The sequence below is a fragment of the Nocardioides panacisoli genome (assembly GCF_039537325.1).
Taxonomy (GTDB): domain Bacteria; phylum Actinomycetota; class Actinomycetes; order Propionibacteriales; family Nocardioidaceae; genus Nocardioides; species Nocardioides panacisoli.
In genome coordinates, this window is the sequence record NZ_BAABAH010000010.1 from 111,074 (window position 1) to 155,928 (window position 44,855).

At 72.2% G+C, this 44,855-nt stretch carries 47 protein-coding genes and 1 pseudogene (1 of these 48 cut by a window edge); 32 read left to right on the forward strand and 16 right to left on the reverse strand.

Going from position 1 to position 44,855, the window contains the following annotated elements; genetic code table 11:
- The 5 genes from ABD709_RS14300 to ABD709_RS14320 form a co-directional block, all read left to right on the forward strand.
- Window positions 1-251 carry the 3' portion of an inositol monophosphatase family protein gene (locus tag ABD709_RS14300; RefSeq protein WP_344776538.1) on the forward strand. 622 nt of this gene lie to the left of the window's left edge, so only the last 251 of its 873 coding nucleotides appear in the window; the start codon falls outside the window, past its left edge; its stop codon occupies window positions 249-251.
- A gap of 10 nt (window positions 252-261) precedes the next feature.
- Complete coding sequence (locus ABD709_RS14305; RefSeq protein WP_344776540.1) at window positions 262-699, forward strand: CBS domain-containing protein; 438 nt, start codon at window positions 262-264, stop codon at window positions 697-699.
- 72 nt (window positions 700-771) lie between these two features.
- The gene (locus tag ABD709_RS14310) at window positions 772-1,461 is read left to right on the forward strand and encodes a response regulator transcription factor (protein ID WP_344776542.1); all 690 of its coding nucleotides are present in this window, start codon (window positions 772-774) and stop codon (window positions 1,459-1,461) included.
- Window positions 1,458-4,007 (forward strand): DUF4153 domain-containing protein, encoded by a 2,550-nt coding sequence (locus ABD709_RS14315; protein WP_344776544.1) that lies wholly within the window; start codon window positions 1,458-1,460, stop codon window positions 4,005-4,007. The genes ABD709_RS14310 and ABD709_RS14315 overlap by 4 nt, the downstream gene beginning before the upstream one ends.
- A 214-nt stretch (window positions 4,008-4,221) precedes the next feature.
- The gene (locus ABD709_RS14320; protein WP_344776546.1) at window positions 4,222-5,670 is read left to right on the forward strand and encodes an HNH endonuclease signature motif containing protein; all 1,449 of its coding nucleotides are present in this window, start codon (window positions 4,222-4,224) and stop codon (window positions 5,668-5,670) included.
- 341 nt (window positions 5,671-6,011) lie between these two features.
- Here the strand turns inward: ABD709_RS14320 and ABD709_RS14325 are convergent, their stop codons facing one another.
- A complete protein-coding gene (locus ABD709_RS14325) occupies window positions 6,012-6,242 on the reverse strand; it encodes a hypothetical protein (protein ID WP_344776548.1) in 231 nt (76 codons plus the stop codon).
- Between the two features lie 51 nt (window positions 6,243-6,293).
- Here ABD709_RS14325 and ABD709_RS14330 point away from each other — a divergent pair, with 51 nt between their 5' ends.
- On the forward strand, window positions 6,294-6,662 hold the full coding sequence (locus ABD709_RS14330) for an FKBP-type peptidyl-prolyl cis-trans isomerase (protein ID WP_344776550.1): 369 nt from the start codon (window positions 6,294-6,296) through the stop codon (window positions 6,660-6,662).
- Here the strand turns inward: ABD709_RS14330 and ABD709_RS14335 are convergent, their stop codons facing one another.
- Both ABD709_RS14335 and ABD709_RS14340 read right to left on the reverse strand, forming a co-directional pair.
- Window positions 6,663-6,914, reverse strand: coding sequence for an RNA-binding S4 domain-containing protein (locus ABD709_RS14335; RefSeq protein ID WP_344776552.1), 252 nt, complete (start codon window positions 6,912-6,914; stop codon window positions 6,663-6,665).
- Complete coding sequence (locus ABD709_RS14340; RefSeq protein ID WP_425575142.1) at window positions 6,914-8,182, reverse strand: DUF445 domain-containing protein; 1,269 nt, start codon at window positions 8,180-8,182, stop codon at window positions 6,914-6,916. The genes ABD709_RS14335 and ABD709_RS14340 overlap by 1 nt, the downstream gene beginning before the upstream one ends.
- Before the next feature lie 61 nt (window positions 8,183-8,243).
- Between ABD709_RS14340 and ABD709_RS14345 the strand changes: the two genes are divergently transcribed.
- The 3 genes from ABD709_RS14345 (at window position 8,244) to ABD709_RS14355 (ending at window position 11,271) form a co-directional block, all read left to right on the forward strand.
- Window positions 8,244-8,648: an FAD synthase family protein gene (locus ABD709_RS14345; RefSeq protein ID WP_344776556.1), complete on the forward strand. Its 405-nt coding sequence runs from the start codon at window positions 8,244-8,246 to the stop codon at window positions 8,646-8,648.
- A gap of 59 nt (window positions 8,649-8,707) precedes the next feature.
- A complete protein-coding gene (locus tag ABD709_RS14350) occupies window positions 8,708-10,243 on the forward strand; it encodes an MXAN_6640 family putative metalloprotease (protein ID WP_344776558.1) in 1,536 nt (511 codons plus the stop codon).
- A gap of 194 nt (window positions 10,244-10,437) precedes the next feature.
- Complete coding sequence (locus ABD709_RS14355; RefSeq protein ID WP_344776560.1) at window positions 10,438-11,271, forward strand: aldo/keto reductase; 834 nt, start codon at window positions 10,438-10,440, stop codon at window positions 11,269-11,271.
- Window positions 11,272-11,274: 3 nt separating this feature from the next.
- Here the strand turns inward: ABD709_RS14355 and ABD709_RS14360 are convergent, their stop codons facing one another.
- Genes ABD709_RS14360 through ABD709_RS14375 form a run of 4 tightly spaced genes read right to left on the reverse strand, consistent with a single transcriptional unit; the run spans window position 11,275 to window position 16,050 of the window.
- Complete coding sequence (locus ABD709_RS14360) at window positions 11,275-12,204, reverse strand: esterase/lipase family protein (protein ID WP_344776562.1); 930 nt, start codon at window positions 12,202-12,204, stop codon at window positions 11,275-11,277.
- Window positions 12,205-12,230: 26 nt separating this feature from the next.
- Window positions 12,231-13,130, reverse strand: a complete 900-nt coding sequence (gene sigJ / locus ABD709_RS14365) for an RNA polymerase sigma factor SigJ (RefSeq protein ID WP_344776564.1) — start codon at window positions 13,128-13,130, stop codon at window positions 12,231-12,233.
- Entirely contained in the window at window positions 13,127-13,864 is a 738-nt protein-coding gene (locus tag ABD709_RS14370) for an SDR family oxidoreductase (RefSeq protein ID WP_344776566.1), read from the reverse strand. The genes sigJ and ABD709_RS14370 overlap by 4 nt, the downstream gene beginning before the upstream one ends.
- A 47-nt stretch (window positions 13,865-13,911) precedes the next feature.
- On the reverse strand, window positions 13,912-16,050 hold the full coding sequence (locus ABD709_RS14375; RefSeq protein ID WP_344776567.1) for a DEAD/DEAH box helicase: 2,139 nt from the start codon (window positions 16,048-16,050) through the stop codon (window positions 13,912-13,914).
- Window positions 16,051-16,313: 263 nt separating this feature from the next.
- On the opposite strand from ABD709_RS14375, the gene ABD709_RS14380 reads away from it, so the two are divergent.
- The 10 genes and pseudogenes from ABD709_RS14380 to ABD709_RS14420 all read left to right on the forward strand — a co-directional run bounded on the left by ABD709_RS14380 (window position 16,314) and on the right by ABD709_RS14420 (window position 24,409).
- On the forward strand, window positions 16,314-16,586 hold the full coding sequence (locus ABD709_RS14380) for a hypothetical protein (RefSeq protein WP_344776569.1): 273 nt from the start codon (window positions 16,314-16,316) through the stop codon (window positions 16,584-16,586).
- A gap of 4 nt (window positions 16,587-16,590) precedes the next feature.
- Window positions 16,591-16,824: pseudogene (locus ABD709_RS21460) on the forward strand (universal stress protein); the annotation flags it as partial.
- Between the two features lie 199 nt (window positions 16,825-17,023).
- Window positions 17,024-17,206: a universal stress protein gene (locus tag ABD709_RS14385; RefSeq protein WP_344776571.1), complete on the forward strand. Its 183-nt coding sequence runs from the start codon at window positions 17,024-17,026 to the stop codon at window positions 17,204-17,206.
- Between the two features lie 23 nt (window positions 17,207-17,229).
- A complete protein-coding gene (locus ABD709_RS14390; RefSeq protein WP_344776573.1) occupies window positions 17,230-17,823 on the forward strand; it encodes a CBS domain-containing protein in 594 nt (197 codons plus the stop codon).
- 328 nt (window positions 17,824-18,151) lie between these two features.
- Window positions 18,152-18,952, forward strand: coding sequence for an SDR family NAD(P)-dependent oxidoreductase (locus ABD709_RS14395; protein ID WP_344776575.1), 801 nt, complete (start codon window positions 18,152-18,154; stop codon window positions 18,950-18,952).
- 43 nt (window positions 18,953-18,995) lie between these two features.
- Window positions 18,996-19,994, forward strand: a complete 999-nt coding sequence (gene gap, locus ABD709_RS14400; protein ID WP_344776578.1) for a type I glyceraldehyde-3-phosphate dehydrogenase — start codon at window positions 18,996-18,998, stop codon at window positions 19,992-19,994.
- An 8-nt stretch (window positions 19,995-20,002) separates the two neighbouring features.
- Window positions 20,003-20,584: a 2-oxoacid:acceptor oxidoreductase family protein gene (locus tag ABD709_RS14405; protein ID WP_344776580.1), complete on the forward strand. Its 582-nt coding sequence runs from the start codon at window positions 20,003-20,005 to the stop codon at window positions 20,582-20,584.
- A gap of 22 nt (window positions 20,585-20,606) precedes the next feature.
- Window positions 20,607-21,764 carry a transketolase C-terminal domain-containing protein gene (locus ABD709_RS14410; protein ID WP_344776582.1) on the forward strand — a complete coding sequence of 386 codons (1,158 nt, stop codon included), beginning with the start codon at window positions 20,607-20,609 and terminating at the stop codon, window positions 21,762-21,764.
- A gap of 12 nt (window positions 21,765-21,776) precedes the next feature.
- Window positions 21,777-22,778: a thiamine pyrophosphate-dependent enzyme gene (locus tag ABD709_RS14415; protein WP_344776584.1), complete on the forward strand. Its 1,002-nt coding sequence runs from the start codon at window positions 21,777-21,779 to the stop codon at window positions 22,776-22,778.
- Window positions 22,778-24,409: an NAD(P)-binding protein gene (locus tag ABD709_RS14420; protein ID WP_344776586.1), complete on the forward strand. Its 1,632-nt coding sequence runs from the start codon at window positions 22,778-22,780 to the stop codon at window positions 24,407-24,409. Before ABD709_RS14415 ends, ABD709_RS14420 begins: the two co-directional genes overlap by 1 nt.
- A 3-nt stretch (window positions 24,410-24,412) precedes the next feature.
- Here ABD709_RS14420 and ABD709_RS14425 read toward each other — a convergent pair whose 3' ends face one another.
- On the reverse strand, window positions 24,413-26,908 hold the full coding sequence (locus ABD709_RS14425; protein ID WP_344776588.1) for a cation-translocating P-type ATPase: 2,496 nt from the start codon (window positions 26,906-26,908) through the stop codon (window positions 24,413-24,415).
- A gap of 94 nt (window positions 26,909-27,002) precedes the next feature.
- A complete protein-coding gene (locus ABD709_RS14430) occupies window positions 27,003-27,773 on the reverse strand; it encodes an ATP-binding cassette domain-containing protein (protein ID WP_344776590.1) in 771 nt (256 codons plus the stop codon).
- Between the two features lie 174 nt (window positions 27,774-27,947).
- On the opposite strand from ABD709_RS14430, the gene ABD709_RS14435 reads away from it, so the two are divergent.
- Window positions 27,948-28,967, forward strand: coding sequence for a class I fructose-bisphosphate aldolase (locus ABD709_RS14435; RefSeq protein ID WP_344776592.1), 1,020 nt, complete (start codon window positions 27,948-27,950; stop codon window positions 28,965-28,967).
- Window positions 28,968-28,989: 22 nt separating this feature from the next.
- Here the strand turns inward: ABD709_RS14435 and ABD709_RS14440 are convergent, their stop codons facing one another.
- The gene (locus ABD709_RS14440; protein ID WP_344776594.1) at window positions 28,990-31,743 is read right to left on the reverse strand and encodes a penicillin acylase family protein; all 2,754 of its coding nucleotides are present in this window, start codon (window positions 31,741-31,743) and stop codon (window positions 28,990-28,992) included.
- 125 nt (window positions 31,744-31,868) lie between these two features.
- Between ABD709_RS14440 and ABD709_RS14445 the strand changes: the two genes are divergently transcribed.
- Window positions 31,869-32,867, forward strand: coding sequence for a glycosyl hydrolase family 18 protein (locus tag ABD709_RS14445; protein ID WP_344776596.1), 999 nt, complete (start codon window positions 31,869-31,871; stop codon window positions 32,865-32,867).
- Here the strand turns inward: ABD709_RS14445 and ABD709_RS14450 are convergent.
- Window positions 32,860-33,498 carry a class I SAM-dependent methyltransferase gene (locus ABD709_RS14450; protein WP_344776598.1) on the reverse strand — a complete coding sequence of 213 codons (639 nt, stop codon included), beginning with the start codon at window positions 33,496-33,498 and terminating at the stop codon, window positions 32,860-32,862. The two genes, ABD709_RS14445 and ABD709_RS14450, sit on opposite strands and share 8 nt — an antisense overlap.
- A 96-nt stretch (window positions 33,499-33,594) precedes the next feature.
- Here ABD709_RS14450 and ABD709_RS14455 point away from each other — a divergent pair, with 96 nt between their 5' ends.
- The 3 genes from ABD709_RS14455 to ABD709_RS14465 are packed head-to-tail and all read left to right on the forward strand — an operon-like array spanning window position 33,595 to window position 36,158.
- Window positions 33,595-33,975 carry a cupin domain-containing protein gene (locus tag ABD709_RS14455; protein ID WP_344776600.1) on the forward strand — a complete coding sequence of 127 codons (381 nt, stop codon included), beginning with the start codon at window positions 33,595-33,597 and terminating at the stop codon, window positions 33,973-33,975.
- Window positions 33,972-34,388, forward strand: a complete 417-nt coding sequence (locus ABD709_RS14460) for a hypothetical protein (RefSeq protein WP_344776602.1) — start codon at window positions 33,972-33,974, stop codon at window positions 34,386-34,388. The genes ABD709_RS14455 and ABD709_RS14460 overlap by 4 nt, the downstream gene beginning before the upstream one ends.
- Before the next feature lie 57 nt (window positions 34,389-34,445).
- Window positions 34,446-36,158: a hypothetical protein gene (locus tag ABD709_RS14465; RefSeq protein WP_344776604.1), complete on the forward strand. Its 1,713-nt coding sequence runs from the start codon at window positions 34,446-34,448 to the stop codon at window positions 36,156-36,158.
- 4 nt (window positions 36,159-36,162) lie between these two features.
- Here the strand turns inward: ABD709_RS14465 and ABD709_RS14470 are convergent, their stop codons facing one another.
- Entirely contained in the window at window positions 36,163-36,423 is a 261-nt protein-coding gene (locus tag ABD709_RS14470; protein WP_344776606.1) for a metal-sensitive transcriptional regulator, read from the reverse strand.
- A complete protein-coding gene (locus ABD709_RS14475; RefSeq protein ID WP_344776608.1) occupies window positions 36,407-36,832 on the reverse strand; it encodes a DUF302 domain-containing protein in 426 nt (141 codons plus the stop codon). Before ABD709_RS14475 ends, ABD709_RS14470 begins: the two co-directional genes overlap by 17 nt.
- Window positions 36,833-36,942: 110 nt before the next feature.
- On the opposite strand from ABD709_RS14475, the gene ABD709_RS14480 reads away from it, so the two are divergent.
- The 6 genes from ABD709_RS14480 to ABD709_RS14505 all read left to right on the forward strand — a co-directional run bounded on the left by ABD709_RS14480 (window position 36,943) and on the right by ABD709_RS14505 (window position 41,958).
- On the forward strand, window positions 36,943-39,102 hold the full coding sequence (locus ABD709_RS14480) for an MMPL family transporter (protein WP_344776610.1): 2,160 nt from the start codon (window positions 36,943-36,945) through the stop codon (window positions 39,100-39,102).
- A gap of 21 nt (window positions 39,103-39,123) precedes the next feature.
- On the forward strand, window positions 39,124-39,516 hold the full coding sequence (locus ABD709_RS14485; RefSeq protein ID WP_344776612.1) for a carboxymuconolactone decarboxylase family protein: 393 nt from the start codon (window positions 39,124-39,126) through the stop codon (window positions 39,514-39,516).
- A gap of 16 nt (window positions 39,517-39,532) precedes the next feature.
- The gene (locus ABD709_RS14490) at window positions 39,533-39,694 is read left to right on the forward strand and encodes a hypothetical protein (RefSeq protein WP_344776614.1); all 162 of its coding nucleotides are present in this window, start codon (window positions 39,533-39,535) and stop codon (window positions 39,692-39,694) included.
- Window positions 39,695-39,808: 114 nt separating this feature from the next.
- Entirely contained in the window at window positions 39,809-41,242 is a 1,434-nt protein-coding gene (locus ABD709_RS14495) for a DUF4389 domain-containing protein (RefSeq protein ID WP_344776616.1), read from the forward strand.
- A gap of 59 nt (window positions 41,243-41,301) precedes the next feature.
- A complete protein-coding gene (locus ABD709_RS14500; RefSeq protein WP_344776618.1) occupies window positions 41,302-41,457 on the forward strand; it encodes a hypothetical protein in 156 nt (51 codons plus the stop codon).
- A 12-nt stretch (window positions 41,458-41,469) separates the two neighbouring features.
- Window positions 41,470-41,958 (forward strand): DUF2231 domain-containing protein, encoded by a 489-nt coding sequence (locus ABD709_RS14505; RefSeq protein WP_344776619.1) that lies wholly within the window; start codon window positions 41,470-41,472, stop codon window positions 41,956-41,958.
- On the opposite strand, the gene ABD709_RS14510 is transcribed toward ABD709_RS14505, so the two are convergent.
- Entirely contained in the window at window positions 41,955-42,506 is a 552-nt protein-coding gene (locus ABD709_RS14510) for an SRPBCC family protein (protein WP_344776621.1), read from the reverse strand. The genes ABD709_RS14505 and ABD709_RS14510 overlap by 4 nt on opposite strands.
- Window positions 42,507-42,692: 186 nt before the next feature.
- Between ABD709_RS14510 and ABD709_RS14515 the strand changes: the two genes are divergently transcribed.
- Together ABD709_RS14515 and ABD709_RS14520 are read left to right on the forward strand one after the other, a co-directional pair.
- A complete protein-coding gene (locus ABD709_RS14515) occupies window positions 42,693-43,181 on the forward strand; it encodes a DUF2231 domain-containing protein (protein ID WP_344776624.1) in 489 nt (162 codons plus the stop codon).
- Window positions 43,182-43,732: 551 nt separating this feature from the next.
- Window positions 43,733-44,290, forward strand: coding sequence for a hypothetical protein (locus tag ABD709_RS14520; RefSeq protein ID WP_344776626.1), 558 nt, complete (start codon window positions 43,733-43,735; stop codon window positions 44,288-44,290).
- Window positions 44,291-44,317: 27 nt separating this feature from the next.
- Here ABD709_RS14520 and ABD709_RS14525 read toward each other — a convergent pair whose 3' ends face one another.
- Together ABD709_RS14525 and ABD709_RS14530 are read right to left on the reverse strand one after the other, a co-directional pair.
- Entirely contained in the window at window positions 44,318-44,704 is a 387-nt protein-coding gene (locus tag ABD709_RS14525; protein WP_344776628.1) for a cupin domain-containing protein, read from the reverse strand.
- 36 nt (window positions 44,705-44,740) lie between these two features.
- On the reverse strand, window positions 44,741-44,855 hold a 115-nt coding region (locus tag ABD709_RS14530), incomplete at its 5' end, for an integrase core domain-containing protein (RefSeq protein WP_344774904.1).

Here is a 44,855-nt window from a genome sequence, read left to right on the forward strand (position 1 = left end):
AGCCCGAGCTGCACGTCTACGACATGGCCGCGCTCGACATCATCGTGCGCGAGGCCGGCGGCCGGTTCACCTCCCTCGACGGCGCGGACGGGCCGTGGGGCGGCAGCGCGCTGGCCAGCAACGGCCACCTGCACGACGCGGCGCTGTCCTTCATCGGCTCGCTCCCCGACGGCGGCGACGACCCGGACTGGCCGCACGGCGGTCCCGGCACCGTGTCCGACCTGCGTGCGCACCGGCGGCCGCCCGAGTAGCCTGCGTCACATGCGGATCGCCGACGTGCTCCAGGCCAAGTCCATCCAGGAAGTGATCACGATCGGTCCGGACGCGGGCGTCCGTGAGCTGATCGCCACGCTCGCCGAGCACAACATCGGCGCGCTGATCGTGAGCAACGACGGCAGCTCCCTCGACGGGATCGTGAGCGAGCGGGACGTCGTACGGCACCTGCACAACGACGGGACCGTGGTCAACAACACCGTCGGCGCGATCATGACGTCGATCGACGGCGTCACCACCTGCTCCCCCGACGACGAGCTCGACGCGGTCATGCACGTCATGACGGAGGGTCGGTTCCGGCACATCCCGGTCTGCCGGGACAACGACCTGGTCGGTGTCGTGAGCATCGGCGACCTCGTGAAGCACAAGATCGACCAGCTGCAGTTCGAGCGCGACCAGCTCGACAGCTACGTCCACCGGACCTGAGCGGCCCGATCTGCACCGAACCTCCACACGTCGACCCCGACTTCCGGCGGTGAGCGCTCCTACGCTGCCGACATGAGCTCGAGCCGCCGGGTCCTCGTCGTCGAGGACGAGCCGGTCATCAACCAGTCGGTGTCCGACCGGCTGACGGCCGAGGGCTACGACGTCGTGCAGGCGTACGACGGCCCGGGCGCGGTCGCCGCGTTCGGCAGCGCGGCGCCCGACCTCGTCGTGCTCGACGTGATGCTGCCCGGCTTCGACGGGCACGAGGTCTGCCGTCGGATCCAGGCCGAGCGGCCGGTGCCGGTGATCATGCTGACCGCCCGCGACGACGAGGCGGACGTCCTGGTCGGCCTCGGCGTGGGCGCCGACGACTACCTGACCAAGCCGTTCCGGATGCGCGAGCTGGTCGCACGGGTGGCCGCGCTGCTCCGCCGGGTCGACCGGGCAGCGGAGCTCGCCGCCCGGCGGCCGCTCGAGCTCGACGGCATGACGATCGACGGCGCGGCCCGGCGGGTGTGGTGCGACGGCGCCGAGGTGCACCTGACCCCGACCGAGTTCGACCTGCTGGTCTGCCTCGCCGCCGAGCCCGGCACCGTCGTGACCCGCGAGCGGCTGCTCGCCGACGTGTGGGGCTGGCCGGGCGGTTCCGGCACCCGGACCGTCGACAGCCACGTCAAGGGGCTGCGCGCCAAGATCGGGTCGGAGCGGGTACGCACCGTGCACGGCGTCGGCTACGCGCTGGAGACGGACGGACCGCGGTGACGCCACTCGCCGTGCTCCGGTCGCTGAAGGTCAAGCTCGGCGTCCTGGTCGCCGTCAGCGTGGTCGTCGCGGCCCTCGTCGCCAACGCCGGCCGCGTCGGCGGGGTGGCCGCGTGGCTCAGCATCCCCGTCACGATCGCGCTCGCGCTCGCCGTGACCCAGCTGCTCGCGCTGGGGATGACCGCGCCGCTGCGGGAGATGACGGCGGCCGCGCAGCGGATGGCGCGCGGCGACTACGACGTGCGCGTCACCGCCACGTCGCGCGACGAGGTCGGCGAGCTCGCCCGCGCGTTCAACACGATGGCGCGCGACCTGGCCGGCGTCGACCGGCAGCGCCGCGAGCTGGTCGCCAGCGTGAGCCACGAGCTGCGCACCCCGCTGACCGCCCAACGGGCGCTGCTCGAGAACCTCGCCGACGGCATCGGCGACGCCGCCGCCCTCTCGACCGCGCTCGAGCAGGCCGAACGGCTCTCGGACCTGGTCGACGACCTGCTCGACCTGGCCCGCGTCGACGCCGGCAAGGCACCGTTGACGCCCGTCGACGTCCCGCTCGGACCGCTGCTCGAGGAGGCGGCCACGCACGCTCGCGCGACCGGTCGCGACGTGACGTACGACGTCCGCGTGGAGCCCGCGGACCTCGTCGTCCGGGCCGACCCGAAGCGGCTGCACCAGCTCGTCGCCAACGTGCTCGACAACGCATCCCGGCACAGCCCCGCCGGCGGCACGGTGACCGTGCGCGCCCGGCGTACGCCCGAGCCCCCGGGCCGGTACACGATCGAGGTCGGCGACCAGGGTCCCGGCGTGGCACCCGGCGACCGCGAACGGGTCTTCGAGCGGTTCGGGACGCTCGGCACCGCCGACGGCGGTGGGACCGGGCTGGGCCTCGCCATCGCCCGCTGGGTCACCGACCTGCACGGCGGCGCCATCCGCTTCGTCGATCCCGAGCCCGGGGGCACCGGCGCGCTGGTGCGCGTCGAGCTGCCGCTGCGGCCGGCCGTCCGCACCTCGACCGCACCGGAGGAGACCATGACCCCACCGACCCCCGCACCGACGCCCGCCCCCACCCCGGGACCGGGCGTGCAGCCGGTCGCCGCCCGACCCCTGCTGGACGACCTGTTCGGGAGCCTCTGGCCGGAGCGGGACCTCCCGGGCCGCCTCCCGGTGCTGCTGGCCGCTGTCGCGGCCGGGCTGTTCGCGGCGCTCGTGCTCCCGTTCCGCGACGCCGGCGTCGGCAGCTTCCTCGTGCTCGTCGTGTGCGGCGCCGTGCCGTTCGCGGTCGCGCGCACCCGGCGCGACCCGTTCGCGCTGGCCTGCGCCGTGCTGGCCGCCGCCCTCAGCGCGATCGTGTTCCTGCGCGCCGCCGACTGGATCGGCACGCTCTGCGTGATGGCCGCGGCCGGGCTGGGGATGTGCGGCCTGACCGCCGCGCGCGGGCTGCCCGGGTTCGTGGCGTCCGCGGTGTCCTGGCCGCTCTCCGGGCTCCGGGGGCTGTCCTGGCTGGGCCGCACCCTCGCGCAGCTCACCGGGCTCGGCCAGCGCGCCGCCCTGGTGCGGACGGTGGTGTGGTCGGTCCTCGGGCTGATCGTGTTCGGCCTGTTGTTCGCCTCGGCCGACGCCCTGTTCGCCGAGTGGGCGGACGCGGTGCTGCCCGACCTGAGCCTCGACACCTTCGTGCTGCGGCTGTTCCTCACCGTGGCCGTCGGCGGCGCGGTCCTCGCGGCGTCGTACCTCGCCCTCAACCCGCCGCGCGTCGACCGCGCCGAGGCCTCCTCCCGCCCGGTCCAGCACCGGTTCGAGTGGCTGGCACCCGTGCTGGTCGTGAACGCGGTGTTCGCGGGGTTCCTGATCGCACAGGCGGCGGTGATCTTCGGCGGGCACGACTACCTGCAGCGGACGACCGGGCTGACCTACGCGGAGTACGTCCACCAGGGGTTCGGCCAGCTGACCGTCGCCACCGGGCTCACCCTGCTCGTCGTCTGGGCCGCCGCACGCAAGGCGCCGCGGGCGACCGCCACCGACCGGGCCTGGCTGCGCGCCACGCTCGGCGTGCTCTGCGCCCAGACCCTCGTCGTGGTGGCGTCGGCGCTGTACCGGATGGGCGTCTACCAGGACGCCTACGGCTTCACCCGGCTGCGCCTCACGGTCGACGTGTTCGAGGGCTGGCTCGGGCTGCTCGTGCTCGCGCTCGTCGGCGCCGGCGTCGCCCTGCGCGGCGTCTGGCTGCCGCGGTTCGCGCTGCTGTCCGGAGCCGCCGCCCTGCTCGGGCTCGCGCTGCTCAACCCGGACGCCTGGATCGCCCGCCACAACATCGACCGCTTCGAGGACACCGGCAAGGTCGACTGGTCCTACCTCCAAGGCCTCTCCGAGGACGCCGTCCCCGCCTTCACCTCCCTCCCCCAGGACCTGCGCCCCTGCGCCCTCGGCGACCGCCGGCGCTCCGACGACGACTGGCTGGAGTGGAACCTCGGCCGGTCCCGCGCGGTCGACGTGCTGAAGGAGGCCGACCAGTACGACCCCGCCACCTGCGCCGCCGCCGAGACGCCGTAGCGCGGCCGCCGGTGGTTGAGGTGGCCGCCGTTGCTCTGTAGAGCGGCCGCCGCCGGTGGTCCGGCACCCCACCGTTGGTCGAGTAGCCCTCGCGAGGCACGAGCGAGGGCGTATCGAGACCACCTCCCGTGCACAGGCCGCGAGGGAGAATCGCCTGTCCACAGGCGGGTTCTCGACGCCTCTTTGTGTCGGCGGTCGGTGCTTGAATTCACTCATGGATCTCGGGAAGCACCCCTCGCCGATGGGGCGGTACGACGGCCGCTCCACCCGCGAGCTGCTCGCCGGGCTCACCACCACCCTGCGCGTCCAGCGCGAGGCCCGGGTCGATGAGTGGTGCCAGATCGTGGCCTGGGCCGACGCCAACACCACGGATTGCACCGAGGGTGCCGCGACGCTGGTCGATGGCTTCCTGGACACCGGTGTCCCGATCGCCGGACCCGGCGCACCGCTGGTCTCTGAGTTCGCGTTGATGGAGCTGATCGCGGTCCTCGGACGCTCTCCTGATGGTGGCCGTGACTACGTGGGTCGGGTCATCGAGCTCGGCTGGCGGCTCCAGCGGACCTTCGCCGCCGTCCTCGACGGACGCTGCGCCACCTGGCGTGCCGAACGGCTCGCCGACCTCACCCGCCAGCTCTCCGCGGACGCAGCAGGGTTCGTGGACCGCCACATCGGGCCCGTGGTCGGGACCTGCGCCTGGGCGCAGATCGAACGGTTGGTCGGCGAGGCGATCACCCGGTTCGACCCCGACTTGGCCGAGCAGCGCCGCCGCGACGCAGCCGAGCAGCGGCACTTCGACATCAACCTGGGCCACATCGACACCGACGGCCTGGTGTCCGTCGAGGGTGTCCTGGATGCCGCGGACGGGATCGACCTGAACGCGGCTGTCTCTCGGCGGGCCACCCTGCTCGGCCGGCTGGGGTCCGCGGACTCCCTGGACGTGCGGCGGTCGCGGGCCGCCGGGGAGCTCGCCCGCCAGGACCTCACCCTCGACCTCGAGGTCACCGACCCCCAGACCGGTGAGGTGGTCCGCACCGTTCCGGGCCGCAGGGTCGAGCTGCACGCCCACCTGACCGACACCGCGATCCGGGCCCTGGCCGGCACCGGCATCGACGCACTCCCACCCGACGCAGCGGTCGGGCGGCTGGGCAACACCCAGACCCCCATCAGTCCGTTCCAGATCCGGGAATGGGTCAACACCCCGGGCACCACCGTGATCGTCCGCCCGGTCATCGACCTGACCGAGCACGTCCCGGTCGGGTCTTATGAGATCCCCGACCGGCTCAAGGCCCGCATCCGGCTGCGTGACCCTCACTGCGCCTTCCCGAACTGTCACCGCAGCATCGAGGCCTGCGACCTCGACCACGCCAAACCCCACGCCAAGGGCGGGACAACGTGTCCGTGCAACCTGGTCCCGTTGTGCCGGCGCCACCACCGGGCGAAAACCTTCTCGCAATGGCGTTACGTGATCGTCGAACCCGGCACCTACCTGTGGATCGCCCCCAACGACCGGCACTTCCTCCTCGACCACCACGGCACCCGCCAGCTCGACCCACCCCGACGCCTCGACCCGGAGACCATGGACGTCGAGCACCCTTGGGAAACAGCAGAGCTCCACGACTACGACGGGGAACCGTACCCCGGCGCCCACCCACCCGACCACTAGCCACCGAGCCCCACACCCCGCCACCCGGCGGGGTCATCGGCACGCCTGAACGTCACTGAACGGGTCTCGATACGCCCTCGCTCGTCCCTCGCGACGGCTACTCGACCAACGGAACCTCCGGGTCTCGTGACGGTCGCTGCGCGACCTCCTCGACCACCGGGGCGCTTCTCTTGCAGCCCCCAACCACCGACCGTCGACCCTCAGCATCCCGCCACCCGCGCAGGGTCGCAACCAGGTGCCTCGACCCCCGCGGCGAGCGCCCACGAATCCCAAGAATCCCGAACAGGAGCCGGAGGGCGCGGCGCTGGGGCGCCTCGCACCTCAACCACCGGCACAGCGGATCAGGTGGTGTGCCGCCGGGGCTTGCCGGCGATCAACAGGCTCACGAGGCCGGCCAGCGAGCCGAGCAGGGCGCCGAGGACGGCGGAGGGGATGCCGATCTCGAAGGCGGCGGCCCAGGCCGTCGGCGCGTAGACGTGGAGGCCGATGATGGTGCCGACCACGAGGCCGAGCACGCCGAGCAGGCCCGCGCCGGCAACGGCGCATCTGAGCACGATCGGCATCGCCCTCATCAGGTCCACCTCGTCAGTATGCGCTCACCCCACACCCCTAGGGTGGACGGCATGGAGAAGCCTGAGATCGATTTCGTGGACCCGACCCCGCCGACCGACCTCGTGGTCACCGACGTCACCGTCGGCGACGGTGAGGAGGCGAAGGCCGGCAGCAAGGTGTCGGTGCACTACGTCGGGGTGGCGCACTCGACCGGCGAGGAGTTCGACGCGTCGTACAACCGGGGCGCCCCGCTCGACTTCCAGCTCGGCGTGGGCCAGGTCATCGCCGGTTGGGACCAGGGAGTCCAGGGCATGAAGGTCGGCGGCCGCCGGCAGCTCGTGATCCCGCCGCACCTCGGGTACGGCGACCGCGGCGCGGGCGGCGTCATCAAGGGCGGCGAGACGCTGATCTTCGTCGTCGACCTGCTCGGCGTGAGCTGACTACCAGGGCAGGTCGTCCGGCACGTCCCCGTGGACGACCCGGGCGGCCTGTCCGCCCAGCTCGACCACGTCGCCCTCGCGGAGCTGCCGACCGCGGCGGGTCTCGACCTCGCCGTTGACGCGTACCTCGCCCGACGCGCACACGGTCCTGGCCTCGGAGCCGTGCTCGATCAGGTTCGCGAGCTTGAGGAACTGCCCGAGCCGGATCATCTCGTCGCGGATGCCGACGTCCATCGGCTCGAGGGGCGCCATCAGCTGATCACCACCGACACCGTGTGGATCAGCACGCCGACCAGGCCACCGACGATGGTGCCGTTGATCCGGATGAACTGCAGGTCGCGACCGACGTGCAGCTCGATCCGCCGCGAGGCCTCCTTGCCGTCCCAGCGCTCGATGGTGTGCGTGATGACGGCTGTGATGTCGTTGCCGTAGCGCTCGACCACGAAGACCGCGAGGTCGGCCGCGGTCTGGTCGACCCGGGCGCGCAGCTCGGGGTCGCTGCGGAGCCGGTCGGCGGCCGCCTGGGCCTCGAGCAGCAGCCGCTGGTGCACCGCCCCGTCCGGGTCGGCGAGCGAGGACTCGAGCGCGCGCCGGAGCGCGTTCCAGATCGTGATGGCGGTGTTGATGACGGCCGGGTGCTCCAGCATCCGCAGCTTGAGCCGCTCGGCCCGCTCCTGGGTGGCGGGGTTGCCGAGCAGGTCGTCGGCGAGCCGGTGCAGCATCGAGTCGAGCGCGAGCCGGGCGCGGTGGGTCGGGTCGCTCCGGATCTCGGCGAGCCACCGCACCATCTCCAGGTGCAGCCGGTTGATGACGTAGGTGTTCACGCTGTCCGGCGCCCACCACGGCGCCCGCTCCCCCAGGACCTCGTGCACGGTCTCGGGGTTGGCGACCAGCCAGTCGTGCAGCTCCTCCAAGCCGAGGTCGACCAGCCCGTGGTGCAGGTCGTCCGCCAGTGCCTCCGAGAGCAGGCCGCCGAGCAGCGGCGCGATCTGCTCCTCCTTGAACCGCGGCACCAGCGCGTCGTTCACGAGGGAGACGATGTGGTCCTCGCGGACCTTGCTCAGCGCGAGCGCGGTGATCTCTGCGGCCTCGTCGACGACCCGGCGCGCGTTGGCCGGGACGGACAGCCAGGCCGCGACCCGCTCCGCGATGCCGATCGAGAGGATCCGCTCGCGGATGATCTGCTCCTGCAGGAAGTTCTCGCCGACGAACTGCTCGAGACCCTTGCCGAGGTCGTCCTTGCGCTTCGGGATCAGCGCGGTGTGCGGGATCGGCAGCCCCAGCGGGTGCTTGAACAAGGCGGTGACCGCGAACCAGTCCGCGATCGCACCCACCATCGACGCCTCGGCGCCGGCGTTCACGTATCCCAGGAAGCCGTCCCGCTTGAGCGTGGCGAGGTACACCGCCGCGGCGAACAGGAGCAGGCTGACCGCGACCGTGCGCATGCGCCGCAACCCGCGCCGCCGTACGACGTCTGCCTCCGACTCGGCTGCCTCGAGAAACCCGGTCACGTCCGCCATCCTTACGCAACGCCGTGCAGGGCGTCCGCTCGGCCCACGGGCAAATGAGAGACTGCCGCGCATGTCCAGCGCCCGCACCGTGATCACCTTCGGGACGTTCGACGTGTTCCACGTCGGGCACCTCAGGGTGCTCGAGCGCGCCGCCGAGCTCGGCGATCGCCTGGTCGTCGGCGTCTCCTCCGACGCGCTCAACCTGCGCAAGAAGGAGCGTGAGCCCGTCTTCAGCGAGCGCGAGCGGATGGCGATCATCGCCGCGCTCAAGCCGGTCGACGAGGTGTTCCTGGAGGAGAGCCTCGAGCAGAAACGCGAGTACGTCGAGAAGTTCCGCGCCGACGTGCTGGTCATGGGAGATGACTGGAAAGGGCGTTTCGATCACCTGTCGGACGTCTGCGAGGTGGTCTACTTGCCACGCACCCCGGCGATCTCGACGACCGCCCTGATCGAGAAGATCTCGAACATCGGCTGACGCGGGCCCGCGGGAAACGTGCGAGGTTCCCTTCCCCGACCCCGCAGGAGCAGCCGGTCATGCGCCCACGCCTGAGCGCCCTCTCGGCGCTGCTCGCGCTCGCGCTGCTCGGGGGGCTCGCGGTCGGCGTACCCGCGAACGCGGCGCCCGGCCAGCCGCGGCCCACGGTCGGGCAGGACCAACCCGCCGACCCCGGGGACGCGATCGCCCGGGCGAGCCGGCTGCTGACCTCCCGGGCGCTGCCGGCCAACCGCCACTTCGACCTGACCATGACCCTGCGCGACGTGTTCATGTCGCGCGACCGGCTCGGGTTCTTCGACTCGGTGCGCGCCGACGTGCTGCTGGCCCGGCCGACGGACGGCTACCAGGACCCGGGCGGGGACGGCTACCACGGACGGTCCGCGGAGATCTGCGGCAAGCGGCTGTGCGTCCACTACGCCCTGCACGGTGACGACGCGCCCCGCCGGATGCGGTGGGTGCACCGCACCCTGCGCGTGATGGCGTCGGTGTGGGACTTCGAGATCGACCAGTTCGGCATGCGCCGGCCGCCCTCGGACGGGACCCGGGGCGGCGACGGCCGGTTCGACGTCTACCTCGCCGACCTCGGCAACCGCGGCCTGTTCGGCTACTGCACCCCGGAGGCGCGGGTCCCGCACGAGCGGTTCAGCGCCTCGGGCTACTGCGTGCTCGACAACGACTTCTCCCCCAGCCAGTACGGCGCCCCGGCCCGCTCGAGCCTGAGGGTCACCGCTGCGCACGAGTTCTTCCACGCGATCCAGTTCGGCTACGACTTCCGCGAGGACCCCTGGCTGCTCGAGTCCACCGCGACCTGGATGGAGGACCAGTACGCCGACGGCTCCAACGACAACCGCCGCTACCTCAAGTACGGCTCGGTACGGCGCCCCGGCGTCTCGCTCGACACGTTCTCGAACACGCGCTACACGCAGTACGGGAACTGGGCCTTCTGGGAGTACCTCAGCGAGCGCTACGGCCGCGGCATCGTCCGCGACGTCTGGCAACGGGCCGACGCCCGCGGAGCCGCAGCCGACGACTACTCCGTCCAGGCGCTGCGGCAGGTGCTCGCCCACCGCGGTGGACTCGCGCAGACGCTCGCCTCCTACGCGGCGGCCAACCTCGACCCGGCCCGCCACTACGAGGAGGGCACGCACTGGCCCGGCGCCCGGCTGGCCGGGACCCTGCGCCTGGCGGGCACCGCCCGCGTCGTGCGGACGCTCCAGGTCGACCACCTCGCGGCCGAGAACCTGCGGATCGTGCCCGGGGCCGGCGCCGCGGCACGCCACAGCCTGCTCACCGTCGACGTGGACGGTCCGGACCGTCGGGAGGCACCCGCAGTGTCGGTGGAGGTGCGACGCCCCGGCGGCCGCACGGTCCGCCGTACCGTCGCCCTCGACCGGCACGGCCGCGGCTCGACCGTGGTGGCGTTCGGCACCGCCCGCACCAGCTCGGTCGTCGTGACGGCCGTGAACGCGTCCACGCGCTACCGCTGCCACCGCATGACGTCGTTCGCGTGCGGCGGCAAGCCGCTGGACCAGAACCGCGGATTCCGCGTGACCGCCACGGTCGGTCGTCCCTGAGCCGAACGGGCTGAGGACGGTCGGCGGAACCCCCCAGCCACCGCCGACCGTCGTCAGACCTCGATGACCCGAGCATCGCCGTTGTCTTCACCTTCAACGACCGTTCACCCAAAGGGTTCCGTGCTGTGACGCGTGAGGAGGAACGGACGCACGGGTCGATGATCCGGTCAGGCGCGGCTGCCTACGATCGAGCGGTGATCCCCACCTACGAGCTCAACGACGGCCACACCATCCCGGCGATCGGCTTCGGGACCTACCCGCTGTCCGGCGCCGAGGGCGTCGACGCGGTGGTGTCGGCGATCGCCGCGGGCTACCGGCTGATCGACACCGCGGTGAACTACGGCAACGAGGCCGAGGTCGGCGAGGCGATCCGCGCGTCCGGCGTCCCGCGCGACGAGCTGTTCGTCACCAGCAAGCTGCCAGGCCGGCACCACGCCCACGCCGACGCGATCGCCTCGACCGAGGAGTCCCTGGAGCGTCTCGGCCTCGACCACCTCGACCTGCACCTGATCCACTGGCCCAACCCGAGCGTCGGGCGCTACCACGAGGCCTGGCGCGCCCTCGTCGAGCTGCGTGAGCGCGGACTGGTCCGCTCGATCGGCGTCTCGAACTTCACCGCGGCGCACCTGGAGCGGATCATCGACGACAGCGGCGTCACGCCGGCCGTGAACCAGCTCGAGCTGCACCCCGGCTTCCCGCAGGCCGAGATGCGCGCCGTCCACGACCGGCTCGGCATCCGCACCGAAGCATGGAGCCCGCTCGGCAAGCGGCAGGCCAAGTACGGCGACCCGGCGGTCGCCGTACCCGCGGAGCGGCTGGGCGTCACGCCGGCGCAGGTCGTCCTGCGCTGGCACGTCCAGCTCGGCTCGCTGCCGATCCCGAAGTCCGCCGACCCGGAGCGGCAGCGGCAGAACCTCGACGTCTTCGGCTTCGAGCTGACCGACGAGGAGATGACCGCGATCAGCGCCCTCGGCCGCGCCGACGGTCGCCTGTTCGGCGGCGACCCCGACGTGCACGAGGAGATGTGACGGTCAGGGACCGACGAACGGCAGCACCAGCCGGCACGGGACCGGCTTCTTCTCCGCCGGGTCGAGGGTGTTCAGCACGATCTGCGCGGCCACCGGGGACGCGACCACCTCGAAGTGCTCGGAGTAGTCCTCCGCGCAGGAGTCCTGGAGCACGTAGTTGTGCATGCCGCGCTGGATCCCGGAGGTGTACGGCGACACGAGCTCGTCGTACTTGGTGACGATGTTGGTGTAGTCCACCCCGCGCACCGCGATCCGCCCGGTCCGCATCTTCGTCATGAACGGCGAGCCGGGTGCGAACTGGGCGCAGGAGGCGCACACGGGGAACGAGTCCGGGTCGAGGCCGAACAGCTTCGCGACGACGGTGGCCGTGTTCGCGAGCCGGGTGCCGTGCCAGAGCGGTGCGATCGCGACGTAGTTCTTCACGTCCCTCGCCCCGCCGAGGAACTTCACGTAGTACTGCGGCACGACCGTGCCCTCGGAGTGGCCGACGATGTCGACCTGGCGGGCGCCGGTGCTGCGCAGCACCCGGTGCACGAACTCCTTCAGCTGCACCGCGCTGTCCTGCATCCGGGTGAGCCCACCGAACTGGTCCAGCCCGACCGGGGTGCCCGCCGGGACGCCGTAGGTCAGCGAGTAGACGCAGTAGCCGTTGTTCTTCAGCAGCGGCGCGTAGGTCTGCCAGTTGGTGTTCTTGTTGCCCAGCAGGCCGTGCACGAGGACCACCGGCCGCGGGTGCTCGGCGGTCGGCCGGCACGACCACTCGTTGGCGCCCGGCGGGTCAGCGTCGACGCGGGTGCCGCCGAGCACGGCGCTGATCAGGAACGTGTAGGGGACCGGCAGGTCCCCGCCGGCGCGGGCGGGCGCACCCATCAGTCCGGTCGCGAGCAGAGCGGCAGCAAGTACGGCGAGCGCGCGCCGCCCCGTGGTCCCCATGGCGGGACCCTAGGCCGATCCGGCCCTCAGCGGCGAGGGGTCCGGGGGTTGGGCGGGACGGTCCGGAGCTTCGCCGGCGCACGGATCACGTCGACCCGGGCGACCCGGCCGCGCTCGACGGTCAGCACCATGACGGTGTCGAGCCGCTCGCCGTCGTAGACGGCCAGGCTCGGCAGCCCGTTGACGTCGACGAGCTCCAGCCGGGCGTCGGGGAGCTCCCGCTGGTTCTTCGCGGCCACGCCGAGCAGGAACCGCGCGACCCGGCTCGCCCCCTCGACAGGGCGTCGCGCGGCGCTGACCTCGCCACCGCCGTCGGAGACCAGCACCACGGCCGGGTCGAGCGTCGCGACCAGCGCCTCGAGGTCGCCGCCGGCCGCCGCGGTGAGGAAGCCGCCGAGCACCCGCTCGTGCTCGGACCGGTCCACGTCGAACCGCCCGGAGCCCTCGGCGAGATGAGCCCGCGCGCGTGCTGCCAGCTGCCGCACCGCGGCGGACGAGCGGCCGACCACGCGCGCGACGTCCTCGAAGGTCATGCCGAACACGTCGTGCATCACCCAGGCCGTCCGCTCCGCCGGGGAGAGCGACTCCAGCACGACCATCAGCGCATAGCCGACGGTCTCGTCGAGGGTGACCCGGTCGAGCGGGTCGGCGGTCAGCACGGGCTCCGGCAGCCAGACCCCGGGATAGGTCTCCCGTCGGACGCGCGCCGAGCGCAGTACGTCGACGGCGGTGCGCGCCACGGCCACCGTCAGCCAGCCGGCGACGTCGCGGACCGGCTCGCGGCGATCCGCCTCGACCAGCTTGGGCCAGCAGTCCGCGACGACATCCTCGGCCTCCGCGCGGCTCCCGAGGATCGCGTAGGCGACGTTGACCATCCGGGCGCGCTGGGCGTCGTACTCACGCGCCAGCTCGTCGACGTCGGTCACGCCGACCGATCCAACCAGTCGTCCCAAGTCTGCGTCCCGACGACCGCCTCACCCTGCGGCAGCAGGCCGCCCGCCCGGACCGCGCGGCCCATCCGTCCCGGCAGGGGCAGCGGTACGACGAGCCGCCGCTCGCCGCGCTTCGCCAGCACGCGTCGGACCAGGTCGGACATCAGCAGCTGGTCGGGACCCGCGACGTCGCGTGTTCGACCCTGCGGCTCACCCAGCGCGGCGTCGACCAGGACCGCCGCGACCTCGCTCGCGGCGACGGGCCGGCTCAGCATCGCCGGCGCCAGGGCGAGCGGCCGGGGTGAGCGGTCGATGAGCTGGCCCGGGAACTCGTGGAACTGGGTCGCCCGCACGATCGTCCAGGGCACCCGGCCCGCCTCCACCAGGTCCTCCTGACGGACCTTGCCGCGGTAGTAGGGCAGGTCGACCCGGTCGATGCCCACGATCGAGAGCGCAACGTGGTGCCGGATCCCGGCCCGCTCCCCCGCCGCCAGCAGGTTGCCGGTGGCCGCCTCGAAGAAGGCGACCGCCTTGCGGCCGCTGTTCGTGCTCACGTTGCTGACGTCGATCACGGCGTCCGCACCTTGCAGCGCGCTGTCGAGCCCCGCACCCGTGGCGAGGTCGACCCCGTGGGACCGGGACACCACTCGGGCCTGGTGCCCCCGCCGCCGGACCTCGTCGACGACGTACGTGCCGACCACACCCGTGCCACCTGCCACCGCGATCATCGTCATGCCCCTAGGACGAGACGGGGACGCGGAAGTGTGACATCGACTCAGCGGGCGGCGCCCTCCCGCTCCTCCAGCGCGGCGGTGAGCAGCGCGACCAGGGCCTCGGTCTGCAGATCGATGGCGCCCTCGGCCTCCTCGCCGGCGCCGTCCAGCGCCCGGGCGGCGAGGCCGGCCTTGCGGTCGATCAGCTCGGCGATCCGGGTGTCGAGGGTCTGGGTGGCGATCACGCGCCACGCCGTGACCGGCTCGGTCTGGCCGATCCGGTGCACCCGGTCGATGGCCTGGGTCTGCTCGGCGTCGGTCCAGGACAGCTCGGCGAGCACCAGGTTGGACGCGACCTGCAGGTTGATGCCGACGCCGGCCGCGGTGAGCGAGCAGACGGCGACGTGCACCTCGGGGTCGTTGACGAACGCGTCGATGTTGCGCTGCCGGACCGGCGTGGTCTGGTCGCCGCGGATCGAGGAGTACTGGATGCCGCGGGACGCGAACGTCTCCTCGGCGAGGTCCATGACGTCGATGTGCTTGGCGAAGAAGACGACCTTGCCGACGTTGCGGGCCAGCTGGGCGGTGTAGTCCGCGGCCAGCCCCGCCTTGGCCTGGCCGATCCTGCGCAGCATCCCGAAGACGTTCTCGCCGTTGTTACTGGCGGTCTCCTCGCGCTCCCACGTCGCCACCCGGCGGACCAGGTCGTGGTCGATGCCGTCGACGACGACGCCGGAGGTCCGCGTCTGCAGGGCCCGGTCGTAGCGCTCGACCATCCGGCGCGCAAGCTCGGCCTCGGCCTTGCGGATCGAGCGGCCGGCCTCGCCCTCGAGCTCCACGGGGAGGTCGGCGACGCGGCGGGCGGGGATGTCGGAGGCGACATCGATCTTCCGGCGCCGCACGATGCCCTGCTCGAGGACGCACTGCCGGGCGGCGCGGAAGAAGCCCGGGTCGGTCGGCACCAGGCCGGTCTCCTCGAGGCACTCCATCAGGTCGCCGAGCGGCTTCTTCTCGTCGATCCAGCCGAGGAACTGCCAGATCGCCCGGAAGTCCTCGATGTCGTTGATCAGCGGCGTACCGGTGAGCGCCATCATCAGCGGGCGGGCGACCCGGGCCCGGATCCGGTCCGCGATCTCCAGCACGTTCTGGGAGCGCTGGGAGGTCTTGTTCTTGATGTAGTGCGCCTCGTCGACGACCATCCCGCGGAAGCCGTGGGTGCCGAGCCAGCCGAGGTGCCGGTCGAGGATCTCGTAATTGACGACGAACACGTCGGCGAACCCGTCGACGTCGTTGCCGTCGCCGTGCAGCACGGTGACCTTCTTGTCGGGCGTCCACAGCCCGACCTCACGGCCCCAGTTGGTCTTGACCACGTTGGGCACGGCCACCAGCAGCGGGTAGGCGTTCGCGGCGTGGGCCGCCAGGAGCGCCTGCGCCGTCTTGCCCAGGCCGGGCTCGTCGGCGAGCAGGAAGGTGCGGTGCCCCTCCGCGGCCGCCGCCACGACCTGTGCCTGGTGCAGCATCAGCTCACGGCCGGTCGGGGTCTGCAGCGAGCTGGGCTCGGGCAGCTCCATCGAGGACGGTGCGCCCTTGTCGGCCTGCTCGAAGGAACGGAACAGCGGCTCGAGCAGCTCCCAGCCGGCGAGCCGGCGCGGATGCACGTTGCGGGGCGCCGCGGCCGTGAAGTCCGGGGTGAGGAACGGGTTGGCGAGCTGCCGGGACAGGACCGACTGGGGAACGACCCGGCGCTGAGCGGTCGCGAGGTCCTCCTCGACGGCCTCCGGCTCGGGCTCCTCCTCGACCTCGACACCGGCCCGGCGGAGCATCTCGCGCCGCAGGTCCTTGGCGGAGTCGGAGATCTCCGCGTCCTCGGCGAGCAGCGTGAACAGCGTCGAGTCGCGGGCGGCCGTCTGCGCCAGGATCGTCGCGATCCCGTCGAGCCGCTTCAGCTCGTCGGCGCGCTTGGCGTCGGACAGGGACTCGTCGTCCTTGACCCGGTTGCGCTCCTCGCGGGCGAGCAGCGCGACGACCTGGAACTTGGTGCGCACCTCCGGCATCGCGGAGCGGCGGGCGACGGCCGACTCGACCTCGCGCACCGCGCGGGCGAGGATCGGGATGATCCCCTCCTCGTCACGGCGGGGTCGGTTGGCGGCGCCCTTGCGTCGCTGCTGCTGCGGGCGACCGCGCTGGCTTCCTCGAGCCACGGATGTCCTTCCTCTGCGTCCGGTGCCGGACGCGTGCACGTGCTGACCGTTGCCGGCGCAACCCGATGCCGACGGCGGTGCGAGTCCCGCGTCCCCTCGTCGCGGCGGCGCGCGCTCGCTGGGTCACCGAGCGAGAGGAACGTGCGGTAGTGCCTTCGAGGCTACCACCGTCGGCCCCGGGCAGCGGCGTCCCGGTCGAAGGTCGACCGCCGCCGGGACGTTGGGCCCTCGCCTCCCGACCGGCGCGTGCACAGGCTGGACCCATGACGGTCCCACCGACGACCGACCCGCGCGAGGTCGCTCGCCTCTACCGAGCCCGGGCGGACCGCGTCGACGTCGTCGACGTGCCGGAGCTCGGGTACCTGGTCGTCGGGGGGCACGGCTCGCCCGGCGGCGCCGCCTTCGCGGCCGCGTTCGAGACACTGATGCCGGTTGTCTACGCGGCCCACTTCGTGGTGCGGCGCCAGCAGGAGGCTCGGCGGACCGCTCCCGATCGCCTCCGCACGTTGATCCGTCAGCCCGTGGAAGCGGGCTGACCCCATGGAGCAGATACGTCCTTTCGTCGTCGGTTTCGACAGCTCCGCGGACGCGCGAAGAGCACTCGACTGGGCCGCGGACGCGGCCGAGCGCCACCGAGCAACCCTCCTCGTGATCGTCGCGAGCGGCGACCCGTCCTACGGCGGCTACAGCCCCCTCATCGTCCCGGGTGAGGTCATCGTCGAGGAATGGGCCGCTGAGGCGCGCGACCTCCTCGCCGCCGCTGGTCGACCGGGGCGCGTCAGCATCGTCCATGACCGGCTCCCCCAGCGAGCCCTCGTCGACGCGTCCTCGGCGAGCACGCTCGTGGTGGTCGGGGCGAGGGGACACGGTCGGGTGACCGGCGCGGTCCTCGGCTCGGTGAGCCTCCCCGTGACCCGGCACGCCCGCGGGCCCGTCGTCGTGGTCCGCCCGGCGGCCGACGACGCCGCACTGCGTGTCGTCGCCGGCGTCGACGGAGACGGGCCAGCCCGGCGACGCGCTCGCGACGGCGTCCGAGCACACCGCGCTCGTCGTCGTCGGCGCCGGTCACCGCCGGAGCTTGAACACCGTCGTGCTGGGTTCCGTCAGCCAGCACCTCCTGCACGAGGCGACGTGCCCCGTCGCCGTCGTCCCCTGACCCATCGATGAAGGAAGTGCACCATGATTGCCCGAGAGCTGATGACCACCGACCTGGTGACGGTGCGGGCCGACACGACCGTGAAGGTCGCGTTGACCCTGCTCGACGAGAACGACATCACCTCGCTGCCCGTCGTGGGCGCGGGCGGACGCATCGTCGGCGTCGTGAGCGAGGCGGACCTGATCCGGGAGCTGGTCGGACCCGACCCGCGGACCCACGAGATCCCGCACGCCGAACCGCGCGACGACCGTCCCCGTTACGTGGGGGACGTGATGACGTCACACGCGATCACGGTGCACCCCGAGACCGACCTCGCCGTCGCGGTGGACATCGCGACGTCGACCGGCGTCAAGAGCCTGCCGGTGGTCGACGACACCGGCAAGGTCGTGGGCGTCCTGAGCCGACGCGACGTCGTACGGATGCTGGCGCGGAGCGACGACCTGCTCGAGCAGGACATCGACGCCCTGCTCGTGTCCGCGGGTGAGCACGACTGGTTGGTCGAGGTGCACGACGGCGTGGCCGAGATCAGCGGACCGAGCGGCCTCCACGACCGGGTGATCGCCCGGGTGCTGGCCGCCTCCGTCCCCGGCGTGGTCGAGGTCCGGCTCGGGGACTGAGCGCGCCTGCTGAGCCGGAGAACCGGACCTCGGCCCCGACGTTCTGCTCGAGGTCGGCGATCGTCGCGTCGAGGAGGTCGTGGGCCAGGCCGGACAGCGCCCTGCTGACGGGTGTGCAGGACGGCCTCCGCCCGCGTGCGGTGCCCGTCCTCGAACAGGTAGACCTGGACGCCAGGACCTCTTCCTCTGTGTGCCGCGCGTCGGCGCCGTCTCCGGCGGGACATAGGTCCTGCGCTCCTGGGTCCCTGTGCGGTGCCGACAGCAACGCCCGCCGCGAAGGCTGGGGGCACGGGCGCACTCGGCGCACGCACAGCCGAAGGAGCGAGTCATGGAGCACCACGAGCGCGGGTCGTCGCTGCTCGACCTGACGGGTCGGACGGCGATCGTCACCGGCGGGGCGATGGGCATCGGCAAGTCGATCGCGACGCGACTGGCCTCGGCCGGTGCCGCCGTGGTCGTCGCCGACGCGGACGGCGAGGCCGCTGCGCTCACGGCGAAGGAGCTGCACGACGACGGCCTTCAGGCGCTGGCGGTCACGGTGGACGTCAGCGACGAGACCGCGGTACGCCGGCTCGGGGTGGCCGCGGTGGCGTGGTCGGGACGGATCGACGTCCTCGTCAACAACGCCGGCATCTTCCCGACCATCCCGGTGATGGACATGTCGCCCGAGCAGTTCCGCCGGGTCATCGACGTCAACCTCGAGGGCGTGTACCTCTGCAGCCGGATGGCCGCGCAGCAGATGATCGAGCAGGGCGACGGCGGACGGATCGTCAACGTCACCTCGATCGACGCGCTGCACCCCTCCTCCGTCGGCCTCGCGCACTACGACGCGTCCAAGCACGGCGCGTGGGGCTTCACCAAGAACCTGGCCCTCGAGCTCGCGCCGCACGGCATCGCCGTGAACGCGATCGCTCCCGGCGCCATCGCCACGCCGGGCGTGGAGCACATGCAGGCGGTCCCGGGCGTCGACCCCGAGGTCATGCTCCGGACGTTCCTCGCCCGGATCCCGATGGGCCGGATGGGCGTTCCTGACGACATCGGCAAGGTCGCCCTGTTCCTGGTGAGCCCGATGGCCGACTACATGACGGGCGCCCAGGTCGTCGTCGACGGCGGCGTCCTCCTGGCCTGACCCGACAACCACCTGGACAACACGACAGAAGGAGGCACCCACGATGGTGCGCATCGGAATCAACGGAATGGGTCGCGTGGGGAGGGCGCTGCTGCGCCTCGCCGACCAGTCGACCGACCTCGAGGTCGTCGGCGTGAACGACCTGGTGGACGTCCGCTCGCTCGCACGACTGGTCCGCCGCGACAGCACCTTCGGGAGGTTCCCGTCCTCGGTCGAGGCCGTCGGCGACGACACCCTGGTCGTCGGCGGGCGCAAGATCGCCGTGACCGCGCACCGCGAGCCGGGCCTGATCCCCTGGGCCGAGCTCGACGTCGACGTCGTGGTCGAGGCGACCGGCCGGTTCCGGACCAGGGAGCTCGCCCAGGGCCACCTGGACGCCGGTGCGCCGAAGGTCGTGATCTCGGCGCCCGGAAAGGGCGTCGACGCCACCATCGTGATGGGGATCAACCAGGACGCCTACGACCCCGCTCACCACCACGTCGTCTCCAACGCCTCGTGCACGACCAACTGCGTCGCACCGATGGTCAAGGTCCTCGACGACGCGTTCGGCATCGAGCGCGGGTTCATGACGACCGTGCACGCCTACACCAACGACCAGAACATCCTCGACGCGCCGCACAAGGACCCGCGCCGCGCTCGCGCCGGCGCCGTCAACATCATCCCGACCAGCACCGGCGCCGCCAAGGCCGTCGGCGAGGTCCTGCCCCGGATGGCCGGACGCATCGACGGCGTCGCGCTGCGGGTGCCGGTCGTCGACGGCTCGCTGGTCGACCTCGGCCTGCTGCTCGACCGGGAGGTCACCGCGGAGGAGGTCAACGCCGCCTTCAGGGCCGCAGCCTCCGAGGGGCCCCTGGCGCCGTACCTGGCCTACGAGGAGGAGCCGCTGGTGTCCTCCGACGTCATCCTCGACCCGTCATCGTGCGTGTTCGACTCCGGGCTGACCCAGGCGTCGGGACGGTTCGTGAAGGTGTTCGGCTGGTACGACAACGAGTGGGGCTACACCAGTCGGCTCGCCGACCTGGTCCGTCTCGTGGCCGGATAGGTCCGCGCGTGTTCGGCGTACGGATCCACGGTCGTGGCGGCCAGGGCGTCGTCACTGCCGCCGAGCTGCTCTCGGTGGCGGTGTTCGACGAGGGCCGTCGCGCGCAGGCCTTCCCCACGTTCGGCTCGGAGCGGACCGGGGCACCGGTGGTCTCCTACTGCCGCATCGACGACCGGCCGATCCGGCTGCGCGAGCCGATCGTCGAGCCGGACGCGGTGATCGTGCAGGACCCGAGCCTGGTGCACCAGGTCGACCTGTTCGCGGGGCTGAGTCCCGACGGCTACCTGCTCGTCAACACCTCGAGATCGGCGGCCGACCTGGGGATCGACGAGGTCGTGCGCGACCTCCGCCAGGGTCACGCCGCCACGGTGCCGGCGACGGAGATCGCCCGTCAGCTCCTCGGCCGGCCACTTCCCAACGCGGCGCTGCTCGGCGCGTTCGCGGCGCTGACCGGCCAGGTCACGCTCGGCGCGGTCTGCGACGCGATCCGTGAGCGGTTCCCAGGACCGGTCGGCGCGGGCAACGTCCGCGCCGCCGAGGTCGCGCACGAGCACGTCGCGCGCTTCGTGCAGGGGTCCTCCGTTGCTTAGCCAGGTCGAGGGTTCCCAAGCGGTGGCCGCGGCCGTCGCACGGTGCCGGCCGCAGGTGATCGCCGCCTACCCGATCTCGCCGCAGACGCACATCGTCGAGTCGCTCTCCGACCGGGTGCGCACGGGCGACCTCGTGCCCTGCGAGTACCTCATGGTGGAGTCGGAGTTCGGCGCCCTGTCCGCGTGCATCGGCGCCTCCGCAGCGGGGAGCCGCACCTACACGGCCACCTCGAGCCAGGGTCTGCTCTTCATGGCCGAGGCGCTGTTCAACGCATCGGGTCTCGGGCTCCCGATCGTCATGACGGTGGCGAACCGCGCGGTCGGGGCACCGATCAACATCTGGAACGACCACTCCGACGCGATGGCGATGCGGGACTCCGGGTGGGTCCAGCTCTTCGCCGACTCCAACCAGGCGGCGACCGACCTCCACGTCCAGGCCTTCTGGTTGGCCGAGGCTCTCTCCGTGCCGGTGATGGTCTGCATGGACGGCTTCGTGCTCACGCACGCGTTCGAGCAGGTCGACCTGCCCGAGCAGGAAGCCGTCGACGCGTTCCTCCCGCCGCTGGTCCCCCGACAGCTCCTCGACCCCGACGACCCGGTGACCATCGGCGCGATGGTCGGTCCCGAGGCCTTCACCGAGGTGAAGTACCTGAACCACCACAAGCAGCTCGCTGCGCTCGACCTGATCCCCATGATCGGTGAGGAGTTCCGCGCGGCGTTCGGCCGCGGCACGGGCGGTCTCCTGCAGCCCTATCGGCTCGAGGACGCGGAGACCGTGGTCGTCGCGCTCGGATCGGTGCTCGGCACCATCGAGGAGGTCGTCGACGGGCTGCGCGACGACGGCCAGGCCGTGGGTGTCCTCGGGATCACCTGCTTCCGGCCGTGGCCGGCGGCCCAGGTGCGCGACGCGCTCCGGAACGCCCGCCGCGTGGTCGTCGTGGAGAGGGCGTTCGCGGTGGGAGCCGGCGGCATCGTCGGGCAGAACGTCCGTGACGCGACCCGGGGCCTCCCCGTCGAGGTGTACGACGTCGTGGCCGGCCTCGGTGGCCGCCCCGTCACCAGCGCCTCGTTGCACCGTCTGCTCGGCGACATCCTCGCGAACCGCCTCGACGCGCACCGCCTCCACTTCCTCGACCTCGACGAGGACCGGGTGCGGCACGAGCTCCAGGCCCACGGATAAGGAACGGCAGCCATGCCCCACCAGCAGCTCAAGCTCTACCAGACCGGGACCTTCGCGGTCGGCAACCGTCTGCTCGATCCAGAGCAACGCACCGTGCAGGCCCGCGTGGGCCGCTCGAACACCCTGACGTCGGGCCACCGCGCCTGCCGGGGGTGCGGCGAGGCCCTGGGCGCCCGCTACGTGCTCGACGCCGCCATGCGCGCGTCCGGGGGGCGGATGGTCGCGGTAAACTCCACCGGCTGCCTGGAGGTCTTCTCGACGCCGTACCCCGAGACCTCGTGGCAGCTCCCGTGGCTGCACTCGCTCTTCGGCAACGGGCCCGCGGTCGCCGCCGGCGTCGCCGCCGCGCTGCGCGCCCAGGGCCGGGACGACGTCCGGGTGGTCAGGCAGGCCGGGGACGGCGGCACCGTCGACATCGGCTTCGGCGCGCTGTCGGGGATGTTCGAGCGCAACGACGACGTGCTCTTCGTCTGCTACGACAACGAGGGCTACATGAACACCGGCGTCCAGCGCTCGGGCGCGACCCCACCCGCAGCACGCACCGCCAACACCAAGGCCCTCGGCCCCGAGCCGGGCAACGCGTTCGGCCAGGGGAAGTTCGTGCCGCTCATCGCGATGGCCCACGAGATCCCCTACGTCGCGACCGCGACCGTGGCCGACCTGCACGACCTGGAGGACAAGGTCGAGCGGGCGATGGGCATGCACGGCGCGCGGTACCTGCACGTGCTCGTGCCCTGCCCGCTCGGGTGGGCGGCCGCGTCCGAGGACACCATCAGGCTCGCCCGCCTGGCGAAGGAGTGCGGGCTGTTCCCCGTGTTCGAGGCCCACGACGGTGCGGTCACGGACGTCTCCCCCATCCGCCGCCAGGTCCCGGTCGAGGACTACCTCCGGCCGCAGGGTCGCTACGCCCACCTCTTCGGCGACCCGGGACGACCCGACGTCGTGGCCCGTCTGCAGGCGCGCGCCGACCGCAACATCGCCCGCTTCGGGCTGCTCACGGAAGGCCAGGACTGATGGAGAAGCCCTTCGCGATCACGCTCGACGTCGGCTCGAGCCTCCACAACCTGACCGGCTCGTGGCGGACCGAGCGGGCGGTCTACACGAACCGGATGCCGCCGTGCAACGACGGGTGTCCCGCCGGCGAGAACATCCAGGCCTGGCTCTACGAGGCCGAGGAGGGCGGCGCCGGCTACGAGCGCGCCTGGCTGAGGATCATGGAGGAGAACCCGTTCCCCGCGATCATGGGCCGGGTCTGCTACCACCCGTGCGAGACGGCGTGCAACCGCGGACAGCTCGACGAGGCCGTCGGGATCAACTCGGTCGAGCGCTTCCTCGGCGACGAGGCGATCAAGCAGGGATGGGTCGTGCCGAAGGACGGTCCGCCCACGGGCAGGAGGGTCCTCGTCGTCGGCGCCGGCCCGGCCGGCCTGTCGGCGGCGTACCACCTCGCGCGCCTCGGTCACTCGGTGACGGTCAAGGACGCGGAGTCCGCGGCGGGCGGCATGATGCGGTTCGGCATCCCGACCTACCGGCTTCCCCGCGACGTGCTCGATGCCGAGATCCAGAGGATCCTGGACCTCGGGGTCGACCTGGAGCTGGGCTGCCGCGTCACCGACCTGGAGGAGGCCCGGGCCGGGTACGACGCGGTGTTCCTCGCCGTGGGCGCCGCGGTGGCGAAACGCGCGTACGTCCCGGCCGGCTCCGCGGCCCACGTCGTCGACGCGCTCGGCGTGCTGCGGGACATCGAGAACGACGACCGACCGCTGCTCGGGCGCCGGGTCGCCGTCTACGGCGGCGGCAACACCGCGGTGGACGCCGCGCGGTCCGCGCGGCGGCTCGGTGCCAGCGACGCGGTCGTGGTCTACCGGCGGACCCGCGACCGGATGCCTGCCCACGAGTCCGAGGTGGTCGAGGCCGAGGAGGAGGGTGTGCGGTTCCGGTGGCTCACCACCGTCCGGGAGGCCGACGCCGGGAAGCTCCTCGTGGAGCGGATGGAGCTCGACGACACCGGGTTCCCCCAGCCGACCGGCGAGGTCGAGGAGCTGGAGGCGGACTCCTTGGTGCTCGCTCTCGGCCAGGACTGCGACCTGTCCCTGCTCGACGGGGTTCCCGGCGTGGTCGTCGACCACGGCGTCGTGACCGTCGGGCCCGACCTGATGACCGGCTGCGCGGGTGTGTTCGCAGGCGGCGACATGGTCCCCTTCGAGCGTTCGGTCACCACGGCGGTGGGGCACGGCAAGCGGGCAGCCCGGCAGATCCATGGCTGGCTCTCCGCCGCCGCTCCCGCGCCAGCCGACCGCCCGCTCCTGGCGACCTTCGACAGCCTCAACACCTGGTACTACACCGAGGCGCCGCGCAGCCACCGGCCCCGTCTCGACTCCGTCCGGCGGGCGTCCACCTTCGACGAGGTCGTCCTCGGGCACGACGAGGAGACCGCGCTGATGGAGGCGCGACGGTGCATGTCGTGCGGCAACTGCTTCGGCTGCGACAACTGCTACGGCGTGTGTCCCGACAACGCGGTGATCAAGCTGGACCAGCCCGGCAAACCGGTCTACGTGATCGACCTGGACTACTGCAAGGGCTGCGGCCTCTGCGTCGCCGAGTGCCCCTCGGGCGCCATCCAGATGGTCCCCGAGGAGATCTGACGCCTAGCGCCCGAGTCGGCGGGCCGCTGCGACGGCCAGGGCGGGGATCGTGGCCAGCGCCAGCGCGACGCCCCACGTCCCGAGACCGAGAGGCTCGGTGCCCAGCAGCTCCCGAAGCGGCGCCGTGGTGACCGCCAGCACCTGCAGGACGACCGATGCCAGCACCGCCAGCTCGAGCGCCCGCTCGGCGAGGTGCACCCCGGTCCGGGGGGCCCGCAACGCGAGAGCCAGACCGAGCTGCGCGAGCCCGAGGGTGACGAACACCGTCGTCGCGAGCGGCCAACCCTGGCCGTTGGCGACCAGACCGGCGACCAGGCTCACGGCGGCGATCAGCAGCCCGCCGGAGAGGACACGGGAGCCGAGGCCGGCGCCGAGGACGGACTCCTCGGGCGACGGGGAGGGGCGGTGCATCAGCGCCGGGTCCAGGGGCTCGCTGCCGAAGGCGACCCCCGGGACCCCGTGGGTGAGCATGTTGATCCAGAGGATCTGGCCGGGCAGCAGCGGCGCGGCCATGCCGAGGAAGGGCGCGACGAGGATGACCAGAACCTCCGCGAGGCCGCCCGACAGGCCGTAGCGCAAGAAGGTGCGGATGTTGGCGTAGATCCGCCTGCCCTCCTCGACCGCGGTCACGACGGTGGTCAGGTCGTCGTCGGCGAGGACGAGGTCCGCCGCCTGTCGCGCCACCTCGGTGCCCCGGTCCCCCATCGCGACACCGATGTCGGCGCGGCGCAGGGCCGGGGCGTCGTTGACGCCGTCGCCGGTCATCGCGACCACGTGACCGCGTGCCTGCCAGGCGTCGACGATGTCGACCTTCTGCTCGGGATGGGTGCGCGCGTAGACGTCGATCGCCTCCACGCGGTGCCGGTGCTCGCCGAGAGCCACGGCGGCGCCGTCCACGACCTCCGAGTCCGGGCCGGCGATGCCCACCCGCCGGGCGATGGCCAGCGCGGTGGCGGGATGGTCGCCGGTGATCAGGATCGGCCGGATGCCGGCAGCACGGCACCTGGCGACGACGGCCGCCGCGTCGGCGCGCGGAGGGTCGACGATGCCGAGCAGACCGGCGAGGACCAGTCGATCGCCGTCGTCGGGCCCGGTGTCCGCGACCGCGAGGACGCGGTAGCCGTCCGCGGCGAGCCGCTGGGCCTCGGCCCGCGCCCGGTCGACCACCGGCCCCGGCTCGACCTCGTCGAGGACCACCTCCGGCGCGCCCTTGACGACCCGCAGCGACTCGCCGGCCCGCTCGTGCCAGGTCGTCATCGTCCGCCGCTCGGCCCCGAAGGGCGTCTCGCCGACGCGACGCCAGGTGCCGGGAAGCTCGAGCAGGTCCTCTCCGTACCGTGCGGCGGCCACGAGGAGCGCGGCCTCCATCGGCTCTCCGATCACCCGCCAGGTGCTGTCGTCCGGGGTGAGCCGGGCGTCGTTGCACAGCACGACGTCACGCAGCAGCCGACGTGCGGAGGTGAGCGCAACGGGAGGCCCGCTCACCGCCCCTTCCCGGTCGTACGCCGCTCCGGAGATCTCGCAGGAACCGGCGTCGGTCCACAGTCGGCGGACCGTCATCCGGCCCTCGGTCAGCGTGCCCGTCTTGTCGGACGCGAGCACGGAGACCGACCCGAGCGTCTCCACCGCGGGCAGCCACCGCACCACCGCCGAGCGACGGGCCATCCGGAACGCGCCGAGCGCGAGTGCCACCGAGACGACGGCGGGCAGCGATTCCGGGATCGCGGCGACGCCCAGGCTCACGGACAGGATGAGGGCGTCGGTGAAGGCGGCACCGCGCAGCATCGTGAGCACGAGGACCAACCCGGCCAGCGCTGCGGTCAGGAGGACCAGCTGCCGCGACAGGCGGGCGAGCCGTCGCTGGAGCGGCGTCGGGCGCAGGCCGGTCGCGGCGATCAGTGCCGCGATCCTGCCGAGCCCGCTGGCCGCACCGGTCCTGGTCGTCGACGCGAACGCCCGGCCGCGCGTCACCACCGTTCCGGCCAGCAGCTCCTCACCGGTGTGCCGCGGCACCGGCTCGGACTCCCCGGTCATCGACGCCTCGTCGACCTCCAGACCGGCCGCCTCCACGACGACGAGGTCCGCGGGCACGATGTCGCCCGCCTCGAGACGGACCTCGTCGCCGACGACGAGGTCGGTCGCCCGCAGCTCGACGAGCACGCCGTCGCGACGCACCCGCGCCCTCGGCGCGCCCATCCGGTCCAGCGCGGCGACGGCCTGCTCGGCGCGTGACTCCTGGAACACGCCGATCCCGGTGTTGAGGGCGACGACCGCCGCGATGATCGCGGCGTCAGCGGCGTCACCGACGCCGACCACCACCACGAACGCAGCGCCGAGAAGCAGGATCATCGGGTCGACGAGCTGACTGCCGATCCGGGCGGCGAGGGTCCGCGGCCGGGCCCGCGGAACCGTGTTCGCACCGTCCCGCGCGAGCCGCGCCGCCGCCTCCGCAGAGGTCAGGCCACCGGTGATGGCGGGGGGAACCGGCGCGTTCGTCACCGGCATCACCTCTGCGTGCCGCGGCCGCGTCGGGCCAGGTCGTCGATCGTGACCGCGAGCAGCGGGACGAGCGCCGTGACCGCGCATTTCGCAGTCATGATCGTCCACCAGCCTCCGCCAGCCGGTCGGAGCGACCGCTCGTCATCAGCTCCACGACGATCTTGCGGTCGAGCTCAGCTACCGGCCGGACTGCGACCATCCGGCCGAGGGTGAGCACCGCGATCCGGTCGGCCACCCGGAAGACGTCGTTCATGTTGTGGGAGATCACGATGACCGCCAGCCCGCGGTCGGCCAATCGGCGGATCAGCTCGAGGACGACCTCGGTCTGGGCGACCCCGAGGGCTGCGGTCGGCTCGTCCATGATCACGAGCTTGGAGTTCCAGAGGACCGATTTTGCGATCGCGACCGACTGTCGCTGCCCTCCGGACAGAGAGGCCACCGGCTGCCGGACCGACTGCACGGTCGTCACCGCCAGCGAGCGGAGGGTGTCGCGTGCGGCGATCTCCATCTGCTCCTCGTCAAGGATCCCGTGACGGACCCTTTCCCGGCCCAGGAACATGTTCTGGACGATGTCCAGGTTGTCGCACAGCGCGAGGTCCTGGTAGACGGTCTCGATGCCGAGGGCGGCAGCGTCGCGAGGACTCCGCAGGTCCACGGGCCGGCCCTCCCAGATGATCCGTCCGGCATCGGGCCGGTGGATGCCTGCGATGCACTTGATCAAGACCGACTTCCCTGCCCCGTTGTCACCGGCCAGCACGGTCACCTGCCCGGCAGGGACGTCGAGGTCGACGTTCGTGAGTGCGTGCACCGGGCCGAAGTTCTTGTCGATCTTCTCCAGCCGGAGCAGTGGTCCTGGCTCGGTCATAGCGTCCTCCTCGGTCCCAGCGTCGTCGCTCCGACGCATCCCGCTGAGAGGCGAAGGAGTCGACGGTGCAGGACCGAAGTCCCTGCTTGGTGAGAGCCGTTCGACCCTCCGCGGCGAGCCGATCGGAGCGCACGCTGGGACCGGAGACGCACGACCCAGGGGACGGAGCAGCCGATGGACGTCGCAGCATTGTCGAGCACCGCGCAGTCTCTCGTCGCACCCGGGAAGGGGATCCTCGCGGCGGACGAGAGCACTCCGACCATGGCCAAGCGCCTGGCAGCGATCGGCCTCGAGTCGACCGAGGAGCTCCGCCGGGCGTACCGGGAGCTGCTCTTCACCACCGAGGGGCTGAGCGAGCACGTCAGCGGCGTCATCCTGTTCGACGAGACGGTCCGGCAGACCGCCGACGACGGGACCGCGTTCCCACGGCTGCTCGAGCGGCGCGGGATCATCCCGGGGATCAAGGTCGACCGCGGCACGAAGCCGCTAGCGGGCTGCCCCGGCGAGGTCGGGACGGAGGGTCTCGACGGACTGCGCGAGCGCTTCGAGGAGTACGCCGGTCTGGGCCTGCGGTTCGCGAAGTGGCGCGCGGTGATCCGCATCGCCGCGGGCGCACCGAGCGCCGCAGCACTCGCCACCGACGCACACCAGCTGGCGAGGTATGCGGCGCTGGCCCAGGAGGCCGGCCTGGTGCCGATCGTCGAGCCGGAGGTGCTCATGGACGGGACGCACGACCTCGCCACCTGCGCGACCGTCACCGAGCGGGTGCTTCGCGAGGTGTACGCGCAGCTCGCCCTCCACGGCGTCGCCCTCGAGGCGACGCTCCTCAAGCCCAACATGGTCCTCCCCGGCTCCGAGTCGGGGGCGGACGTCGCCGACGCGGTCATCGCGCGGGTGACCGTCGACGTCCTGCGCCGTTCGGTGCCGGCCGCCGTGCCGGGCATCGTCTTCCTCTCGGGCGGGCAGAGTGACGAAGCGGCCACTGCCCGGCTCGACGCGATCAACCGGATCGGCGGCCAGCCGTGGGAGCTCAGTTTCTCGTTCGGCCGCGCCCTGCAGGCGCCCGTGCTGCGAGCGTGGGCCGGGGACCCGGAGAACCGGGCGGCCGCCCAGGCGGCGCTCGGGAAGCGGGCCCGGCTCAACGGCGCGGCCCGTAGGGGCGCCTACGAGAGGAGCCTCGAGTCCGCGGCGTGACAGCGCGGGCGGTCGACCCGCCTCACCGGTGCCGCAGGAACTCCACCACCTGCTGGAAGGTCGGCCGGTTCTGCCAGTCGATCGGTCGTACGCCGACGACGCCCGCCGTCTGGGACACGATGTCGTCCTGGGTCTTGTCATAGCTGAGGTCTGTGACGTCGCTGACGCCCTGCGCCGACAGGGCCGCGTCGACGGCCTTCGCCAGAGACGCACGGAGCACCTTGCGGCATGACGCGAGCGTCCCGCTGCCGCAGTAGCGGTAGCGGAACGGTGTCGCGACGTGCTCGCCGAGCCGGGCTCGCAGCTCCTTCTGCACCCAGCCGTACCAGGGCACGTCGAGCCACACCGACCCCACGCCCTGGCGCGGGTGGTCGTCGAGGATCTGCGGCACCTGGGTGACGAGCGGCCCGAGCTTGCCGCGCATCACGTCGTAGGCCAGCGAGTCGTCGCCGTGCTGGTACCAGGTGTCGAAGAGGTCGATCGCGGCCTGGTGGGCGTAGGCGCCGTCGCGGTCGCGGTCGACGCGCGCGGCTCCCGACCTGAGCCAGGAACGGAGCAGGTCGGTCGCCGGTGCGAGCTCCTTCGAGTGGCCGATCACCTTCAGCAACGACGGCAGCAGGTAGCGCGCGCGGCTGTCCTGGGTCGCTGCGCCGGACATCACGCCCACCAGGTCCTCGATCGGGATCCGCCGGTTGCCACGGAGCGCCTTCGCGACCCGCTTACTCAGGGCCTGCGATCGGTGCACCGGCCCCCAGCCCCAGATGTCGTCGGGCGCGGACCAGCGTGGCGTCTGCCGGTTGTTCCAGCTCACCAGGTAGCCGCTCGGCGGGTCGACCTGGTGCGCGTGCCCGCCGAAGCCGACGTACCCCTTCCAGTCGTACTTCTTGTCGCCCCACCGTGGGAAGTCGAACGCGGTCCCCTTCGCGCGCACGGGCAGCAGCGAGGAGGTGTAGAAGGCGATGTCGCGGCTGTCGGTGTAGAACCAGTTGAAGGTGAAGTCGATGGCGCTCGCCGCGTGCATGAAGCTGTCCGCGTCGTGGACGTAGCTCGGGTTGTTGAACCGGGCGAAGCCCAGCACCGAGTCCACCTCGTGGCCGTACGTCGACCGCTGCAGCACCAGCGCGACCGGCTTGCCGCCGACGGTCGTGCGCTCCTGCACGATGCCGTGCCGGGTGCGCCACACGTCGAAGGTGTAGGTCTTCGGCAGGCCAGGCGCGGTGACGTTGGGCGTCGTGTGCTCGACGTGCAGGTCGTGACGCATCGGCACGCACCGTCCGCCGACCAGGTAGGACGTCGAGTCGACCGTCGGCTTGGAGCCGTCGTGGTTGCAGAGCCGCTCGGCGACGGTGTCGACCAGGTCGTTCGAGGCGCTGGTCGCCGACCAGGCGTAGTCCTTGCCCCGGCCGAGCTGGACGACCAGGTTGGTCCCGGCGAAGGACACCCCGCGGGCATAGACGCCCGGCCCCTTCAGCACCTGTTCCACGAGCAGCTGCGGGTTGTAATAGCCGGTCTGGGGACCGAACACCGTCAGCGGATGGCCGGTCGTGGAGTGGTCTCCGGACACCAGCACGGCGTTGGACATCCCGCTGTGCTGGAAGGAGAGCCGGACCTTCCCGAGCTGGCGGACCACCTGCTTCGGCAGGCCCTCGGGCTCGGGCACGGCCCGCGACGCACCGGGCGTGGCGCGCGCGACGACGTGGCCGGTGCCGGGAGCGGTAGGACCGTGCAGGTCCGGCAGCGCGACGCCCGGACGACCGACGCCGAGCGCCCGGCCACCGCCGTAGGCGACCCCGGTGGAGCCGGTGGTGGGCGAGCCGGCGTCGAGCTTCTCGCGAAGGTCGCGATAGACGCCGTGCGCGATCTTGTCGCCGAACCGGTGCTCCAGCAGCTGGAGGTACGTCGCGTTGTCGGCCTCGGCGCCGCCCCCCTTGCCGAAGATGCCGCCGACGAGGGATGCGACGTAGACGACGTCCGCCCGCGTCCACGGCGTCGGGTTCTTGAGCAGGGCGGTGTACTCGGCGGGGCAGTCCGGCCCGACCGGCAACCCGCCGGGGCAGAGCGCGTCCTGGGCTGCGTTCATCCCGGCGATGTAGCCGTCGACGCCGCGAACCAGCCGACGGCCCTCGGCGCCGTACCGCTTCGCGACCTTCTGCACCTGCGCCGCGGCCTCCTCGGGCGTGTAGAACGCGGTGCGGAGCTGCTCCTGGTCCATCGCGACGTCGGCCGGGGTGTCGCCGACGAACTCAGCCATCCGGGCCGCTCCGGTGTGCCGGAGCACGTCCATCAGGAACATCCGGTCCTGGATCGCGGCGTAGCCGGCGCCGTACATCGTGTCCGGATAGGTCTTGCCGGTGATGTAGGGGACGCCGAACTGGTCGCGCTCGATCTTGACGCCGTCCTTGGGAGTCTCGGTGGAGGTGACCTGCTCGGGCTCGAAGTCCGCCCGCTTGTAGAGGTTGTCGAGGTCGGCCCGGGTGAGGTCGGCCGGCGGCGTGGTGGTGAGGTGGTCGTACATCTCGAGCTGGTCGGCATAGTTGGGCGGCGCGTTCTTGCCATCGATCGCCGTCGTGCCGCCGCCCAGCAGCACGCCCGGGAGCTGGCTGACCGAGATGTTGCCGCGGGAGCCGGGCGGCACGATGTTCCAGAGCGTGCCGTAGGGATCGTCCTGCCGGTCGGCGGCCGGGCCGGGCGCGGCCGGTGCCGTACCGGGCAAGAGGGCGGCCGTGACCGCGAGGGCGACGGCGGCGGTGGGAGCGAGCAACCTCGTACGACGCATGGAGCAACCTCTGTTCGTGCCACCTCGGCGTGGCGCCCGCCTCGGATGGCGGGTTCTGGAACACGTTATCGCGTGAGCAGGTCACTCGACCTGCACCGATTGACGGGTGCGTAGATGATCGGGTCATGAAACGGACGCTGCCGGCCGTGCTCGGGGCCCTCCTCGCCGTCGCCCTCGTTCCCGCGCCGCCCGCGCCCGGGGCGGCGGGCCCCGGCGGTCGCGAGGCGACCGCGTGGATCCTGCCGTCTGCCGCGAATCGGCTGGTGGCGCGGAACGCCGCCGACCTGACCACCCTGTCCGTGGTGGGCATCGGCCTGCACAGCGACGGCGCCGGCGTCTCCCCGGAGACCAAGGACATGCGGCGGCTCGGGCGAGCGGGCCACCGGCACGGTCTCGCGACCGAGGTGCTGGTCTCCAACTACAGCAACCGGCTCGGGGACTTCGACCCGCGGGCGCTGCACCGGCTGCTGTCGCACCCGCAGCGCATCAGGCAGGTGGCCGCGCGGATGGCGCGGATCGTCCGCCGAGGCCCGTGGGACGGGGTGAACGTCGACCTGGAGCGGGTCCGGCGGACCGACGCCGGCGGCCTGGTCGCCTTCGTCACTGCCTTGCAGCGCGCGCTGCCGGCCGAACGGTCGGTGTCGATCGACGTGAGCGCCTCGAGCACCACGCGCGGCTACCGACGGCACGGCTACCGGCTAGCCGGCCTCGCCCGGCACGTGGACGTGGTCGACCTGATGGCCTACGACTACAGCGGCCCGACCTGGAGCGGCCCCGGGCCGATCGGGCCGCTCCCGTGGCAGCGGGCGTCGGTCCGCGCAGTGCTGCCGAAGGTGCCGGCGAGCAAGGTGCAGCTCGGGGTCGCCGGCTACGGCTACACCTGGCCGACCGACCGCACCGGACGCACGGTCAGCCCTCGCCGCGCCCGCGAGCTCGTGCGCCAGGACGGCGCCGACGCGACGTTCAGGCGGCGGGCCGGCGAGTGGACCGCGACGCTCTCCGACGGCACCGTGCTGTGGTGGTCGGACGCCCGGTCCTACCGGCTGCGCGTCGAGCTGGCCGACCGCCTCGGCCTGCGGGGTACGGCGATCTGGCGGCTCGGCTCAGCGGACCCGCTCAGCTGACCTTCGCGGCGCGCAGCCGCTCGATCGTGCCGGCCTTGAGCCGCGCCGCCTCGACGACCCGGAACCCCGCCTGCTCGACCACCGGGAGCTGGCGACGCGTGAAGTACTCCCCGGCCGAGCGGCGGCTCAGCTGCTCGAACAGCCATTGCGCGCCGTAGAGCGGCTTGACCGTGCTGCCGACGTGGTCGAGCAGCAGCAGCGTGCCGCCCGGCACCAGCACTCGCCGCATCTCGGCGATCGCCGCCGTGGGATCCGGGATCGAGCACAGTGCGAGCGCGCAGACCGCCGTGTCGAAGGAGGCGTCGTCGAACGGCAGCTGCGCGGCGTCTCCCTCCCACAGGTCGACGTCGAGCCCGAGCTCCTCGGCACGGGCACGCGCCCGGGTCAGCATCTCCGGGCTCAGCTCCAGGCCGCTGATCGCCGTACCGTCGCGGTAGTGCTCGAGGTTGCGTCCGGTCCCGATCGCGACCTCGAGCACCCGGCCGTGCGCGCGCTCGCCGATCCACTCGCGTCCGCCGGTGAACCAGATCCGCTCGAAGAAGGCGATCTGCCGGTCGTAGCCGGGCGCCGCCTTGTCCCAGACGCGGCGCTGCCTCGCCGTCGCGCTCTCGTGGCGCGGATTGCTGCTCACGTCGGCCCTCTCCTCGGTGTGACTGCCTGCGTCACGATCGTTCCACGCAGAGTCACGCAGAAGGGGTGTCCGCACCACCGACAGCAGGAGGACATCATGCCCAGTGCGAACCAGGCCACCACCCCGGTGGCCGTCGACATCCCGCAGCTCCGGGGCCGCTACGCGCCCGTCGGCGACTACACCGTCGCCTTCGAGCTCTTCCCCCAGGACGTGGATCCCGCGCCGTTCTACGCGGGACTGCCCGACGACCGCTGCCAGTGCCCGCACTGGGGCTTCGTCACCACCGGCGAGGTGACCTTCCGGTGGAAGGACCACAGCGAGACCTATCGCGCCGGCGACGCCTACTACGCGCCGCCCGGGCACCTGCCGCTGATCACCTCGGGCACCAGCGTCGTCGAGTTCAGCCCCAGCGTCGACCTGGACCACACGATGGCCGTCATCGAGGCGAACCTCGCCAGGGCGGGGGCGGGAGCATGACCGCCACCGACACCCGTACCGAGGTCGACGCCGTCGTCGCGGCCGTCGTCCGCTGGCTCGAGACCGGCGAGGTGGCCGCGGGCCTCTTCGCCGAGGACATGTTCCTCGACCTGACCCTGCCGCACTGGCGGGTGCAGGTGCTCGGGGCTGACGCCGTCGCTCGGTCGCGCGCCGACTTCCACCCCTTCCCGGGCAAGGTCCGGGTGGAGCGGGTCGACCACACCGAGCGCGGGTTCGTGATGGCGTTCGAGGAGCGCTGGCACGACAAGGGCGAGGACTGGTACTGCCGCGAGCAGCTGCGCGCCGACGTCGTCGGTGGTGCGCTCACGGACGTGACCGTCTACTGCACCGGCGACTGGGACGAGGCCGTCCAGGCCCGGCACGCCGCGCAGGTCAGTCTGATCCGGCCCTGACCCGGCAGCCCCAATCCGACCCGGGCCCGCCCCGCCGGTCCTACCGTGAGGCCTGAGATGAGCACGCACGACGACGAGCTGGCGGAGCGGACCCAGGCGGTCCTCGCCGCCGCGGGCGAGCACGTCTTCGGCACCGAGCCCGGACGAGTGGCGGCCGAGCTCTACGACGTCCTGGTCCGCACGACCGACGACGGTGACCGCTCCCGGATCGCGGCCGCGCTCGCGCGGGTGTGGGTGTACGGCGGTCACGCGGCGCGCGCCGTGCCGTTCGCCGACGAGGCGCTCGAGCGGGCGGAGCGCACCGGCGACCCGGAGCTGCTCGTGGATTGCCTCGACGCGATGCTCGCCGCGCACTGGGGTCCGGACGAGCTCGACGTGAGGGCCCGACTCGGTGGGCGGCTCGACGAGGTCGCGGCCCACGTGCTCGACCCGGAGGCCCGGCTCCGCGCGCACCTGTGGTCGCTGCAGGTGGCGTGCGAGACGCTCAACATGCAGGGCATCCACCGGCAGCTGCGAGCACTCGAGGTGCTGGGCGAGGAGTCCCCGCGGGCACGCTTCTTCGCCGTCTCCCGGCAATGGATGTACGACGTCCTGCGCGGCCGCACCGACCGCGCCGCCGTCCAGATCGCCGCAGCCGACACGGCCGCGGAGGAGGCCGGGCTCATGGACGGCTGGATGGTCGCGTCGGTGATGCGCGGCTACACCGCGCTGTTCAGTGGCGACCTCGCCACAGCGGCGGAGATGGCCGAGGGGGCCGAGGAGTTCGCGCGGACCGAAGGCATCACGGAGGTGGCTGCCGAGGCGGCCGTGATGTGGGCGTTCGCCGGCAGACCGGACCGCGCCGCCCGGGTCCTGGCCGAGCTCGGGGGCAGCGTCCTGACCGGGCTCCCCCAGGACGTCAACCTGCTGCTCACGCTGCAGTGCGTCCTCGAGGCGGCGCTGGTCGTCGACGACCGGGACACGATCCGCGCGGCGGCGGAGCTGCTCGCACCGTACGAGGGGCGTGCCGTGGTCAACGCCGGCGCGGTCAACATCCACGGCCTCACCGACGACACCTTGTCGCGTGCCGCCGCGGTGCTCGGCGACACCGAGACCGCGGAGCGGCTGCGCGAGCGGGCGCTCGCGACGTACCGCCGGATCGGCGCCCCGTGGTGGCACGACCGGCTGCGGGGCTGGCGGCCGCCGGTCGCCGTCGAGCGGCCCGACGAGGCACCCGCCGGTGTCCGGTTCCATCAGACCGTCGACGGCGTCTGGCTGGTCGGGCCTGGCGCGGGCCACCCGATGCGGCCGCTACGCGGCCTGGACTACCTGCACCGCCTCCTCTCCTCCCCGGGGACGGCGATCGCCGCCCTCGAGCTGGTCAGCGACGGCACCGGCACCGTGGTGCAGCCCGATGCCGGCCCGGCGATCGACCGCCAGGCCGCGACGGCCTACCGCGCCCGGCTCGCCGACATCGACACCGAGCTCGCCGAGGCGGACGACTGGGCCGACCACGGCCGCAGCGAGAAGCTCACCGCCGAACGCCAGGCCCTGCTCGACGAGCTCTCGTCGGCAGCCGGTCTCGGCGGGCGAGCGCGGGCGACCGGCTCCAGCCGCGAGCGGGCGCGAGTGGCGGCCACCAAGGCGATCGGCACCGCCATCGACCGGGTCGCGGCGGTCGACGCCGACCTCGGACGGCACCTGCGCGCCGCGGTGCGCACCGGGACCGAGTGCAGCTACGACCCGCGCTCCGGCGACGAGGTGAGCTGGCGGCTCGGCCCGGACACCTGAGTCCTCACGCGAGGGCGAGGAACAGCTTCTCCATCTTCTTGGCGTCGACGCTGTCCGGACCGCCCTCGGCCAGGCAGCGCTGCAGCCCGTTGGCGACCAGCGCGTAGCCGCCCCTGCTCAGCGCCTTGTTCACCGCGGCCAGCTGGGTGAGCGCGTCCTCGCACTCGGCGCCGTCCTCCAACATCCGGATGACGGACGCCAGGTGCCCGTGCGCGCGCTTGAGCCGCGTGATCAGCGGCTTGATCTCGTCAGGATCGAGCTGCATCGATCTTCTCCTTCGTGTCGTCCAGTGCGGCGAGCATCGTCGTCAGCCGGGCCCGCGCGTCCCCGACGACATCGGCGAGAGCGGGCGCGTCACCGAACGATGTCATGAGCGCGGGGTCGAGGACCTCGACCCTGGTCGTGGCGTCGCCGATCTCGGTGACCACGACGTTGCACGGCAGCAGCACCGCCAGCCGCGGGTCCACCTCCAGCGCACGGTGCGCGAGCTGCGGCCGGCAGGCACCGAGGATCAGCTCGCGCGGGACGTCGATGCCGAGCTTGGCGCGCAGGGTCGCCGCGATGTCGATCTCGGTCAGCACCCCGAAGCCTGCCTCCGCGAGGAGCGTCCGGGTCCGCTCGACCGTCTCCTCGTACGGCGCAGCCACCACGGTCGCCAGCGTGAATTCCTGCATGAGAGCCCTCCTCGTCGTCGATTCCATATCCCCCCGGGGGGTTATGCTACCTTCTCCGCATCGCATCCCCCAGGGGGGATATGGGACGCGCCGAGACGAAGGAGCAGATCGTGGCCGCGACGACACCCGACACCACCCGTACGGGGAGCGCGATGAGCTTCCAGCCGGGTCCACTCGGCCGGCTCGGGCTCTGGGTGACGGCCCATGGACGCCTGGTCACCCTCGTGTGGGTCGTGCTGGTGATCGGGCTGGGGGCGTTCGCCCCGTCCGTCGAGAAGAACCTCTCCGGCGCCGGCTGGCAGGCCGACGGCTCGGAGTCAGTCGCGGTCCGGGAGCTCGCCCAGGAGCACTTCGGCGGCAACGCCAGCCACGCCATCCAGGTCGTGGTCCACAGCGCCGGCGCTCCCCTGACCGAGGGGGACGGGCCGAGCGTGCTCCGGCAGGTCGAGGCGCGGCTCGACGCCGAGCCGAGGCTCGCCGACGTCGTCGCGCCCGTGCCGGGTGTGAGCATCTCGCCCGATGGCCGCACGGCGATCGTGCTCGCCGGGGCCGGGGTCGACACCAACGAGATGGTGAAGGTCGCCACCGACATCAAGGGGCCGCTCCAGGACCTCTCGACCGGGTCGGTCCAGGTGAACCCCACCGGGTCGTCGCTCCTCTGGTCGGACTTCAACGAGGCCAACCTCAGCGCGATGCTGACCTCGGAGATGTTCTCCTGGCCGGTGACGCTGGCGATCCTGGTGCTCGCGTTCGGCGCCCTGGTCGCCGCCGGCCTCCCGCTCCTCCTCACCCTCGCCGGCTTGGTTGCGTCGGCCGGGTCCCTGGTGCTGATCAACGAGGTCGTCCCGGTCTCCATCTGGGCCATGAACTTCGCGATGATGTTCGCGCTCGCCCTCGGTATCGACTACGCGCTCTTCATCGTGGTCCGTTACCGCGGCGCCCGGATGGGCCAGCACGAGACCGCGCGCGAGGCAGTGGCCGAGACGATGGACACCGCGGGCAAGGCGGTGCTGCTCTCCGGCGCGACGGTCCTCGTCTCGCTCTCCGCGGTGATGCTGGTGCCGTCGCCGTCCTTCCGGTCGATGGCCGGCGGGATCATGCTCTCGGTCCTCTTCGTCCTGGCTGCCAGCCTGACCCTGCTGCCGATCGTGCTCGCCAAGCTCGACAACAGGATCAACAAGCTGTCACTGCCGTGGGTGCACACCGGCGAGCACCGCTCGCCCGCCTTCGCGGCCTGGGGCGAGCGGCTGTGGCGACGGCCGGTCGTGTGGGGCCTGGGCTCCCTCATCGTGCTCGTCGCCCTGGCCGCACCGATCCTCGGCCTGAAGACCGCGATGCCGTCGATCAAGGTGCTGCCGGAGGACGCCAGCGCCCGTGTGGGCTACGAGCAGGTCAAGGACGCGTTCGGTCCCGGTGCGCCGGGCATGCTCCAGGTCGTCACCAGCAAGGACGACGCGCCGGACGCCGCCCGCGTGCTCGAGGGCGATCCCGGGATCGGTGCTGTGCTGCCGACGATGCCGGCGGGCGACGGCAGCGACTTCCGCATGATCTCGGCGGTGCCGAACGTCGACCCCTCGGACCCGGCGCTGTCGACCACGGTCGACCGGCTGCGTGCCGACCTGCCCGGATCTGCGCTCGTCGGCGGAGCGGCGGTAGAGAACCTCGACCTGAAGGCCCAGCTGGACAAGTCCACGCCGCTGGTGATCGGAGTGGTCCTCGTGCTCGGCTTCCTGCTCCTGCTGGTCGCCCTGCAAGCACCCCTCATCTCGCTGCTCGGCACCCTCGCGAGCCTGCTGTCCACGGCGGCGGCGTTCGGGGTCGCTCGGCTGGTCTTCCAGGACGGCCACGGCTCGGGACTGCTCGGCTTCGAGCACCAAGGCTTCCTCGACGCCTGGGCACCGGTCTTCTTCTTCGCGATGATCTTCGCGATCGCGATGGACTACACCGTGTTCCTCCTGGCCTCGGCCAAGGAGCACTGGGAGAAGTCGGGCGACCCGCACGAGGCGATGGTCGGCGCGCTCGCCCACTCGGGCCGGGTCATCTTCGCGGCGGGCGGCGTGATGGTCGCGGTGTTCTTCACGTTCGCGCTGTCCGGGCCGCTCCCGCCCAAGGAGATGGGCGTCATCCTCGGCGTCGCCGTGCTGCTCGACGCCTTCCTCGTCCGGCTCGTCCTGCTGCCGGTGATGCTCCGGCTCGCCGGCCGGGCCGCCTGGGCGACGCCGGCGTGGCTGCGGCGCGTCCTTCCTCCGATCACGTTCTCCCACGGCTGACCCCTAGAAAGGACCACCACGATGACCGTCACCCAGGACCACCAGGAGTCCGCGCACGGCCGGAAGCTGCTGCGCGAGCTCTCGCCCCAGCACCGTGAGCTGCGGCGGGCGATCCCCGACGTCTACCAGGGCTTCGGCGCGCTCTCGAAGGCAGCATTCGCCGACGGCACCCTCGACCGCAGGACCAAGGAGCTGATCGCCCTCGCCATCGGCGTGGTGGAGGGGTGCGACGGCTGCATCGCCTCCCACGCTCAGGCTGCGGTGCGCGCCGGGGCGAGCCGCCAGGAGGCCGCAGAGGCCATCGGCGTGACCTTTCTGATGCACGGCGGGCCCGCGACCATCCACGGCGCCCGCGCCTACGAGGCGTTCTGCGAGTTCGCCGACGCCGCCGAGTCCGGCGAGTCCCCCGCCTGAGAGAAGAGGAGTCGACATGTGCTACCCGAGGCCGTGCAAGCAGTGCGGCAAGACGACGTGGGACGGCTGCGGCCAGCACGTCGAGGCGGTCCGCATGATGGTGCCCACCGCCGACTGGTGCCCCGGGCACCCCGGCGCCGGCCGGCGCGGCCTGCTCGGCCGCCTGCTGGGCAAGTGAGAAGCCCATGACGTGAGGGGCGAAGGCCGTTCGGCCCTCGCCACGGTGACCTTCTCCCGCTGCGGGAGCGGGCCGTCGGCGGGAGGCTGGGAACGAGCGATCGAGGAGGACGCCATGTCGACGCGCGACCCCTATCCGGTGCGACTGTCCGGGAGGCTCGACCCGAAGCTCAGCCGGGGCCTGTGGCTCGTCAAGTGGCTGCTGGTCGTGCCCCACGCTGTGGTGCTGCTCTTCTTGTGGACGGCGGCCTTCGTGCTGACCGTGGTGACCTGGTTCGCCATCCTGGTGACCGGGCGCTACCCGCGGGCCATCTTCGACTTCAACGTCGGCGTGCTGCGCTGGACGTGGCGCGTTGCCTACTTCGCCTACGGTGCCCTCGGCACCGACCGCTACCCGCCGTTCACGCTCGCCGACGTACCGGACTACCCGGCACACCTCGACGCGGCCTACCCCGAGCGGCTGTCCCGGGGCCTGGTGCTGGTGAAGTCGTGGCTGCTGGCCATCCCGCACCTGCTCGTGCTCGGCTTCTTCTTCGGCATCGGCAGCGGCGTCGTCGCCGACGCCTCCGGCCACACCCCGTGGCCCTGGAGCGTGGGCCTCGTCGGGCTGCTCGTGGCGTTCGCGGGGGTTGCACTGCTGTTCACCGGGAGCTATCCCCGGCCGGTGTTCGACCTGGTGATGGGGATGGACCGCTGGGGAGCCCGGGTCGCGGCGTACCTGCTGCTGATGACCGACGACTACCCGCCGTTCCGCCTCGACCAGGGCGAGCAGGATCCGTACGGCGGACTCGACGCTCCTCCCACCCCGGTGGCAGCGGTCGCTCCAGCGCGGCCGGGCGGCTGGACGGCGTTGCGGATCATCGGGGCGGTCGCCGGCAGCGTCGTCGTGGTGCCGGGCCTGCTCCTGGGCCTGGGCGGTGGGGCGGTGCTGCTCGCCGACCACCAGCTCCGCGACCAGGACGGCTTCCTGATGAGCCAGGGCCAGCGGTTCGACACGGCCTCCTACGCCATCGTGACCGAGGACGTCCGGCTGCACGACAGCAGCGCGGTGGACGCCATGGTCGGAAAGATCCGGCTGACGGTGTCCGGGTCCGACGCGCCGGTCTTCCTCGGCATCGCGCCGACCTCACGCGTCGCCGACTACCTGGCCGGCGTACGGCACTCCGAGCTCGCGGACATCCGCGACGGCGTGCCGGTCTACCACGAGGTAGCCGGATCGACCCCGCCGGACGACCCGGCCGCGGCCGGGCTGTGGCAGGTCAGCATCAGCGGGAGCGGCACCCACACGCTCACCTGGAAGCCCGAGAACGGCGACTGGACCATCGTCCTGATGAACGCCGACGCCTCGCCCGGGGTCTCCGCCGACGTGGCCGCCGGCGCCACCCTTCCCGTGCTCGGCTGGAGTGCGGCTGCCCTGCTCGGAGCGGCCGGCGTGCTGCTCGTCGGCGGCATCATCCTTCTCCTCGTGTCGCTCCCCCGGCCACCCGAGCCGCCGGTCGCTCGGCCAGCGGCCGATGCACCCCCCTCGCTGAGCGGAGCTGCGCGATGACCGACACCGAACGAACGGAACGTGCCTCCGGTCGAACCAGACGGTCCGGGCCGACCTACGTGCAGTCGGGCGCCATCTACACCCTCGGCATGCTCGGCGCGTGGGTGTGGTTCTGGCAGCAGTCCGACGGGTTCTGGGGTCACCTGTGGGCGCTCGTCGAGGGCGTCTTCTGGCCGGCCTTCATGGTCTACCAAGGGTTCTCGGCCCTGTACTGAAAGGAGAGAGTCATGTTCGACACCTTCAACGGCCTTCCGGTCCACCCGCTGGTGGTGCACGCGGTCGTCGTGCTGCTGCCGCTGGCGATCGCAGGAACGCTCGCGATCTCCTTCGTTCCCCGGTGGCGGCTGCGCTACGGTCCCCTGGTGGTCGCGGCGGCGTTCTTCGCCACGGTGCTGATCCCGGTTGCGACCTCCAGCGGCGAGTCGCTCGAGGAGAAGGTGGGCGACCCTGGCGAGCACGCCGAGCTGGGCGACCAGCTGATCTGGTTCGCCGTGCCCCTGCTGCTCTTCGTCGCCGCCCTCGTCTGGCTCGAGTGGCGGGCCAGCAAGCGTCCTGAGCGGTCCACCGAGGCGCCGGCGCGCTCGCGCGGGCTGCTGAAGGCCGTCGTCGCCCTGTCCGTCGTCGCATCGCTGGCCGCCGGCGTCCAGGTCTTCCGCGTGGGCGACTCCGGAGCACGGGCCGCCTGGGGTGACTCGAGCAGCCAGGCCGACCGCTAGGACCGGCCGACGCGGGGAGCCGGGGGCACGCGCTCGGCCAGGCCGGCCGCAAGACCGGCGATCGTCAGTGCGTCGAACAGCTCCCCGCCGGTGCCGGCCAGCCACGTGCGCTTGACCGGGCCCAAGCGGAGCCGGAGACGGATCCGCGTCGCGGGGCCGACGGCCTCCAGGGTGATCGCCCAGGAGACGTGCATGCGGCCCCGCACCGACCGGTAGACGAGCGCGTGAGGCGGATCGATCTGCACCACCTCGAAGGTCGCGTCACGACCGCCGTAGTCGGGGATGACGTCGCCGACCGCCAGCTCCTGGAAGCGCTCGTCGAGGTGCCGCAGCCCCCGCCGTGACCGCGGGACCAGCCGCTCCACCGAGCTCGGCAGGTACCAGCCTGCGCGCCACTTCCCGAGCTGCGCGAGCCACGGCCAGACCTGCTCGGGCGCCGCTTCGAGGGTGAAGGCCCGGTCCATCGTGACGTCGGCGTGCGGGACCACGTCGTCGCCGGGCATGGCCGCCGCGGTCTCGGCGCTGGTCGGCGCGATCCTGTCGAACACCCCCGCTGTCCCCTTCCGCCTGCTCGCAACGGTACGTCGCCGCGGTTCCGGCGGGCTCCCCGCGCGAACGGCCGGGAAATCGGTTCGAACCGATCGGCGGCCTTCGCCGTAGGTGTGGACAGGCGCCGACGTGCGCCAGGGTCCCGGGTCGACCGGGGTTCTCGGCACCCTCACGAGGAGACACGCATGTTCGACACGATCAACGGCCTCCCCATCCACCCGCTGGTGGTGCACGCGGTGGTCGTGATGCTGCCGCTCGCCATTCTCGGGACGCTCGCGATCTCCGCGGTCCCACGGTGGCGACTGCGCTACGGACCGCTGGTGGTCGGGGCGGCACTGGTCGCGACGGTGCTCGTGCCCGTCGCCACGTCCAGCGGTGAGGAGCTGGAGAAGAGGGTCGGCGACCCGGGTGAGCACGCGGAGCTGGGCGACCAGCTCATCTGGTTCGCGATCCCGCTGCTCGTGCTCGCCGCCGCCCTGGTGTGGGTGGAGTGGCGTGCCCACAGGACGCCGGCCGATGCCCAGGACGCGTCGACGGTCCCGCGGGCCGTGGTCAACGGGGTCGTCGCACTCGCCGTGGTCGCCTCTCTCGCCGCCGGCGTCCAGGTCTTCCGCGTCGGCGACTCCGGTGCACGGGCCGCATGGGGAGGCACGACCAGCGAGGCGGGCCGCTAGCTACTCGTCGAGGACCAGCCGTCCGCCAGCGGAGTCGTGTCGGGCAACGCCCGCACGATCCCGAGCTGGACGTCGTCGTTCACCGACCCGACGAACGGCCGGACCTACCACTACACGATGGTCGGGACGAATCCCGCGAAGGGAGACGTCACCACGACGGTCCCGACGAATGATCGTCCCGCTGAACTTCAACTTCCAGGCGACCGGTGTGCACCTCAACGGCAGCGACCGGGTCAGCCAGACCGTCGGGTCGCCGGTCTTCCAGAACGCCGACATCGGTGCCGCGGCCGACGCCCCGGGCAGCGCCAGCGCACCCCCGCAGCCGCCCGACACCCCACCCGGCGTGGCGCCCGACCCGCGGGTGATCAACGAGCCGAGCGACAACACCCAGCTCGGCGACGCGATCTACCGTGCCCAGTTCGGCAAGTCCTCCTCCGGCTGGCACGTCCGCCTCGGCCAGCCCACGGTGGCGCCGGCCGTCACGATCGACGTACCCAAGAACCAGGGCCTGACCGTGGTCGGCAGCCGCAGCGGGCGCGACGATCGGCCTGATGAGCTACTCCTGGTTCAGCTCGAAGCTGCAGAACCTGATCAAGTCGCAGGGCATCAGCCCCACCGTGCTGCCGATCTTCCTGGTCGACAACACGTTCCTCTACCAGGGCACGACCGACAACTGCTGCGTGCTCGGCTACCACGGCGCGATGTCGTCCTACAACGGAAACGGCAAGGCTCAGGTCAACACCTACAGGTTCGCCTCCTACAGCGTGCAGGGCGTGTTCGGCGCCAACGCGGGCGACACCGAGTCCTACATCGCGGACATCCACGGGCTCTCGCACGAGGTGCAGGAGTGGTACGACGACCCGTTCGTCAACAAGGAGGTCGACCCCTGGCTGGCACCGACCGCTCCGCAGTACGGGTGCACGACCGACCTGGAGACCGGCGACCCCGTCGTCGGCTACGGGTTCAAGGTGCCGATGCCCAACGAGATCACCTACCACCCCGAGGACGAGGTGCACTTCTCCTGGTTCGCCCGGGAGAGCCCGTCGCGGGCCGAGCAGGGCTACTTCACCTATCTGAACAACTTCGTCGACGTGGCCCACGGCTGCTGACCCACGAGCAAGATCTCGGCGGGCGGGTCAGCGACCCGCCAGACCCTCGACATTGACCGTGGGGATCCCGCCGCCGACCCGCGCGATCACCGCCAGGGACGTCGCGCGGGTCGGGTTGGACTCACGGTGGACGGTCCAGGCCGGAACGTGCACGAAGTCGCCGGGGCCGGCGTCGAGGTAGCCGTCATGACCCTCGAACTCGAGGCGCAGCACGCCCCGCACGACGTACAGGCTGGAGTCGTTGCGTTCGTGGTGGTGCCAGCCCGACACCACACCGGGTTCGGTCTCGACCTGGCCTGCCCAGAGCAGCGGCAGCTCGAAGGCCCGGGACCGGTTCATCCCAGGCGTGGGGTCGCCCGGCGACAGGTCGGCCGGGGTGAAGACCCGGACCGGCCGAGGCAGCTCTGCACTCATGGGTCCAGGGTGCCACCGGCTAGGTGTACTCGGCCGTCACGTTGGTGACAGCCGGCTGATCGGTGGCAGGCCGTCGAGCGCAGTGTGGCGGCGCTGAGTGTTGTAGAGCTCGAGCCACGGAGCAAGGGCAGCGGCGCGGTCATCGTTGGTG

Bases quoted from the DNA above. Each gene is read 5' to 3' on its own strand.
- ABD709_RS14475 (WP_344776608.1), bottom strand. From the start codon at position 36,832: ATGCAGGAATTCACGCTGGCGACCGTGGTGGCTGCGCCGTACGAGGAG.
- ABD709_RS14505 (WP_344776619.1), top strand. From the start codon at position 41,470: ATGTTCGACACCTTCAACGGCCTTCCGGTCCACCCGCTGGTGGTGCAC.
- ABD709_RS14395 (WP_344776575.1), top strand. From the start codon at position 18,152: ATGGAGCACCACGAGCGCGGGTCGTCGCTGCTCGACCTGACGGGTCGG.
- gap (WP_344776578.1), top strand. From the start codon at position 18,996: ATGGTGCGCATCGGAATCAACGGAATGGGTCGCGTGGGGAGGGCGCTG.
- ABD709_RS14420 (WP_344776586.1), top strand. From the start codon at position 22,778: ATGGAGAAGCCCTTCGCGATCACGCTCGACGTCGGCTCGAGCCTCCAC.
- ABD709_RS14345 (WP_344776556.1), top strand. From the start codon at position 8,244: ATGTCCAGCGCCCGCACCGTGATCACCTTCGGGACGTTCGACGTGTTC.
- ABD709_RS14445 (WP_344776596.1), top strand. From the start codon at position 31,869: ATGAAACGGACGCTGCCGGCCGTGCTCGGGGCCCTCCTCGCCGTCGCC.
- ABD709_RS14430 (WP_344776590.1), bottom strand. From the start codon at position 27,773: ATGACCGAGCCAGGACCACTGCTCCGGCTGGAGAAGATCGACAAGAAC.
- ABD709_RS14325 (WP_344776548.1), bottom strand. From the start codon at position 6,242: ATGAGGGCGATGCCGATCGTGCTCAGATGCGCCGTTGCCGGCGCGGGC.
- ABD709_RS14380 (WP_344776569.1), top strand. From the start codon at position 16,314: ATGACGGTCCCACCGACGACCGACCCGCGCGAGGTCGCTCGCCTCTAC.
- ABD709_RS14415 (WP_344776584.1), top strand. From the start codon at position 21,777: ATGCCCCACCAGCAGCTCAAGCTCTACCAGACCGGGACCTTCGCGGTC.
- ABD709_RS14495 (WP_344776616.1), top strand. From the start codon at position 39,809: ATGTCGACGCGCGACCCCTATCCGGTGCGACTGTCCGGGAGGCTCGAC.
- ABD709_RS14340 (WP_425575142.1), bottom strand. From the start codon at position 8,182: ATGGCGGACGTGACCGGGTTTCTCGAGGCAGCCGAGTCGGAGGCAGAC.
- ABD709_RS14335 (WP_344776552.1), bottom strand. From the start codon at position 6,914: ATGGCGCCCCTCGAGCCGATGGACGTCGGCATCCGCGACGAGATGATC.
- ABD709_RS14435 (WP_344776592.1), top strand. From the start codon at position 27,948: ATGGACGTCGCAGCATTGTCGAGCACCGCGCAGTCTCTCGTCGCACCC.
- ABD709_RS14470 (WP_344776606.1), bottom strand. From the start codon at position 36,423: ATGCAGCTCGATCCTGACGAGATCAAGCCGCTGATCACGCGGCTCAAG.
- ABD709_RS14305 (WP_344776540.1), top strand. From the start codon at position 262: ATGCGGATCGCCGACGTGCTCCAGGCCAAGTCCATCCAGGAAGTGATC.
- ABD709_RS14455 (WP_344776600.1), top strand. From the start codon at position 33,595: ATGCCCAGTGCGAACCAGGCCACCACCCCGGTGGCCGTCGACATCCCG.
- ABD709_RS14485 (WP_344776612.1), top strand. From the start codon at position 39,124: ATGACCGTCACCCAGGACCACCAGGAGTCCGCGCACGGCCGGAAGCTG.
- ABD709_RS14320 (WP_344776546.1), top strand. From the start codon at position 4,222: ATGGATCTCGGGAAGCACCCCTCGCCGATGGGGCGGTACGACGGCCGC.
- ABD709_RS14330 (WP_344776550.1), top strand. From the start codon at position 6,294: ATGGAGAAGCCTGAGATCGATTTCGTGGACCCGACCCCGCCGACCGAC.
- ABD709_RS14390 (WP_344776573.1), top strand. From the start codon at position 17,230: ATGATTGCCCGAGAGCTGATGACCACCGACCTGGTGACGGTGCGGGCC.
- ABD709_RS14490 (WP_344776614.1), top strand. From the start codon at position 39,533: ATGTGCTACCCGAGGCCGTGCAAGCAGTGCGGCAAGACGACGTGGGAC.
- ABD709_RS14350 (WP_344776558.1), top strand. From the start codon at position 8,708: ATGCGCCCACGCCTGAGCGCCCTCTCGGCGCTGCTCGCGCTCGCGCTG.
- ABD709_RS14440 (WP_344776594.1), bottom strand. From the start codon at position 31,743: ATGCGTCGTACGAGGTTGCTCGCTCCCACCGCCGCCGTCGCCCTCGCG.
- ABD709_RS14520 (WP_344776626.1), top strand. From the start codon at position 43,733: ATGAGCTACTCCTGGTTCAGCTCGAAGCTGCAGAACCTGATCAAGTCG.
- ABD709_RS14370 (WP_344776566.1), bottom strand. From the start codon at position 13,864: ATGATCGCGGTGGCAGGTGGCACGGGTGTGGTCGGCACGTACGTCGTC.
- ABD709_RS14465 (WP_344776604.1), top strand. From the start codon at position 34,446: ATGAGCACGCACGACGACGAGCTGGCGGAGCGGACCCAGGCGGTCCTC.
- ABD709_RS14460 (WP_344776602.1), top strand. From the start codon at position 33,972: ATGACCGCCACCGACACCCGTACCGAGGTCGACGCCGTCGTCGCGGCC.
- ABD709_RS14525 (WP_344776628.1), bottom strand. From the start codon at position 44,704: ATGAGTGCAGAGCTGCCTCGGCCGGTCCGGGTCTTCACCCCGGCCGAC.
- ABD709_RS14360 (WP_344776562.1), bottom strand. From the start codon at position 12,204: ATGGGGACCACGGGGCGGCGCGCGCTCGCCGTACTTGCTGCCGCTCTG.
- ABD709_RS14515 (WP_344776624.1), top strand. From the start codon at position 42,693: ATGTTCGACACGATCAACGGCCTCCCCATCCACCCGCTGGTGGTGCAC.
- ABD709_RS14310 (WP_344776542.1), top strand. From the start codon at position 772: ATGAGCTCGAGCCGCCGGGTCCTCGTCGTCGAGGACGAGCCGGTCATC.